This window comes from Salipiger sp. PrR007 (genome assembly GCF_010499845.1).
Lineage (GTDB): Bacteria > Pseudomonadota > Alphaproteobacteria > Rhodobacterales > Rhodobacteraceae > Salipiger > Salipiger pacificus_A.
This window is the reverse complement of sequence record NZ_JAAGOZ010000020.1, coordinates 55,103-110,844: the sequence shown is the minus strand read 5'-3', so window position 1 is coordinate 110,844 and position 55,742 is coordinate 55,103. Positions and strand designations below refer to the sequence as shown.

Sequence of the window (55,742 nt, the reverse complement as noted above, 5' to 3'; positions counted from 1 at the left end):
AAGTGCTGGAAAAGACGGTCCGCAATTTCCCCTGGCCAAAGTCGATTCGCTGGGGCGCGGGCTCGCTGCGCTGGGTGCGTCCGCTGCATTCGATCATCTGCCTGCTCAGCGACGAGCAGGGCGCCGAGGTGGTGCCGCTGGAGATCGACGGCATCACCGCGGGCAAGACCACCCGCGGCCACCGTTTCATGGGCGGCGAGGCCTTCGAAGTGTCGTCCTTCGACGATTACGAGGCCAAGCTGAAGCGCGCCAAGGTTGTGCTCAGCCCCGCCGAGCGCGCCGATACCATCTGGCATGACGCCACCAACCGCGCCTTTGCCGCGGGGCTTGAGGTGGTCGAGGACCGGGGTCTGCTGGCCGAGGTGGCAGGCCTCGTGGAATGGCCGGTCGTGCTGATGGGCGAGATCGGCGAGGACTTCCTGCAGCTGCCGCCCGAGGTGCTGCAGACCTCGATGAAGGAACACCAGAAGTTCTTCTCGGTGAAGAATGCCGCGACCGGACGGATCGAGCGCTTCGTCACCGTGGCCAACATAGAAACCGCCGACGATGGTGCGACCATCCTCGCTGGCAACCAGAAGGTGCTTTCGGCCCGCCTGTCGGACGCCAAGTTCTTCTGGGAGAACGACCTGCGCGTTGCCAAGTCCGAGGGGCTGACCGCCTGGACCGGGCGGCTGGGCAACGTGACCTTCCACAACAAGATGGGCAGCCAGAAGGCCCGCATCGAGCGCATCGCCGCGCTGGCCCGCGAGATCGCACCGATGGTCGGCGCCGATGCCGCGCTCGCCGAGCAGGCCGCGCTGGTGGCCAAGGCGGATCTGTCGTCCGAAATGGTCTACGAGTTCCCCGAGCTTCAGGGCCTCATGGGCCGCTACTACGCCGAGGCCGCGGGGCTTCCGACCGAGGTGGCCGCCGCCTGCCAGGAGCATTACTCGCCGCTCGGCCCGTCCGACGACGTGCCGACGGCGCCGGTCTCGGTGGCGGTGGCGCTGGCCGACAAGCTCGACACGCTGACCGGCTTCTGGGCGATCGATGAGAAGCCCACCGGCTCGAAGGACCCCTTCGCCTTGCGCCGCGCCGCGCTCGGCGTGATCCGGCTGGTGCTGAACAATGGCCTGCGGCTGCATCTCGACCGGCTGATCGACGCGCAGCTGCTGCGCCACAAGATCAACCCCGAGGGCAAGCACGAGGAGGCGCTGCGCGACGAGCTGCTGCGCGAGATCGCGCATCACGGGGTCTTCGGTGCGGCGGTGCGCGCGGTGATCGACCAGATCGAGGGTGACGCGCCGGAGTGGATCGCCGAGGTCGAGCAGCATTCCAACGATCTCAGCGACGACCTGCTGGCCTTCATCCATGACCGCCTGAAGGTGCACCTGCGCGACGAGGGCATCCGCCACGATGTGATCGATGCCTGCCTCGCCATGCCGAACCGCGACGACCTCGCGCTGCTGGTGACCCGCGCCACGGCGCTGAGCGAGACGCTGGCGACCGAGGACGGCGGCAACCTCGTTCAGGGCTTCAAGCGCGCCAACAACATCCTGACGCAGGCCGAAGAGAAGGACGGGGTCGAATACAGCTTCGGTGCCGACCCCAAGTTCGCCGAGAGCGACGAGGAGAAGGCGCTTTTCGCCGCGCTGGACACCGCTGAGGCCGAGATCGCCCCGGCGATGGCCAAGGAGGATTTCGCCGCCGCGATGGCCGCCATGGCCGCGCTGCGCGGACCGATCGACGCCTTCTTCGAGGCGGTGCAGGTGAACTCGGACAACCAGGTGGTGCGCCGCAACCGGCTCAACCTGCTGTCGCGGATCCGCCAGACCTGCCTGCAGGTGGCCGATTTGACCCGCGTCGAAGGCTAGCGCCGACGCCCCGGCGGCGCGCCGGGGCGATCATTTCGGGACCGGTGCCGCCTCGTTACGCCCCGTCATGGCACCGGGCCTTTCAAAAGGTATTAGTGCGGCACACCCTTTTCGGGATATGCTGCATTGCGGAGAAACAGGGGCCCCGTCATGCCCGACACCTACCGGAAAGACATGCAGGCCGATGATCCGCATGTCACGCTCATCACTCCCTCGGCGCCGATCACGACGCCGAGCCATGGCGGCCGTGCTAAGTGCCTGCAGCGGCTGGTCCGACTCGATCTTCCGGTGCCGCGCACCGTTGCGCTGAGCTTCGACACGGTGCACCGCATCGCGCAGGGCGAGGTGCCGCCGCCCGCGCTGATTCTCGGCCAGTTCACCCCCGGCACGCTTCTCTGCGTGCGCCCCTCCTCCGAGGATCCCGACTGGGGCGGGCCGGGCTCGGTGCTCAACATCGGCATGAACGACGCCACCTTCATCGACTATTCCGACCGCATCGGGGCGGAGGCGGCCTCGGCGCTCTACAAGCGTTTTGTCACCGGCTACGCGATCCACGTGGCACGGCTCGACCCCGATGTCTTTGAAGAGATCGACACCGAAGGCCAGCAGGGCCTGTCGGACGCGCTGCGCGCCTACGAGGAAGAGGCCGAGGAGCCCTTCCCGCAGGATCCCGCCGTTCAGCTCACCGCCGTTCTGCGCACCATGGCCCGCGCCTGGGAAGGCACCACCGCCCGGCTGCTGCGCCAAGCCAAGGGGGCGCCGGTGGATGCCGGGCTGGGGCTCATCGTGCAGGAGATGGCGCTGGGGCTGGGCATCGGCGAATGCGGCTCTGGCGTTCTGCAACTGGTCAACTCCGACACCGGCCTGCCGCAGATCACCGGACGCTACCTGCACCAGAGCCAGGGCCGCGACGCGCTGCACGACGAGAGCGCGGCGCTGTTTCTCGAACGCGATCCGCGCGGACCCTCGCTGGAGGAGCTGGCGCCGGAGGCCTTCGAGCAGCTCAAGGCCCACGCGCGGCTGATGCGCCAGCGCCTGCGCGCCGAGATGCAGATCGAATTCACGCTCGAGAACGGCAGGGTTCATATCCTCGACGGGGTGCGGGTGAAGCGCTCGCCCCGCGGTGCGCTGCGCATTGCCGTGCGGCTCGCCGAAGACGGGATCATCACCCGGGAAGAGGCGCTGATGCGGGTGGAACCGCGCGGGCTGTCGGAACTGCTGCACCGGCAGGTCTCGCCCGAGGCAGAGCGCGACGTGATCGGCAAGGGCGTCGCGGCCTCGCCCGGCGCCGCCACCGGCAAGATCGTCTTCAGTGCCGCCGAGGCGCAGGCCTCGGCTGCGCGCGGCGAGCCCTGCGTCCTTGTCCGGCGCGAGACCTCGCCCGAGGACGTGCGCGGCATGCATGTGGCCGCCGCGGTGCTGACCGAGCGCGGCGGGATGACCAGCCACGCGGCGGTGATCGGCCGCGGGCTCGGCCTGCCCTCGGTAGTGGGCGCCGCCAACATGGGCTTTCGTCTGAACGACAAGGTGTTGATTTCACAGGATGGTCGCCGGTTCTACGAGGGTGACACGATCACCGTCGACGGCACCTCGGGGCAAATCCTCGCAGGGGCTCCGGCGATGGTCGAGGCGGCGCTGGACGACGCCTTCCGCACCTTCATGTCCTGGGCTGACGACGCCCGGGACATCGGCATCCGCGCCAATGCCGACACCCCCGCCGATGCCGCCACCGCGCGCAACTTCGCAGCGCAGGGGATTGGCCTGTGCCGGACCGAGCACATGTTCTTCGAGGCCGACCGCATCACCCCGATGCGCGAGATGATCTTCGCCGACAGCCCCGAGGACCGGAAGGCCGCGCTTGCCCGGCTTCTGCCAATGCAACGTGCCGATTTCACGGAACTTTTCCGGATCATGGAGGGCATGCCCGTCTGCATCCGCCTGTTCGATCCGCCGCTGCACGAGTTCCTGCCCACCGACCGCGCCGGGCTGCGCGATCTGGCCGAGGCGCTCGACCTCCCGGTCAGCGACGTGACCCGACGGGTCGAGTCGATGGGCGAATACAACCCGATGCTGGGCATGCGCGGCGTGCGGCTCGGCATCGCCGTGCCCGAGATCTACGACATGCAGGCCCGGGCCATCTTCGAGGCGACGCTGGATGCGTCGAAAGACGGCGCCCCGGTAGAGCCCGAGATCATGCTGCCGCTGGTCTCGGCGATGAAGGAGGTCGAGCTGGTGAAGACCCGCATCGACGCCGTCGCCGCCGCGGTGCGCAACGAGCGTGGCCGGGACTTCGACTATTCGCTCGGCGTGATGGTCGAGACCCCGCGCGCCTGCCTGCGCGCCGACGAGATCGCCCAGCATGCGCATTTCATGTCCTTCGGCACCAACGATCTCACGCAGATGACCTACGGGCTGTCGCGCGACGACGCCGGGCGGTTCATGTCGCATTACGTGCAGCAAGGGGTCTTTGCCGAGGACCCGTTCCACCGGCTCGACCCCGAAGGGGTGGGCGAGCTGATCAAGATCGGGGTCGAGCGTGGCAGACACGGCAACCGCGGAATCATGCTCTCGATCTGCGGCGAACATGGCGGCGACCCTGATTCGATTGCCTTCTGCAGGGAGGCCGGAATCGACTACGTGAGCTGCTCACCATTCCGCGTTCCGGTTGCAAGACTTGCCGCTGCGCAACTCGCGCTAAAAGAGAAAATCGGGGGAAAAAGGCCGAGATTCGCCTAAAAAGAGCCGTTTTCCACAAGGGATAAGGACACTGTCCTTTTGCGCGGACTTACTTGGGTGGACGAATTGGCGACTTTTTTGTAAATCGCCTCGGATTTCGGCATCCCTCGGGGTGCCCCCCCGAGCTGTGAGAGCCCTTAATGTTTCGTGCCACCGCGATCGTCATCGCCGCATGTTTTGCGGCGCTTCCCGTCCGCGCTGACATCCAGCATGACAGCATCCGTCACCTCGTCAAACTCGAACAGAGCGCGCTTCGTTCCGCAAATTCTTCGCATCTGCGCAGCATGATCACGCCGGTCTCGGCCGGCAGCTCGAAGGTCCCCCACTACGACCGCGCCTGGCTCGCCACCCAGCCCAAGGCGACCGGCGGCGCTCAGTTCCAGTGCCTGGCCGAGGCGCTCTACTTCGAGGCCCGCGGCGAGAGCCTGCAGGGGCAGTTCGCTGTCGCCGAGGTGATCATGAACCGCGTCGACAGCCCGCGCTTCCCGGACTCGGTCTGCGGGGTGATCAACCAGGGCACCGGGCGTCTGCACGCCTGCCAGTTCTCCTACACCTGCGACGGCCGCCCCGAGCACGTCAGCGAAAAGGCCGCCTGGGACCGCGTTGCCAAGGTGGCCAAGGCGGTGATCTCGGGCGCGCCGCGGGCGCTGACCCAGGGCGCCACCTATTATCACACCCGCGCCGTGCGCCCGAGCTGGGCCCGCAAGTTCACCAAGACGGCCACCATCGGCGCGCATTACTTCTACCGCGGCGCGAACTACCGTATCAGCACCAGCAACTGAGCGCCGCTTTTCTCCCCCGGCACGCCGTTGTCGGGGTCGCCCCTGCGTCAGGCCCCTGCTAGAGAGGCGGCAGTTTTCGCTTCCGGAGCCGCTGCCATGGCCGATGAAATCCGCCTCGCCTTCGCCCATCCCGACGAACGGGCCATCGCCACCGCCGGCGAGACCCCGCGCGACCGCATCTCACTGCGCGACCACGTTGTCGAGGTCGAGATCGGCGCTTTCCAGGCCGAGCGCGGGCAAACCCAGCGGGTGCGCTTCAACGTCGTGGTCGAGGTGGCCCCCGGCAAGGGCGCGCTCGAGGACGACGTCGATCTCATCCTCTCCTATGACACGGTGACCGAAGCGATTGCCGCCGAGCTGGCCGCCGAGCGGCTGAACCTGCTCGAGACCCTCGCCGAGCGCATCGCCGAACGCATCTTGCTGGAGCCGCAGGCGCTGCGGGTCTTCGTGCGGATCGAGAAGCTCGACCGCGGTCCCGGCGCGCTGGGGGTCGAGATCGTCCGCGCCCGCGACGGCGAACCGGTGGGCGCGGCGCAGGATGGCGCCCGCGAGCGCCCGCATCCGCGGGTGATCTACCTGTCGAACGCCGCCATCGCCGACACCGCGCTCTCGGGCTGGCTCGACCAGGCCGAGACCCTTGGCGCGCCGGTGATCCTCTGCGTCGGCCTGCCCGAAGGGGCGCGACCTCAGGCCAGCCACCCGCTGGCGCAGCGCCGCATCGACCTGCTGGCGATCGAACAGAACGCCTGGATGCTTGCGGCCCGCGACCCGCGCGCCAAGGTGGTCGCCACGCGCACCGAGCTCGACTGGGCGATGAAGAACGGCCAGAGCTGCATCTGGGCGCCGTCGAAGATCGTGCTCGACACGCCGACCGGTCAGGAAGCCCACCCCGAAGACCCCGCCGAGCTGGCGGGCTGGTTCGCCGGGCTGATGGAGGCCTGCGAGCTGGTGATGATCGGCGAAGAGCCGCCCGCCGGTCTGACGGTTCCAGCGAGGGCTGTAACAGTCGGAAATACCACGCTCTGAGCCCGTCGCCGCCCGGCTTGCCAAGCGGGCGCGCATCGGGCACAGACGCTCAATGACTGCCCGATACCGCCCCCTCGTCCAGTGCGGACACGCCCGCCCAGATGACGCCCTGCCGCTTGCCGGGGGTCCGCGCTGGTTCAGTCAGTGCGTGCGCCACACCCGCGGCGAGGCGGTGACGGTGGTTTCCGTCTGCGAGGTGCCACAGGATGTGCTGGCCCGGCTCACCGCCCCGCGCGAGCCCGTCGCCGGCCTGTCGATGGACGGCCCGCGGATCATGGGCATTCTCAATGTTACCCCAGACAGCTTTTCCGACGGCGGCACCGATGCCTCGGCGCAGGAGTCCATCGCCCGCGCCCATCGGATGCTTAAAGAGGGCGCCGACATCCTCGACATAGGCGGCGAGAGCACGCGCCCCGGCGCGCCGGAAGTGCCGGTCGACGAAGAGATCGCCCGCGTCGTGCCGGTCACCGAGGCACTGAAGGGCGTGCCGATCTCGATCGACACCCGCAAGGCCGCCGTCGCCCGCGCCGCCGCCGAGGCCGGTGCCACGCTGATCAACGATGTCTCGGGGCTGGTCTTCGATCCCGAGATGACCGAGTTCTGCGCCTCCTCCCGCCTGCCCGTCTGCGTCATGCACATGCGCGGCACGCCCGAGACGATGAGCGCCGAGACCGATTACGCCGACGTGCTGCTCGACGTCTACGACTTCCTCGAGACGCAGGTGCATGCGCTGGAGCACGCCGGGCTGCCGCGCGAAAAGATCGTGGTCGATCCCGGCATCGGCTTTGCCAAGACCCTCGATCAGAACCTCGCGCTGCTGCACGGGCTGTCGCTGTTCCACGGCCTTGGCTGCGCGATCCTGCTCGGCGTCTCGCGCAAGGGCTTCATCGGCAAGCTCTCGGGCGAGACCGAGGCCGCGAAACGTTTCCCCGGCTCCATCGCCACCGCCCTTGCAGGCGTGGCGCAAGGGGCCCAGATCATCCGCGTGCACGACGTGCGCGAGACGCGCCAGGCCCTGACGCTTTGGCAGGCCGTCGAAGAAGGAGGCCAAGAATGACCCGCAAGCTTTTCGGCACCGACGGGGTGCGCGGCACCGCCAACATGCACCCGATGACCGCCGAGATGGCGCTGGCCATCGGCGCCGCCGCCGGGCGCTACTTCCGCCGCGAGGCGGGCGGCACGCACCGCGTGGTGATCGGCAAGGACACAAGGCTCTCGGGCTACATGTTCGAGACCGCGCTGACGGCGGGGCTCACCTCGACCGGCATGAACGTGCTGCTGCTCGGCCCGGTGCCGACCCCGGCGGTGGGGCTTCTGACGCCCTCGATGCGCGCCGACGTCGGGATCATGATCTCGGCCTCGCACAATCCCGCGCATGACAATGGCATCAAGTTCTTCGGCCCCGATGGCTTCAAGCTCTCGGATGAGGCAGAGGCCGAGATCGAGGCGCTGGTCGAGGCGGGCGTCGAGCCGGCCCAGGCCGGCAACATCGGCCGCGCCAAGCGGATCGACGATGGCCGCTTCCGCTACCAGGAGCGGGTGAAATCGAGCTTCCCGCACGGCATGCGGCTTGACGGCATGAAGGTGGTGATCGACTGCGCCAATGGCGCCGCCTACCGCGCCGCGCCCGAGGTTCTCTGGGAGCTCGGCGCCGAGGTGATCCCGGTGGGCACCCATCCCAACGGGCTCAACATCAACGACCAATGCGGCTCGACCAAGCCGCAGACCGCCGCCGAGACCGTGGTGGCGCATGGCGCCGATGTCGGCATTTGCCTCGACGGCGATGCCGATAGGGTGATCCTGATCGACGAGAAAGGCACCGTGGCGGACGGTGATCAGATCATGGCGCTGATGGCCGGCCGCTGGGCCGAGGAAGACCGGCTTGCCGGTGGCACGCTGGTCGCCACGGTGATGTCGAACCTCGGGCTCGAGCGCTACCTCGGCGATCGCGGGCTCACCCTCGCCCGCACCAAGGTCGGCGACCGCTACGTGGTCGAGATGATGCGGGCGCGTGGCTTCAACCTCGGCGGCGAGCAGTCGGGCCACATCGTGATGACCGATTACGCCACGACCGGCGATGGTCTCATGGCGGGGCTGCAGTTCCTCGCCGAGATGGTCCGCACCGGGCAGCCCGCCAGCCGCCTCGCGCGCAACTTCGAGCCGGTGCCGCAGCTGCTTAAGAACGTGCGCTTCGGTGCCGGGCAGACACCGCTTGACGCCGCCAGCGTACAGGGCGCCATCGCCGAGGCCGAGGCGCAGCTCTCGGGACGCGGCCGCCTGCTGATCCGCAAGTCGGGCACCGAGCCTTTGATCCGGGTGATGGCAGAATGCGAGGACGAAGCGCTGCTGACGCAGGTGGTCGACGGGATCGTCGCCGAGGTCCAGGCCGCCGCCGGCTGAGCCTCGCTTGCGACGGTGCGCCTCTCGCGCGTGCGCCGGATACACGTATTTGGAAAGAGAAGAAGCCGGAGGTGCGCGTTGCCTCCGGTTTATCTTTTGGGCCGGAAAATCCCGGGGGGAGACGCGCGCGGCGTCTCGGAAGCGGGTCCCCAGGCAGCGACGCGGCGGGCGGAGCCCCCGCTTCAGCCGCCCTTGGCCACCCAGCGTTCCAGCGCCGGGTAGCGCAGCGCCAGCGTCAGCCCGCGTGCAAGGAAGGAGACCTGGTAGGCCAGCCAGAGCCCGTGGTTGCCCATCCCCGGCAGCGCCAGCAGCAGCACCGCCGCGTAGATCACCGCCGAGACTGCCATCATGTTGCGCATGTCCGCCGAGCGCGTCGCACCGATGAAGATGCCGTCGAGCGTGAAGGGCAACGCCTGCAGCAGTGGCGAGACGACCATCCATGGCAGGAAGGCAATCGCCGCGGCGCGCACGGCCTCGTCGGCGGCGATGCCACGGATCAGCAGAGGTCCGACGAGCCAGAAGAGCCCCGCCAGCAGAAGCGCCGCCACCACGCACCAAAGGCCCGCGAGCCGGGCGCTGCGGCGCAGGTGCGGCAGATTGCGCGCCCCCACCGCCTGGCCGACCAGCGCCTCTGCGGCAAAGGCGAAGCCGTCCATCGTGTGCGCGGTGATCATCATGAACTGCATCAGCACCTGGTTTGCCGCGAGGGTCTCGTCGCCGAAGCGTCCGCCGACCAGCATGAACGAGACGATGATCGCCTCCAGCAGCAGCGAGCGGATCAGGATATCGCCGTTGAGCGCGGCCATGCGGCGCAGCCGCGCCGGATCGAAGACCCGCGCCCGGTTCCGCCAGCCGGCCTCGGCAAAGCCGTCGCGGCAGAGCCAGAGGCCAAGGCCCAGACCCGACCATTCGGCGACGAAGGTGGCCAGCGCCACGCCCTCGACCCCCATGCCGACCCAGAGCACCAGCGCCAGATCGAGCACCACGTTCACCGCGTTCATGCCAAGCTGCAGCACCAGCACTGCCCGCGTCCGCTCCTGCGCGATCAGCCAGCCGGTGAGCCCGTAGATCGCCACCGCCGCCGGTGCCGACCAGATGCGGATCTGCATGTAGCTCTGCGCCATTTGCTCGACCTCTTGCGAGGCCGGGGAGGCGGCAAAGGCGATGCGGAAGATCAGCGCCTGCAGCGCGATCAGCAGCACGCCCCCGGCAAGACCGATCAGCAGCGCCCGCGCGAGCAGGGCGGAGACCTCGCAGCGATCATTCTCGCCGAGCGCTTGGGCGGTGAGCCCGGTGGTGCCCATGCGCAGGAAGCCAAAGATCCAGTAGATCGCCGAGAGCACCACCGCGCCGATGCCGACCGCGGCGATCGGCTCGGGGCTGGGGATCTGGCCGACCACGGCGGTGTCCACCGCGCCGAGGATCGGCACCGTGGCGTTCGAGAGCAGGATCGGCAGCGCAATCTTCAGCACGCGGCCATGGGTCAGGGGGAGGTTCTGGGAGCGCATGGTTTCTTCAGAGAGGGACGAAGGGCACGGAGGCGACGCTGCGAAGGGGCCTGCTCATCTCTCGTCCCAGGGCATCAGGAAGTGCCCCACCGCCTGAACGATCGGCCGGTCGCGGTTGTCCTGCCAGGCTTCGGCATGGACCGAGGCGTAGCGCCGACCCGAGCGGGTGACACGGGCCCGGGCATAGGCGTCGCGCGGCAGGCCGGGGCGCAGGTAGTCTATGGTGAAATCGATGGTCTTGGGCAGGCGCGGCAGCCGACCCTGCTCCAGCGTCTCGAGATCGAGCCGACCGGACTCGACCTCGCCCCAGAGGCTCATCCAGCTCAGGGTGATGATCGAGGTCACCTCGAGAAAGGCGGCGGTCACCCCGCCGTGCAGCGCTGGCAGGTCGGGGTTGCCGATCAGCTTCTCGTCGAAGTTCAGCACCCCGGTCAGCTCGTCGCCGCGGCGGTCGAAGGTGATGCCGAGGAAATTCACGTAAGGCACGCCGCCGGCCAGCGCGCGAAGCGCGGTGTCGCGGCGCTGCTTCACCACCTGGACGGGTTCGGGCTTGCGATGGCTCATGCGGTGTCCTCCGGCGTGTCGCCGCGCAGCTGCGGGACGGTGAAGGTGCCGGTGGCCATGGCGACGGGGCGCTCCGTGTCCTCGTCCAGCGCCACGGCGCGCACGAAAGCGACCGAGCGGGTCACGTGGTGGCATTCGGCCCGGGCAGTGATCCCCTGCCCCGGCGTGGCGGCGCGCAGGTAGTCGATGCGCAGGCTGATGGTGGCGGTGTGCCCCTCGACTTGGCGGTGCGCCATGACCGAGGCGCCGCCGCAGGTGTCCATCAGCGTCGAGACCGCACCACCATGGATCACCCCGGTCTCGGGGTCCCCGACGAGCTGCGCCGCGAAGGGCATGTGAATCTCGGCACAGCCATCGCCGAAACCGGTGATCTTCAGACCCAGCGCGCGCGCCTGCGGTAGCCGCAGGATCAGCTCGGCCGCAACCGCCGGGTCGAAAACCGACTCCGCATCCGTGGACATGGCGATATCCCTTTCTCGTCTCGCGTCTTTATGCGGCGACGGATCGCGCACCGCAAGCCGCGCGGCCATTGCCCTCGCCGCGGTGCCGCATTACCTTTCGCCACGTCAGGAGGCCCAATGAGCGAGACACGTCTCAGCTTCAAGCAAATGTGCGCACGGTTCGAGGTCACCCCACGCACCTTGCGCTACTACGAGTACATCGAGCTGCTCACCCCCGATCGTGACGGGCGATCGCGCTGGTACGGCCCGCGCGAGGTGGCGCGGATGACGCTGATCCTGCGCGGGCGAAAGTTCGGATTCCAGCTCGAGGAGATCCGGCAATGGCTGCAGATGTACGAACGCGACGGCACCGAGGCACAGATGCGCACCTGGGTGGAGATGGCGGACCGGCAGCTCGTGCAGCTCGGCGAGCAGCGCGCGCAGCTCGATTCGGCGATCGAGGAACTCAAAGCGCTTCGGGATGTGACCCTCAAAGAGCTGGGTGAATAAGGCGAATCACCCGCCGCGGGCGTGTTGAAACGCTTTGATTTCGTACCCGGCTGCATACATTCGAGCCCCGGAATGGCTGCGTCACGCGCAACCGGGGAAAGAAAGTTCTTCCCGCCATCGCGTGACGCTTAACGAAGTTACGTAATTTCGGAAATGACGTTGCGTAGCGGTCTCAAAAGGATAGGGGGCAGTTGTAGGATTGTCATGAAAGGCGCAGTTCACCCGTCATCTTGACGCGAAGTGAGGTAGAAGACCTGACATGAGTGACGACCAGTTTATGACGATCCGCGAAATGTGCGACCTGTTTGAGGTGACGCCGCGGACTCTCCGTTTCTACGAGCAGAAGGAACTGCTCTTTCCCATCCGTGAAGGACAGAAGCGCCTCTTCACCCGGCGTGACCGGGCGCGGCTGAAACTGATCCTGCGCGGCAAGCGCTTCGGCTTCAGCCTCGAAGAGATCCGCCAGCTTCTGGAGCTCTACGACAAGGGTGACCAGCAGCGGACCCAGATCGCGCGCAGCTACGAGATCGGCCAGGAACGTCTTGCCGACATGATCCGTCAGCGCGATGATCTGACCATGGCGATCGAGGAACTGAAAGAACAGCTTGCCTGGGGCGAACAGATGCTCGGCGAGTTGGAGCGCAAGGCCGGCTGATCCCCCAGCGGACCATCGCGAGGCCTTGGCGGACGGGAGAGGAGGCCCCATGCCAGGCGCAATACAAGCTGCACAGCCCAAGTATACCGCCCCGGTCGCGGATCTGCTGTTCGTCCTTCGCGACGTACCGCGGATCGACCGGGGCGTTTCTGCATCTGCGGACCGCGGCACCTGCGCCGCGATCCTGACCGCGGTGGCTCGGCGCGCCGAGGCCCGGGGCCGCAGAATGAAACCCTGTTGCGAAAGTTACCGAAAAGGAGCCGCCCATGCCCAAGCGCTTTCGTCTCACCCGACGCTTCTCGGTCGCGATGACAGAGGACGGCTACCGCGGCCTGCGCAGCTTCTCGGCGGCGGCGGGGCTCGACGAGGGCGAGGCGCTGTCTTTCCTCTTCGAGAATTTCGGCAGCGTGACCGATGCCGAGGTGCTCTCGCACCGGCTGCGGCTGTTCAACGCCGAGCTCGAGGCGCGCAAGCGATGAGCCAGACCTCCGCCCCCCTCGACCGCGCGGGCGGCGGGCGAAGGACCGGGGGTGTCGCACCCCCGGACCCCCGCGGGATGGTTCCGCCTAGAAGACATACCGGAGCCGCACATCGGGTCCACGCCACGTCGAGCCCGGTCACCGGGCGGATCACCAGACGGATCACCAGGAGCCGGGCCACGCGGGACTGCACTCGGTCCGCCCCACCGCGGCACCGGCCTGCAAGGGCCTCCGGCTTGGCGGCGGGGTTGCTGCTAGGGCGGTCATCGGCGTCCCAGCCTGTACCGCGCCGACAGTCTTTCCGCCGCGAGGTTAAGAACGGGTTACATCTGGCGTCGAAACTGGTTTCTTCTAGGATCGAGTATCCCGCGGGAATGCGGGGGCGCGAAGCCCCCGCCACTGCCCGCGCCGCAACGCACAGGGAAAGACCGCGCGCATGACCATCAAGCTCTACTGTTTCGGAGAATCCGGAAATGCCTACAAGGCGGCACTGCCGCTGCAGCTCGCGGGGCTGGATTGGGAACCGGTGAAGGTGGATTTCTTCAATGGCGCCACCCGCACGCCCGAGTACCGCGCCGAGGTCAACGAGATGGGCGAGGTGCCGGTGCTGGTCGATGGCGACATCACCCTCACCCAATCGGGGGTGATCCAGCACTATATCACCGAGAAGACCGGCAAGTTCGGCGGCGCCACGCCCGAGGAGGCGCGCGAGGTGCTGCGCTGGCAGTTCTGGGACAACCACAAGCTCAGCAGCCCGGCCGGAATGACGCGTTTCCTGATGAACTTCCTCCCCGAGGACAAGCGCCCGGCCGAGGTGATCGCCTTCACACAGGGGCGGCTCAAGGCCGCCTACCAGGTGCTCGACGCGCACCTCGGCGGCCGCGACTGGATCGTCGGCGACGGGCCGACCCACGCGGATTTCTGCTGCTGCGGCTATCTTTTCTATCCCGAGCCCTTCGGCTTTGTCCGGGCAGACTGGCCGAACATCGACCGCTGGCTAAGTGGTATCGAAGCCTTGCCGGGCTGGAAGCACCCCTATGAGCTGATGCCCGGCTCGCCCGCCGACCGGGCCTAGAGGCGCCACACATCCCGGCCGACCATGGAAGGAGGAGCCATGTCCGAGGCCTATATCTATGACGCGATCCGCACCCCGCGCGGGCGGGGGCGGCCGGATGGCGCGCTGCACGAGGTGACGGCCCTGCGGCTCTCGGCGCTTGTGCTGGATGGGCTCCGGGAGCGGAACGGACTCGATGGGCCGGTGCTCGAGGATGTGATCTGGGGCAATGCCACCCAGATCGGCGAACAGGGCGGTTGTCTCGCGCGCTCCGCCGTCCTGGCCTCGGGGTTGGACGAGACAATTCCGGGCCTGTCGATCAACCGCTTCTGCGCCTCGGGGCTCGAGGCGGTGATGCTTGGCGCCGCGCAGGTGCAGGGCGGATTGGGGCAAGCGTATCTGGCCGGCGGGGTCGAGATGATGAGCCGCGTGCCCATGGGCTCGGACGGGGCGGCGATCGCCGTCGATCCCTCGCTTGCCATCCCCCGACATTTCGTGCCGCAGGGCATTGCCGCGGACCTCATCGCCACGAAGCACGGCATCACGCGCGAGGCCGCCGATGGCTACGCGGCGGAGAGCCAGGCGCGCGCCGCCCGCGCCTGGGAGGAGGGCCGCTTCGAGCGCTCGATCCTGCCGGTCACCGATATCAACGGGCTGCCCATTCTCGCGCGTGACGAGGCGCTGCGGCCCGGCACGGAGCTCGAGGCTCTCGCGGGGCTGACGCCCGCCTTCAGGGAGATGGGCGCGCAGATGCCCGGCTTCGATGCGGTGGCGCTGATGCGCTACCCCGAGCTGGAACGCATCGATCACATTCACCATGCGGGCAACAGCTCCGCCATCGTCGACGGGGCGGCGGGCGTGCTGCTCGGCTCGAAGGGCTTCGGCGAGGCGATGGGGCTGGCGCCCCGCGCCCGCATCCGCGCCATGGCCCGCATCGGCAGCGAGCCGACGATCATGCTGACCGGCCCGCTCCCCGTCACCGAAAGGGTTCTCGAGCAGGCGGGGATGGAGATCGGCGACGTCGACCTTTTCGAGGTGAACGAGGCCTTCTCCTCGGTGGTCTTGCGCTTTCTGCAGGCCTTCGACGCCGACCCGGGCAAGGTCAATGTCAACGGCGGCGCCATCGCCATGGGCCACCCGCTCGGCGCCACCGGGGCAATGCTGATCGGCACGCTTCTGGACGAGCTCGAGCGCGCGGACAAATCCACCGGCCTTGTCACGCTCTGCGTCGCCTCGGGCATGGGCGTGGCCATGATCCTCGAGAGGGTATGATGCCAAAACTCCACCCCCAACCCGTCACCACCCATCGCGCCAGCCGCCATCGCGTGCTCGGTGACGGTCCCGGCCCCTATGGCTGCCAGCTCCTGTCGGATCCGGGCGGGCTGACCCAATTCGGCGCCTTCATCGAGGAACTGCCGCCCGGCTCGGCCTCGGGCTGGCGGCACTGGCACGAGCGCGAGGACGAGATGGTCTACGTGCTGAGCGGCGCATTGGTGCTGGTCGAGGACGAAGAGGTGGCGATGGGTCCGGGCGATTGCGCCTGTTGGCCCGCCGGTCAGGGCATCGGGCACCGGCTTGAAAACCGATCGGACGCACCGGCCCGCTACCTTGTGATCGGCACCCGCAGCGGCGCGGACGTCATCCACTACAGCGATCATGACCTGGTGACCGAAACCCATGGCGCGGCCCGCGTCTACCGCCGCCGCGACGGCTCGGAGGTGGGGCGGCACGAAGGGGAGGATGAGACATGACCGATTTCTCGGCCAACACCGAGGGCGGCGTCTGCACCATCTCTTGGGACACGCCCGGCAAATCGATGAACGTCATGAGCCTCGAGGCGCTCGCCGAGCTCGACGCGCTGGTGAGCGCGGCGCTGGAAGATGCGCGCGTGAAAGGCATCGTGATCACCTCCGCCAAGCCCGGCAGCTTTGCCGGCGGCATGGACCTGAAGACGCTGGCGGCAATGCGCGAGGCCGCCGGGGACGACCCGGCCAAGGGCATCTTCGAGGGGATCATGGCGCTGCACGCGGCGCTGCGACGGATCGAGCGCGCCGGGATGAACGCGGCGAACGAGGGTGGCAAGCCCATCGCCTGCGCCCTGCCCGGCACAGCGCTCGGGCTCGGCTACGAGCTGGCGCTGGCCTGTCATCGGATTTTCGCCGCGCCGACCCACGGTGCGAAGATCGGCCTGCCGGAGATCAAGCTCGGGCTCTTTCCCGGCGCCGGCGGTACCACGCGGCTGGTGCGCAGGCTCGGGGCCATGGGCGCGGCGCCCTACCTGCTGGAGGGCACGCTTCTGTCCCCCGAAAAGGCGAAGGCCGCGGGGCTGATCGACGAGATCGCCGAGGACCCCCAAGAGGCCGCCCGCGCCTGGGTGTTGCAGGCCGCGCCCGAGGCGCTGGCGAAACCCTGGGACCGCAAGGGCTTCAAGCTGCCCGGCGGCGGGCCGTATCACCCGGCGGGCTTCATGACCTTTCTCGGCGCCTCGGCCATGGTGAACGGCAAGACCAAGGGGGCTTACCCGGCCGCAAAGGCGCTGCTTTCGGCGGTCTACGAGGGCGCACAGGTGCCCTTCGACACCGCGCTCAGGATCGAGGCGCGCTGGTTCACCCATGTCATGCTCGACCCCAGCTCGAGCGCGATGATCCGCACGCTCTTCGTCGGCAAGGAAGCGCTGGACAAGGGCGCGGGCCGACCCGAAGGCGTGCCGCCGCAGAGCGTGAAGAAGCTCGGCGTGCTTGGCGCTGGGATGATGGGCGCGGGCATCGCGCTGGTCGCGGCGCAGGCGGGGGTCGAGGTGGTGCTGCTCGACCGCACGCAGGAGGCGGCGGACAAGGGCCGCGCCCACGCCGAGGCCTATCTCGACGAAGGGGTGAAGCGCGGCAAGACCAGCGCCGCGCAGAAGCAGGCGGTGCTGCAGCGGCTGAGCGCCCCCACCGAGTTCGACGCGCTGGCCGGCTGCGACATGATCATCGAGGCGGTCTTCGAGGATCCAGAGGTGAAGGCCGAGGTCACCCGCACCGCGCTGCGCCACGTACCCGAGAGCTGCATCTTCGCCACCAACACCTCGAGCCTGCCCGTGTCGAAACTGGCCGAGGCCTCGCTGATGCCCGAGAATTTCGTCGGCCTGCATTTCTTTTCACCAGTCGAGAAGATGCAGCTGGTCGAGGTGATCAAGGGGGTCCGCACCGGCCCGCGCGCCGTGGCCAAGGCGCTGGATTTCGCCCGCATGATCCGCAAGACGCCGATCGTCGTGAACGACGCGCGCTTCTTTTATGCCAACCGCTGCATCATCCCCTATCTCAACGAGGGGCTGCGCCTGCTGCGAGAGGGCGTCGCCCCGGCACTGATCGAGAATGCAGCCAAGCTGACCGGCATGCCGCTCGGTCCGCTGCAGCTGGTCGACGAGACCTCGATCGAGCTGGGACTGAAGATCGCCCAGGCCAGCCGTGCCGCCATGGGCGAGAGCTATCGGGACGCGGATGTCGACGAGGTGCTGCAGCGCATGGCCGACCTGGGGCGGCTTGGACGCAAGGCGGGCGCGGGTTTCTATACCTACGAGGGCGGCAAGCGGCTCGGACTCTGGGAGGGGCTGGCGGTCGAATGGCCCGAAGCGGAAGAGCAGCCGGAGCTGCAGGAGGTGCAACACCGGCTGCTCTTCGTGCAGGCGCTGGAGGCCGTTCGGGCGCTCGAGCGCCACGTGCTGCCGGGAGTGCGCGAAGGCGATGTGGGCGCCGTGCTGGGCTGGGGGTTCGCGCCCTGGTCGGGCGGGCCGTTCTCCTGGCTCGACATGCTCGGCGCCCCCTATGCCGCGGAGCGTGCCTCTGAACTCGCCGATCGCCACGGGCGGCGCTTCACCTGCCCCGAGACGCTTGCCGAGATGGCACGCAAGGGCGGGCGCTTCTACCCCGCCTGAGCAGCCTCACAGCGCTCCGGCCAGGATCGCGGCGCCCCAGAGAACCAGCGCCGCCCCGGCGAGCTTGCTGATCTGTGGCCCGTGCGGAAGGTATTTCTCGGCCGCGACCCAGAGCGCGAGGCCGACGATCCAAGCGAAGTTCATGATGCCGCCGACAAAGAGCAGTGCCATAAGGAACCAGCAGCAGCCGAGGCAGTACCAGCCGTGCTCCACCCCCATGCGGAAGGCCCCCGTCATCCCGGAGCGCCGGTGGCGGGTCAGGACCTCCGCCGGCGACCGGCACTGGCTGAGACAGCTCTGCTTGAGCGGGGTGAACTGGAAGGCCCCGGCGGCAATCAGCACCAACGCCCCGGCCCTGCTGCTGGTGAGAGACATCATGCTGGCCGAGACCAGCCCGCCCGCCTCGAGCCCCCATTGCAGCGCCGTCGCCAGCGCGCTGAACAGCGCCCAGACTGCGAGGTAGCCTAGGACGAACGCCGCGCAGCTGCGCGGCACCGCCAAGGCCTGCGCCCCGCGCCGCCCGAGCGCGGCGTAGAGCAGTACCACCGGCGCCACGCTCGGCAGCATCATGGCGATCATCATCACCCACCACATCAGGAAGACCAGCAGCGCTTGCCCGGAGGACCAGCCCCCGGCCATGTCCATGTCCATGCCCGACGGACCGGCCTCGCCCGACATGCCGGTCATCTTCGGCGCCGACATCTCCATGCCGGCGCCGCTGACCGTGTAGAGCGCCGCCAGCAGGAACAGCAGCCCCAGCAGACCCGCAACGATCAGCCGGTCGCGGCGCAGGGCGCGTTCGGCAAGGCTCTCTTGCATCCTGACATCTCCGATCTGAGGCGACTCGGCTCAGGCGGCCTCGAGCACGCCCTGCCCTGACAGATGGATCTCGAGCAGATGGGCGTGGCTGGCCTTGTTGTTCTCGAGGCGGATCTCGCCGCTGGTGCTGGCCGTGCCCCGGGCGATTTCGGCGACGCGATACTCGAAGCCATGCGGCAGGTTGATCCGCGCCCGATGCGCAGCCCCGGTGACCGGGTTGGTGATCGGCTCGGCGACACAGTCGACCACCCCGGGGACCGAGAGCTGCGCGCTGCGGCTCTCCATGTCGAGTTCGAAGGCGATCGGCTTGTAAAGCGTCTGCAACTTGTTCGGCGACATCGCGGAAAACACCCACCACATGGTCGCCATGTCCTCGGTGTCCTCGCCAACGAAGATGCGCTCGAGTGCCCTGCGCTGCGCCGGGCTTGCGCCGTCATCGATGACGACCTGCATGGTGCCCCCGCCTTCGTGGATCGGACCCGGCCAATGCAGCAGCATGGCGGCGCGGGTGCCCAAAAGATCGGTTTCACCGTGATGGCCGGAATGGAATTCGAACCCCGCTACCGCCTCGCAGTTGCCATAGGTGGGCAGGGACATGAACTGGCAGGGGCAGCCGGGGGCGCAATTGCAGTTTCCCAGCTCGTAGCCGTGAAGCTCCCAGGGGGTCATGGCGTGTTCTCCTCAATTTGTTGGGCTCAAATGTCCTAGAAAGAAATTGACTCGGAAAACTCGGGGTGACCCGCCGTGCAGGGAGGGCGCAGTCGGGAAAATGTCCCGCGACACATGCGCAGTGTAGCATATCAGCGCGGGCCTGCGGACGTGGCGCGCCGTTCTGACACAAAAAAGGGACAGGGCCTCCCGCCCCGTCCCCTCTTCGACCCGGCTTCGTCTGTTCAAGAAGCCGCCCACCGCGAGACCGCCGCGCCGACCTTCGGCAGCGCAGCAGGCATCCTCTTGGCCACGCCCGCACCAGATCAGACGGCGGCAATCAGATTACGGTAAGCGCCTCTTCGAAGGTGCGCAGCCCGGTGCGCGGCGCCTGGACAAGCACCGCCATGTTGCCCGGCTTGTGCTCGTTTCGCCGCATCTTCACATGCGCCGCGGGGATCTCTTCCCAGCCGAAGACCTCGGACATGCACGGGTCGAGCCGGCGCTCGATCATCAGCTTGTTGGCCGCCGAGGCCTGCTTGAGGTGGGCGAAATGCGAGCCCTGCAGGCGCTTTTGGTGCATCCACATGTAGCGCACGTCAAAAGTGCAGTTGAAGCCCGAGGTGCCGGCGCAGATCACCACCATGCCGCCCTTCTTGCACACCAGCGCCGAGACCGGGAAGGTCGCCTCGCCCGGGTGCTCGAAGACCATGTCGACGCTCACGCCTTTGCCCGTGATCTCCCAGATCGCCTTGCCGAACTTGCGCGCCTCCTTGAGCCAGTCGTTGTACTCGGGCGTGTTGACCGTGGGCAGCTGGCCCCAGCACTTGAACTCGTTGCGATTGATGACCCCCTTGGCACCCATCGACATGACGAACTCGCGTTTGCTCTCGTCCGAGATCACCCCGATGGCGTTCGCGCCGGCAGTGTTGATCAGCTGGATCGCATAGGAGCCGAGCCCGCCCGAGGCGCCCCAGACCAGCACGTTCTGCCCGGGCTTGAGCTCATGCGGGTGGTGGCCAAAGAGCATCCGGTAGGCGGTGGCCAGCGTCAGCGTGTAGCAGGCGCTTTCTTCCCAGGTCAGATGCTTGGGTCGCGGCATCAGCTGCTGCGCCTGCACGCGGGTGAACTGGGCGAAGCTGCCGTCCGGCGTTTCGTAGCCCCAGATGCGCTGGCTGGGCGAGAACATCGGGTCGCCGCCGTTGCACTCTTCGTCGTCGCCGTCGTCCTGGTTGCAGTGGATGACCACCTCGTCGCCGACCTTCCAGCGGGTGACCTTGTCGCCCACCTTCCAAACGATGCCCGAGGCGTCGGAGCCCGCGATGTGATAGGGCGCGCCATGGCCGTCGAAGGGGCTGATCGGCACGCCGAGCCCGGCCCAGACGCCATTGTAGTTGACCCCGGCCGCCATCACGAGAACCAGCACCTCGGAGCTGTCGATCTCCCAGGTGTCGACCACCTCCTTCTGGAAGGACTGGTCGGGCTCGCCATGACGCTCGCGGCGGATCGCCCAGGCGTACATCTGCTTCGGCACATGGCCGAGGGGCGGCATCTCGCCGATCTCGTAGAGGTCCTTCACCGGTGCGTTGTAGGGCGCGATCTCGGTCTTGCTGTCGAGTGCCATCATGGCCTCCTTCCTCACTCCTGCGTCGCCCGCGCCGCAGTGCAGAATCGCGGGGCTCCTCCCCTTCGAGATACAATTCAACGCGCAACATTGCAACTCTGATAGCTATCTTTGAGAAATTTTATAACTTAGTTGATGCGCAGCCGTGAGCCTGCATTCGCTCGAAACGCATGTATACTGGGGTTTCCGAGATCCCGCCCCTGCTGCAGCGCAGCTGAGGCTCTCCGCCGCGATGCGGCGAATTGACTGGACATTTTATTTCCAATATCCACTCCAAACAGCAAGATGATTGCTCGCGAGATTCGAGCAGCTCAAGGGAGGATGATATGAAGGACAGCACCAGCCCGCGCCAGCCCGACCGCCCCTGGCTGATCCGCACCTATGCCGGACATTCCACCGCCAGCGCCTCCAACGCGCTCTACCGGTCCAATCTCGCCAAGGGGCAGACCGGGCTTTCGGTGGCCTTCGATCTGCCGACCCAAACGGGCTACGACAGCGATCACGTGCTGGCCCGCGGCGAGGTCGGCAAGGTTGGCGTGCCGGTCTGCCACCTCGGCGACATGCGCGCACTGTTCGACCAGATCCCGCTCGAGCAGATGAACACCTCGATGACGATCAACGCCACCGCGCCCTGGCTGTTGTCGCTCTATATCGCCGTCGCGGAGGAACAGGGCGCGGAGATCGCGAACCTTCAGGGCACGGTGCAGAACGACCTGATCAAGGAGTACCTCAGCCGGGGCACCTATATCTGTCCGCCGAAACCTTCGCTCAAGATGATCGGGGACGTGGCCGAGTATTGCTATGACCATGTGCCCAAGTGGAACCCGATGAATGTCTGCTCCTATCATCTGCAAGAGGCTGGCGCGACACCCGAGCAGGAGTTGGCCTTTGCCCTCGCCACCGCCTGCGCGGTGCTGGACGAGCTGAGACCGCGGGTCGCCGCCGAGGATTTCCCGGCGCTCTGCGGACGCATCAGCTTTTTCGTCAACGCCGGGATCCGGTTTGTCACCGAGATGTGCAAGATGCGCGCCTTCGTCGATCTCTGGGACGAAATCCTGCAAGAGCGCTATGGGGTCGCCGATCCGAAATACCGGCGTTTCCGTTATGGCGTGCAGGTCAACAGCCTCGGGTTGACCGAGCAGCAGCCGGAAAACAACGTCTACCGCATTCTCATTGAAATGCTGGCCGTCACCCTGTCGAAGAAAGCCCGCGCGCGCGCCGTGCAATTGCCCGCCTGGAACGAGGCGCTCGGCCTGCCCCGTCCCTGGGACCAGCAGTGGTCGATGCGGATGCAGCAGATCCTGGCCTATGAGACCGACCTGCTCGAATACGACGATCTCTTCGACGGCAATCCCGCGGTGGATCGAAAGGTCGAGGAACTGAAGCAGGGCGCGCGGGCCGAGCTGGCGAATATCGGCTCGATGGGCGGCGCCATCGGCGCCATCGACTACATGAAAGCCCGGCTCGTCGACGCCAATGCGGACCGGCTCGGGCGTATCGAGCGCAATGAGACCACCGTGGTGGGCGTGAATCGCTGGACGGATGCCGAACCTTCCCCGCTGGTTGGCGAAGACGGTGGAATCATGGTGGTGGACCCCGCGGTCGAGCACGAGCAAATCTCTAGGCTCGGAGACTGGCGTGCCGCCCGCAATGCCGGTGCCGTGACCGATGCGCTGGCCGAATTGCGCCGCGCCGCCTCGACGGGGGAAAACATCATGCCCGCCTCGATCGCCTGCGCAAAGGCGGGGGTCACAACCGGCGAATGGGCGGGGGAAATGCGCGCCGTACATGGGGAATATCGCGGCCCGACCGGCGTCGCCAAGGCCGTCTCCAACCGCACGGAGGGGCTTGAGGACCTGCGTGCCGCAGTCGATGCGGTCAGCGACCGACTGGGCACCCGCCTGCGCTTTCTCGTTGGAAAACCCGGTCTCGACGGGCATTCGAACGGCGCCGAGCAGATCGCTTTCCGGGCGCGCGATTGCGGCATGGAGATAGACTATGACGGAATTCGGTTAACTCCTGAACAGATTGTTTCGCAAGCCCACACCGGCGCGCATGTCATAGGGCTTTCCATTCTTTCGGGTAGTCACATTCCGTTGATTTCCGATATTCTGGAAAAAATGCGCACTGAAGGGCTTGCGCATATTCCGGTGGTGGTTGGCGGCATCATCCCCGACGAAGACGCCAAAAGGCTTCTCGCCTGCGGCGTTGCGCGCGTTTACACGCCCAAGGACTTTGAGCTGAACAAGATAATGCAGGACATCATCACCCTCGCGGATCCCGAGAGCGTCGCCGCGCAATAGCGTAAAATCCCGCAGGAGAAGAGCAAAAAGAACAGGCGGCTCACGGTGATTGTGAGTGGTCAATAGCCTCTTTATACAAAATCTAGAATTGACACAAAGCGTGCACTTGCGGAATAGCTCCGGATAGCCAATTTTATTGGCACAGAAAACGGAGACAATCGTGAATATTGACCTTGATACCCTGTCCAAGGACGAGTTGAAGCAGCTAAAGGCCGACGTGGATAAAGCTCTGGCTACCATAGACGCGCGCCGCAAGGCGGAAGCAAAGCGCGCAGCCGAGCAGGTCGCCAAGGAATTCGGTTACTCGTTGGACGAAATCATTGCCGCTGGCGGCACCAAGGGCTCCAAAGGCGCCCCTAAATACGCAAACCCGTCCGATCCGGCGCAGACCTGGACCGGTCGTGGTCGCAAACCGAACTGGGTGATCGAAGCGCTTGACGAGGGCAAATCGCTCGAAGATCTCGCGCTCTGATGACCATCCATATCGGAGCAAAGCCCGGCGATATCGCCGAAACGGTTCTGATGCCCGGCGATCCACTGCGCGCGAAATGGGTGGCTGAAACGTTTCTGGAAAACGCGGACTGCGTCAACCAGGTGCGCGGCATGTACGGTTTCACCGGGTTCTGGAAAGGAAACCGGGTCTCCGTCCATGGCTCCGGCATGGGCATGCCGAGCCTGTCGATCTACGCCAACGAACTGATCCGGGACTACGGGGCGAAGACCCTGATCCGGATCGGTTCCTGCGGCGCGATGCAGCAGAGTGTCTCGGTGCGGGACGTCATCCTTGCGATGACGGCCAGCAGCCTGTCTACCCCGTCGCGCGGCATCTTCCGCGAGGTGAACTTCGCACCCTGCGCCGATTACGGCCTGCTGCGCGCCGCCGCCGAGGCCGCAGCGCGCATCGGAGCGAAAACCCATGTGGGCGGGATCTACTCCGCCGACGTGTTCTACGACGAACGCCCCGATCTGACCGAGATCATGACTCGGCACGGGATCCTCGGCGTCGAGATGGAAGCGGCCGAGCTTTACAATCTCGCGGCGCGCCACGGCGTGCGCGCGCTTGCCGTGCTCACCGTTTCGGACCATCTCCTCACCCATGAGGCCCTGCCGGCGGAAGAGCGCCAAAGCTCCTTCGCCGAGATGGTCGAGATCGCGCTCGAGGCAGCCTTCGCCTGAGGTGCGGGCGGGACAGAGCGCCCGCCCGGCTGATCCTTCCCAGCCTTACCTGCCAGCTTTCCCCGAGGGCCTGGTCACATGCCGTGGCTGCGGTCGTACCCGTTGCGCGCGGGCGGCTGCCAGCCCTCCAGCGCCCCCTCTGGCGCTCTGAGGATGTCCACCTCCAGCGGCGCGCAACGCGCCCTGTCCGAGCTGTGTTCGCTGGCGCAATCGCCACCTGGGCAGGCGCTCAGCGCGCCCAACAGCTCGATCTCGGCGAAAAACGTCAGGAAATCTCCGGGGCGCACCGGGCTCGCCTTCATAAAGTACTGGCCGGTGTCGCGGGTGAAGCCGGTGCACATGAAGACGTTCAGCACGTCATGCACCTCGCGCGCCGCCGCCTCGGCCGAGAGCCCCGTCGCCCCCGCCAGCGCCCGTGTCAGGTTGGAATGGCAGCATTGGTGGTACTGCTCGCCGCCGCTCAGCAGGTGATGCGTGTGCGGATCGCAGCGCGTTCCGATCACGTCATGCACCGAGCCGCCGTATTCATCGATGCCATACCAGCCGAGACTGTCCTCGACGATGGTCGCCATGGGCCTCAGGTCGGGAAAGCTCGACCACATACGCGCGCCCGTGGTCAGATGCGTGCCATGCAGCGCGCGCGTCTTGCCCGAATAGAAGCGCTCCGAGAGGTCCGCGGCATTCCACAGGTTGAGATCGCCCACCTGCGGCGCCTCGACGCTGCGGATGCGAAAGAAGCCTCCCGCGGGCACCCGGAAGGCACAAGCCTCGCGCGGCGCAGCGACAACGGTCTCGACCAGCTCCGCCTGCGCCAGCGCCGCGCGGTAGAGCGCCATGTCCGGCACGGGCAGTGTCTCGGTGGGATAGCAGATCACCGGGGCCACAGCCCGGCGGGCCTCGGCGTCCTTCGGCGGTGCGATTGGGGTCTTGGTCATCCTGTGGCTCCTCTTTGCCGTCAGAAGACCCGCCGCCCCCGCGAGGCGCAAGCCTGCCCCACCTCCTAGGCGCAAATATCACGGGGGAGGCCCCGAAAGGGGACGGCGGCAGTGCTCGCTCTGTCGCTCGCGCCCTGCGCCGGCACCCCTGCCCCGACCGTCGTCGGCCTCAGCTCGTCTGGCGCAGGCAAATGTCGGGGGTCTGGCCGCGCGGCCCCGTGGTGGTGGCGCCGCACTGCACGCAGGTCCAGCTGCTCTCGCCCGCGCCGCGGCGCTCGCGCCAGCGGCATTTGCGCGTGTCGCCGTGGCGGTAGTTGAAGACCAGCAGCACGATCACCGCAACGACAAAGACCCCCGCGAAGATCATCGGGGGCCTCGGTCAGTCGAGCTTGATTGGCAGGCAAGGCGCATGGTCAAAACCCTAACGCGAGGCGCGGCCGGCAACCACCCTCAGGCGGCGCGGTAATAGTCCAGCGTGCCCAGATCGGCGGTCACATCCTTGTGCGCGACCTGCACGAGCACGGGCTCGGGCTGGTAGTAGGCGAAGGCCTGCTCGAGCGCGTCGAGGGCTTCACGGGCGGTGGTATCGGTCTTTGCAGCGGTGCTGGTCATAGCGTCAATCCTTGATCTCTCGATCTCCTCCCGTCCGCTTCCCTAGATAGGGCTTCGCGCAGGGTGGCACACCCGCCGATGCTGCAACCACGCTCTGCGCTCAGCGCAACGGTGCACCGCGAGACCGGGCACGAAAAAACGCCGCGCCCTGCGGGCACGGCGTTTCGGGATTGCGCGGCGCTCTGGCTCAGACGTGCCGGTTCAGCATCATCTTCTTGATCTCGGAGATCGCTTTCGCCGGGTTCAGACCCTTCGGGCAGGTCTTGGCGCAGTTCATGATCGTGTGGCAGCGATAAAGCTTGAACGGGTCCTCGAGCTGATCGAGGCGCTCGCCGGTGGCTTCGTCGCGGCTGTCGATGATCCAGCGGTAGGCGTGCAGCAGTGCCGCCGGGCCGAGGTAGCGGTCGGAGTTCCACCAGTAGCTCGGGCAGGCGGTCGAGCACGAGGCGCACATGACGCACTCATAAAGACCGTCGAGCTTCTTGCGGTCCTCGATGGACTGCCGCCACTCCTTCTGGGGACGGTTGGTCTTGGTTTCCAGCCAGGGCATGATCGAGGCGTGCTGGGCATAGAAATGCGTCAGATCGGGGATCAGGTCCTTGACCACCGGCATGTGCGGCAGCGGGTAGATCTTCACGTCGCCCTTGACCTCGTCGAGGCCGTAGATGCAGGCGAGGGTGTTGATCCCGTCGATGTTCATCGCGCAAGAGCCGCAGATCCCTTCGCGGCAGGAGCGGCGGAAGGTCAGCGTCGGATCGATCTCGTTCTTGATCTTGATCAGCGCGTCCAAGACCATCGGACCGCATTTGTCCATGTCGAGGAAATACGTGTCGACCCGCGGGTTCTCACCGTCATCGGGGTTCCAGCGGTAGATCTTGAACGCCCGCACGTTGGTCGCGCCCTCGGGCTTCGGCCAGGTTTTGCCGGTGCGGATCTTGGAGTTCTTGGGAAGTGTGAATTGAACCATGTCGCTCTCCTATCGGATGAGGGCCGGCAGCCCCTCGGCTGCCAGGCAGGTCAGGGTCTCGGGCTTCGAGACGATGTCGGAAACCACCTCGACGGTGCTCGCGGTCGGCCCGGTGACGCTGTCGGCGGCCAGCGCGTAGATCTGCGTGGACGACGCATTGTCGATCACGCAATCCAGCGCCGGTTCCACCGGCAGGCCGGGGTACTTGTCCGCCACGACGCGGGCGACCGTCGATTTCGCGGCCTGCCGCGCAATCTGGTCTTGCGTCTGGGGCGAACAGGCCGCCAGCACGAGGACGAGGCCGAGAGCCGCGCGCATCAGAACGTCCGTGCCTTCGGCGCGATCTTCTTCAGCGAGATGCCGCCCTCGGCTTCGGTGGTCAGCGGGTCGACAACCACCGGGCGGTAGCTGAGTTCGACCTTGTTGCCCTCGACGCGGCTGATGGTGTGCACGCGCCAGTTCTCGTCGTCCCGGTTGGCAAAGTCCTCGTGCGCGTGGGCGCCGCGGCTCTCGTGGCGCGCTTCGGCACCCACGATGGTCGCGATCGCGTTCGGCATGAGGTTGGTCAGCTCGAGGCTTTCCATCAGGTCCGAGTTCCAGATCAGCGAGCGGTCGGTGACCTTGATGTCGCCCATCTTGCCGGCGATCTCGGTCATCTTTTCCTTGCCGTCCTTCAGCGTCTCGGAGGCGCGGAACACGGCGGCATCTGCCTGCATGGTGCGCTGCATCTCGAGACGCAGCTCGGCGGTCGGGATCGCGCCCGAGGCGTTGCGCACGCCGTCGAACCGGTCGAAGGCCTTGTCGATCTGCGATTGCGGCGCGGTCGGCACGGCGCCCGAACGGTCCACCACTTCGCCGGCGCGGATCGCGGCGGCGCGGCCGAAGACCACGAGGTCGATCAGCGAGTTGGAGCCGAGGCGGTTCGCCCCGTGCACCGAGGCGCAGCCCGCCTCGCCCACGGCCATGAGGCCCGGCACGACAGCGTTCGGATTCTCGGCGGTCGGGTTCAGCACCTCGCCCCAGTAGTTCGTGGGAATGCCGCCCATGTTGTAGTGCACGGTCGGCAGAACCGGGATCGGCTCTTTCGTCACGTCCACGCCGGCGAAGATCTTGGCGCTTTCCGAGATGCCCGGCAGACGCTCGGCGAGCGCTTCCTTGGGCAGGTGCGCAAGGTTCAAGTGGATATGGTCGCCATGCTCGCCCACGCCGCGGCCTTCGCGGATTTCCATGGTCATGCAGCGCGAGACGTAGTCGCGCGGCGCGAGGTCCTTGTACTGGGGCGCATAGCGCTCCATGAACCGCTCGCCGTCCTTGTTGGTCAGGTAGCCGCCTTCACCGCGGGCGCCCTCGGTGATCAGGCAGCCCGAGCCGTAGATGCCGGTCGGGTGGAACTGCACGAATTCCATGTCCTGCAGGGGCAGGCCCGCACGGGCCACCATACCGCCGCCGTCACCGGTGCAGGTGTGCGCCGAGGTGGCCGAGAAGTAGGCCCGGCCGTAACCGCCGGTGGCCAGCACGACCATCTTGGCGTTGAAGACGTGGAAGGTGCCGTCGTCGAGCTTCCAGCACAGCACGCCCTTGCAGACGCCGTCTTCCATCAGCAGGTCGATGGCGAAATATTCGATGTAGAACTCGGCGTTGTTCTTCAGCGACTGGCCATAGAGCGTGTGCAGGATGGCGTGGCCGGTCCGGTCGGCCGCGGCGCAGGTGCGCTGCACGGCGGGGCCTTCACCGAACTCGGTGGTGTGGCCGCCGAAGGGGCGCTGGTAGATCTTGCCTTCCTCGGTGCGCGAGAAGGGCACGCCGTAATGCTCGAGCTCGTAAACCGCGGCGGGGGCGGACCGGGCGAGGTATTCCATGGCGTCGGTGTCGCCGAGCCAGTCGGAGCCCTTCACCGTGTCGTACATGTGCCACTGCCAGTTGTCGGGGCCCATGTTGGCCAGCGAGGCGGCGATGCCGCCCTGCGCCGCGACGGTGTGCGAGCGGGTCGGGAAGACCTTGGTCACGCAGGCAGTGCGAAGGCCCTGCTCTGCCATGCCGAGGGTGGCGCGCAGGCCGGCGCCGCCGGCCCCCACGACCACGACGTCATAATCATGCGTCTCGTATTCGTATGCAGCCATCTTTCAGTCTTTCTCTCAGAGGGCAATCTTGGCGAGCGCGAAGAGGCCGGCGGCGGTCAGCGACCAGCACAGGCCGACAACCAGCATGAGCAGCAGCTTGCGCGTGGTCCCCGAGGTGTAATCCTCGAGCATGACGCGGGCCCCTTTCTGGAAGTGCTGCAGGCCGACGACCAGCACGAGGCCGGTCAGGATCGCCACGAAGGGCTTCTGGAAGGTCGCCAGCGCAGCCTCGTAGCCGGAGCCGAGCGCGTTGCCGAAGATGAAGAGGAAGGTCGGAACCAAGAAGGCGAGCGCGACGGCGCTGACGATCATGTGCCAATGGTGTTCCGCGCCGGAATGGGCCGAGCCCTTGCCAACGGCGCGCTTGCGGTCGGTCAGATAACGCATGTCTGTCGCCTCCCTCAGATCCAGTAGATGATCACGGTCAGGATGGTCAGAACCACCGAACCGTAGATGCAGACCCAGCCGAGCTTTTCGGCGGTCGGAATGTCGAGCCCCTTGCCCGCGTCGAAGATGAGGTGCCGCAGGCCCGCGAGGTAGTGGTACCAGATGCCCCAGAGCGAGAGGAACATCACGAGGTTGCCCACCCAGCTGGTAATCCACCATTCGGCTGTGGCGAAGGCCTCGGGCCCTGCGGCCAGGGCGAGCAGCCACCAGACGATGAGGAAGACCGCGACGATCATCGCGTTGCCGGTGATGCGGGTGAGGATGGAGCTCATGGAGGTGAGCTGCGGTCTGTAATACGGCCCGATCATGAAGGGGGAGAGCGGGCGCTGGATCCGGTTCTCTTCAGCCATGGCTTGTCCTTTTCGGTTCCCTTGTGGCCGGGTTCTAGCGCCTCTTGCCCCGCCCTGTCACGCGGGTGCACGGCGCAGGAGTGTGTTTTTTCCACCCAATTCCAAAAAATGATCGGAATATGTGATCACGCTTTTTCAAGTGTGATCACATTTCTGGCGCTAACGGAGGCTTCCGCGGAGTCGCCCTATTCCCAAGTATTTAACTCGGATTTTTGCAGGGCAGGACCGCGACTCAAGCACCGCGCGCAGTCGCGCCGAGGCGTCAGATCAGCGCGGGATCAGCGCCCAGTAGTCGAGGTCGAGCAGGACCTCCGGCAGGTATCTTCCGTCCTCGCCCTTGAGCGCGAAGGGCGCGCCGCCCTTGGCCGCCACCAAACGCAGCCGCAGCGCACCGACGCCCGGCGCCGGGGTCTCGGCGCGATCCAGAACCTCGGACCATACTTTGACCGTATCCCCGGCGAAACAAGGGTTTGCATGCGCCCCGCCATTGAGCCCGGCGATCATCTGCACGTTCGCCAGACCGTTGAAACTGAGCGCCCGCGCCAACGAAATCACGTGCCCGCCATAGATCAGCCGCGTGCCGTCCTCGCGGTGGGTGGCGTCGAAATGCACCTTGGCGGTGTTCTGCCAGAGGCGGGTGGCGAGCATGTGCTCGGCCTCCTCGATGGTCACCCCGTCGACGTGGTCGATCTGCTCTCCGACCGCGTAATCGCCCCAGCGGTGCGGCTCTCCGGCGAGGGTAAAATCATAGTTTGTGAAGTCGAGCCCCTCGGGGATCACCAGATCCTCGGGCGCCAGAACCTCTTTCAGCTGGGGCAGCACCGTCTCGGGCGCAGGCGCGTCGAGGTCTTTCTTTCGCACCATCACCCAGCGGCAATACTCGAGCACGGTCTCGCCGCGCTGGTTGGTGCCGCGCGTGCGGACCCAGACGACGCCGGACTTGCCATTCGAGTTCTGCTTGAGCCCGATCACTTCGGAGGAGGCGCGCAGCGTGTCCCCCAGATAAACCGGCTTCAGCCAGCGCCCCTCGGCATAGCCGAGGTTGGCCACCGCGTTCAGCGAGACATCCGGCACAGTCTTGCCGAACACCAGATGGAACGCCGCCAGATCATCCAGCGGCGCGCCGGGCAGACCAACGCTCCGGGCGAAGTCATCCGACGAGTAAAGCGCATGCCGGGCCGGGTAGAGCGCGTGGTAAAGCGCCCTTTCCCCGCCCGACACGGTGCGCGGCACGGCGTGGTCTATGACCTCGCCGATGCGATACTCCTCGAAGAAACGACCGAGGTTGGTCTTGGCCATCACTGCGCTCCCAGCTTCATGTCCGGGGTGTAGGGCGTGTCGACGTCCTTGGTCACGGCCTGCCCGCAGCGCATCACGCCGTTGGCGGCATCGAAGGCATAGGTCGGGCTGCCGTAAAGCTCCCAGCCCTTGCTCAGGGCCTCGGAGACCTTGTGGCAGAAGGCAGAGGTGTCGTCTTCGGTCAGCAGTCGGTAGATTTTCATGGGGTCAGTTCCGGTAGTTGTCATCCAAAGGTGGGATAGCCGAGCCAGGTGTGGATCGCGCCGATCACGAAGAGCAGCACGACGCTGGCCGCAAGGAAGATCAGGTCTTTCTTGATCGGCCCCTTGGCGGGCGGCGTCCAATTCGGCTCGCTGCGGTTGATCGTGCTCATCTCGACCACCGCCCAGATCCCGAGCCCGCCGAAAAGCACGAAGGAGGGCACGTCGCCGTTCACCAGCAGGTGCGCGATGGCCCAGAGCAGGAAGCCGGTCAGCATCGGGTGGCGCATCTTGTAAAAGAGCGCGCCCTTCTTGGGGCCGGGCGAGGTGAAGTAGAGCGCCGCCAGCATCAGCAGGTTGTTGATGCCGACGGTGGCTGGGGTGCGCCCGTAGAAGAAGGCACCATCGGCCATGCGATAGCCGAAGATCATCAGCAGCACGCTGGCAACGAGCGCAAGCGCAACCGCACCCTTGCCTTTGTCGCCCATCTTGGCCCGCGCGTCGGGAGCAAAGCGTTTGAACAGATGCGCCGCCCACCAGAGCGCGACGCCGAGAATCAGAAGCAGCATTGGGGGTCTCCTTGTGCCGGGTTCGGCCCGAGCCTGCCCTCAAGCCCCCATGGCGGCAATGGCTTCCGCCTTGGCGAGCACCGATTTCGCCGTGAAGACATGCAGGTTCTCGACGATCTTGCCGTCGACGACGGCAACCCCCTGCCCCGCGGCCTCGGCTTCTTCGAAAGCGTGGATCTGCCGCCGCGCCAGATCGATCTCACCCTCGGTGGGCGCGAAGGCGGCATTGGCGATCTCGACCTGCGCCGGGTGGATCAGCGTCTTGCCGTCGAAGCCCATGTCGCGGCCCTGATCACATTCGGCCCGCAGCCCCTCGTCGTCCTTGAAGGCATTGTAGACGCCGTCGACGATCACGCAGCCTGAGGCCTTGGCCGCCAGCAGGCAGAGCTGCAGCGAGGTGAGCATCGGCAGCCGGTCGGCGCGGAAGCGCGAGTTCAGTTCCTTGGCCAGATCGTTGGTGCCCATGACCATACCTGCCAGCCGCGGATGCGCAGCGATCGCCTGTGCGTTGAGCATGCCCTTCGGCGTCTCCATCATCGCCCAGAGCGGCTTTGCGGTAAGCTCCGCCAGCGCGTCGAGTTGTGCGGGGTCCTCGACCTTGGGCAACAGCACGGTGTCGCAATCCATGCTATCTGCAGCACGCGCATCGGCCTCGCCCCAGTCGGTGTCGAGCCCGTTGATGCGCACGATCCGCGTGCGCTTGCCATACCCCCCCACGCCCAGCGCGGCGGCCAGCGTCTCGCGCGCGGCGGGCTTTTCCGACGGGGCCACGGCATCCTCGAGGTCGAAGATGATCGCATCCACCGCGAGGCCACGCGCCTTGTCCAGCGCCCGTTCCTTCGAGCCGGGGATGTAAAGTACCGAGCGATAGGGCCGCAGCGCGAGATCCATGCCTTCCTCCGTAGAGCAATAATATTGCGTCAGTGATGCAATTGTTTTCCAAAAACTGCAAGCGCGTTCATGCCGCGGCGCAGAAGAACAACGCATTTTAACCACGGCCGCATCCTTTACCAATCCTTCGGGATTGCCGCGCAGGCTCGGAAATCAAGGGCAGCGCCCTGCCAACGCCCTCGGCTGGCAGCGCCGATCCAGTCGCACCGGCATCCCCCGCTGAAAGGACCATCCCGCTGAAAGGAAAGCCGATGACGGCACATCCCACCCCCACCAGCCACGCACCGGGGCCCGGCTGCTCACGGCGCAGCCTGCTCCTGATAGGTCTCTGCGTGGCGCTCGCCGCCCTGCCCTCTGCCGGAGCCGCCCAGAGCCGCGCTTGCGGCCCGCGCGACGTGGTGATTGCCCGACTCGCAGAAACCTATGGCGAGACGCGGCAGTCCATCGGCCTCGGCAGCGACAACGCGGTGATGGAGGTCTTCGCCTCCGACGAGACCGGCACATGGACGATCACCATCACCTCCAGCCAAGGCGTCACATGTCTTGTCGCCAGCGGGCAGGCTTTTGAAACCCTTGCCGAACATCTCCCACCAAAGGAAAGCGATGCCTGAGGCGCACGACCCGAAGCCCCCACGCCCCCGGAAATTCCGCGGAAGACTTGGCCTCGGCCCGTCCTATCCTAGTTTCTAAGCGGAACTCTGTCATAGTCGACAGGACGCAACGGAAGGGAGCCCGACGCGCCATGATCCGCACACATATTCTCGCCGCCGCCAGCCTCGCCGCGGGGTTTGCCGGCACAGCACAGGCCGACATCACCGTCTCGTCGAAAATCGACACCGAGGGCGGGCTGCTCGGCAACATGATCGCCCTAGCACTCGAGGATGCAGGCCTGCCCGTCGAGCGGCGCCTGCAACTGGGCGGAACCCAAGTGGTGCGCGAGGCGATCCTGGCGGGTCAGATCGACATCTACCCCGAGTACACAGGCAACGCGGCCTTCTTCTTCAACGAAGCCGACGCAGACACCTGGAAGGACGCCGCCGCGGCGCACGACCGCGCCAAGGAGCTGGACGCAGAGAACGGCATTACCTGGCTCAGCTCTGCCCCCGCCAACAACACCTGGGCCATCGCCGTGACCGGGCCGCTGGCCGAGGAGAACAGCCTCGACACGATGAGTGACTTCGGTGCCTGGGTGTCGGGCGGCGGCGACGTGAAGCTCGCCGCCTCGACCGAGTTTGTCTCCTCCCCCGCGGTGCTGCCCGCCATGCAAGAGACCTACGGTTTCGAATTGTCCGAGGACCAGACCGTGATCCTCTCGGGCGGCGACACCGCGGCGACGATCCAGGCCGCGGCCAGGGGCACCTCGGGTGTCAACGCCGCCATGGTCTACGGCACCGACGGCGGCGTCGGCGCGACCGGGCTCAAGGTGATGAAGGACGACAAGGGCGTGCAGCCGGTCTACGAGCCCAGCCCCATCGTCCGCGACGCCGTGCTCGAGGAATATCCCTCGATCCCCGAGGTGCTGAACCCGATCTTCGAAGGCCTGACGATGGAGACCCTGCAGGAGCTCAACGGTCGCATCCAGGTCGGCGGCGAGCCTGCCGAGGCGGTGGCCCGTGATTATCTCACCAAGTCCGGGGTGCTGGACTGATCGCGCTCGCGGAGCGGCAGATGATGCGTGCCGGGCGGGGTCTCTCTGCGCCCGGCCTGCTTTTCGCCGCGTTGGGGCTGGCTTCACTGGCCCTGCCGCTCCTTACGCTGCGCGCCAACCGGATCGTCGCCGGAGAAAGCGTGATGCTCTGGGACAGCGCCCCACCGAGCGCGATCGTACCTGGCGCGCTCGCATTGGCCGCCGGGCTGGCGCTCGGCATCCCCTCTGCCCTGCCACTGCGCCGCCTCGGTGGTAGCCTGATCGGCCTTGCCGGCCTCGTCTTTCTGATGGCGCAGGGGGCGGCGGCGCAGCTTCAAGGGGCGGGGGATCTTGCGCGCGTGTCGCCCGGAGCGGGCGCGTGGTGCCTGCTGCTGGTGCTGATGCTGCTGATGGCGGACGCGCTCTCTCAGCTCCGCCCCGGCCCCCGCGCCCGCGCCGGGCTGCTGGCGGTGCTTCTCGCCGCCCTCGCGGCCTTGCTCTGGTCCGGCGCCCTGTCGGACCTCTCGGTGATGCAGGAATACGCCAGCCGAAAGGACGCGTTCCGCACTGCCAGCCTGCGCCACGTCGCGCTCGCGCTCGGCTCGCTCGGCGCGGCGGCGCTGATCGGCTTCCCGCTCGGCATCCTGTGCCACCGTAATGGCGCTCTGCGCGGCGCGATGCTGCCGGTCCTGAGCTTTCTCCAGACGATCCCCTCGCTCGCCATGTTCGGCATCATGATCCCGATCCTCGGCTGGGTGGCCGCGACCTACCCCGCCGCGCAGGCATTCGGCATCGCTGGCATCGGCTTTGCCCCCGCCTTCCTCGCGCTGGTGCTCTATTCGTTGCTGCCGGTGGTCGCCAATACCGTGACCGGGCTCGCCGCAACTCCTCCCGCCGCGATCGAGGCCGCCCGCGGCATGGGCATGACTGCCATGCAACGCCTGCGGAAGGTCGAGCTGCCGCTGGCCATGCCGGTGATCCTCGCGGGCCTGCGCATCGTGCTGGTTCAGAACATCGGCCTTGCGGTCATCGCCGGGCTGATCGGCGGCGGCGGCTTCGGCAGCTTCGTCTTCCAGGGCCTCAACCAGACCGCCACCGACCTCATTTTGCTGGGCGCCCTGCCCACCGTCCTCATGGCCCTCGTCGCGGCGATCGTCATGGACATCCTCGTCGACCTCACCCGCCGCCTGCCGGAGCGCCAGACATGATCGAGATCGACAAGATCACCAAACTTTACGGCGAGACCCGCGCCGTCGATGCCGTTTCTCTCACCGCCGAAACCGGCACGATCACCGCGATCGTGGGCACCTCGGGCTCGGGTAAGACCACGCTTCTGCGGATGATCAACAGGCTGGTCGAGCCCAGCTCGGGCGAGGTGCGGATCAACGGCGAGCCCACCCACGCGGTAAAACCCCACCTCCTGCGCCGCCGCATCGGCTACGCGATCCAGGGCCACGGGCTCTTTCCGCACCACACGGTTGCGCGCAACATCGGTGCCGTCCCCGAGCTGCTTGGCTGGCCGAAGGAGGAGATCGTCGCCCGGGTGGACGAGTTGCTTACCCTCTTCGGCATGGAGCCTGACGAGTTTCGCGACCGCCTGCCGCTGGAGCTGTCGGGCGGGCAGCAGCAGCGCGTCGGCGTCGCTAGGGCGCTGGCCTCTCGCCCGGACCTTCTGCTGATGGACGAACCCTTCGGCGCGCTCGATCCGATCATCCGCACCCGCGCGCAGGACGATCTGCGCGCCATCCAGCGCAAGCTCGGCTCTACGATCATGCTCGTCACCCACGACATGGACGAGGCGATCCGCCTTGGCGACCGCATCGCGGTGATGGATGGCGGCAGGCTGGTGCAATACGGGCCACCGGAAGAGATCGTCGCGCAGCCCGCCACCGATTTCGTCGCCGACATGGTGGGAGATACCGAGCGGCCCATGCGGCTGCTCTCGCTGATCCCCGTCTCCGAGCTGATCGAGCCCGGCGCGGCCGAAGGCCCGGCTCTGCCCGAGGATGCGACCCTGCGCGAGGCGCTTTCGGCTTGTCTCTGGACCGGGCGTGAGGCCGTGCCTGTCTTGAACGGGGGCGGCCCTGCCGGGCGGGTCACGCTCTCGGCCATCCGCGCGCGGGCGGAGCGCCACGCGTGAAACCGGGGATGCTCCTGCGCGTGGCGCTCGTCGCGCTGCTGCTGGCGCTGGTGCTGAAGCCGGAAGCCTTCACCCCGGCCTTCGCCCCCTTCGCGCCCGAAAATGGCCCGGTGATCTACACCCGCAGCTCGCTGCTCTCGCTCTCGCTGAGCCACCTCGGACTCGTTGCCATGGCCTCTCTCGCAGCGACCGTGGTCGCCGTCACGCTGGCGATCCTCGTCACCCGCCCCGCCGGCGCCGCATTCCGCCCGCTCTCGCGCACCATCACCAATGTCGGGCAGACCTTTCCCCCGGTCGCCGTGCTGGCGCTCGCCGTCCCTGCGCTCGGCTTCGGTGCAGGCCCGACGCTGGTGGCGCTCTTCCTCTATGGCCTCCTGCCGATCTTCGAGAACGCCATGACCGGCCTTTCAACCCTGCCCGCCAGCACGATGGAGGCCGCACGCGGCATCGGGCTCGATCGCTGGCAGAGGCTCTGGCGGGTCGAGCTGCCGCTGGCCATGCCGGTGATCCTCGGTGGCATCCGCCTGTCGGTGGTGATCGCCCTCGGCACGGCGACCATCGGATCGACGGTGGCCGCGCGCACGCTGGGCGAGGTGATCATTGCCGGGCTGCTGACCAGCAACACCGCCTTCGTGCTACAGGGCGGGCTGATCGTCGGGCTCTTCGCGGTGCTGATCCACGACGCGCTGGTGCAGCTCGAGAAATATCTCGCGCGGCGCAGCGGGCGCAGATGACGCCAAAGAGAATCGCCCGATTGCCTGTGAATGCGGCAATTTGCGCCCGCAGGTTGCAGCACCTCGCTGCCCCTCGGGCTTCGCTAATCACAGAATGCATACGTTCGCATACCGGCACTAACACACCGATAATTAAAGACTTTATCGCAACCATGCCGCGTGGTCAGCAATCGAGCTTCCGTGATGCTGCCCTGCAGCGCCCTTGCGCGTCGGCGGCAGAGACCTTACGCAAGCGGCGGACTTCACAAATGGAGCGGAGAACAGATCCATGGCCAGACCCAAGATTGCCCTCATCGGCGCGGGACAGATTGGCGGCACGCTTGCACATCTCGCGGCCCTGAAGGAACTCGGCGACGTCGTGCTCTTCGACATCTCGGAAGGCACCCCGGAAGGCAAAGCGCTCGACATCGCGGAATCCGGCCCCTCCGAAGGCTTTGACGCCAAGCTCAAGGGCACCCAGGATTACGCCGACATCGCGGGCGCGGACGTCTGCATCGTCACCGCCGGCGTGCCCCGCAAGCCGGGCATGAGCCGCGACGACCTGCTGGGCATCAACCTCAAGGTGATGAAATCGGTCGGCGAAGGCATCAAGGAAAACGCTCCGGACGCCTTCGTCATCTGCATCACCAACCCGCTCGACGCGATGGTCTGGGCCCTGCAGAAATTCTCGGGCCTGCCCGCGCACAAGGTCTGCGGCATGGCCGGCGTGCTCGACTCGGCGCGCTTCCGCCACTTCCTGTCGGTGGAATTCGACGTGTCGATGAAGGACGTCACCGCCTTCGTGCTCGGCGGCCACGGCGACACCATGGTCCCCTCCGTCCGTTACTCGACCGTCGCCGGCATCCCGCTGCCCGACCTGGTCGAGATGGGCTGGACCACGCAGGAGAAGCTCGACGCCATCGTGCAGCGCACCCGTGACGGCGGCGCCGAGATCGTCGGCCTGCTGAAGACCGGCTCGGCCTTCTACGCGCCCGCGACCTCGGCCATCGAGATGGCCGAAGCCTACCTCAAGGACCAGAAGCGCGTGCTGCCCTGCGCCGCTTACTGCGACGGCGAGTTTGGCCTGAAGGACATGTACGTGGGCGTGCCCACCGTGATCGGCGCCGGCGGCATCGAGAAGATCGTGAACATCAAGCTCAACAAGGAAGAGCAGGAGATGTTCGACAAGTCGGTCGCCGCGGTGAACGGTCTCGTCGAGGCCTGCAAGGGCATCGACAGCAGCCTGGCGTAAGCCCTGCCGCAGCCCCGTGGGGCACCAGAAATCTTCGGGCCCCGGTGACAACATCGCCGGGGCCCATGCTTTTTCGGGCTTTGCATGTCGCCTTCCGCAGCGGCAGCTTGCTGATTCTTTGGACCTCGGGCGCTAACGCAATTCCAGCGCAGTCGAGTTTGTGATCACGCTTTTTTGGCCCGTGATCACAACGGCAAAAAAATCTCGCAAATCTTCGCCGAAAGCCAAAAATCCCTTCGCGCCGCGCGATTGAGGCGCGTATACCGGCCCCGAAATCGCAGCAAGACGGGAAGAGTCTTCCATGAACATCCATGAATATCAGGCGAAAGCGCTCCTGCGCGAATACGGCTGCCCGGTTTCGGACGGCCGCGTCGTGCTCAGCGCCAACGAAGCCAAGTCCGCTGCCGGCGAGCTCGACGGTCCGCTCTGGGTCGTCAAGGCACAGATCCACGCAGGTGGCCGCGGCAAGGGCAAGTTCAAGGAAGCCGAAGCTGGCGAGAAGGGCGGCGTCCGTCTTGCCAAGTCGGTGGAAGAGGCGGCTGAGGAAGCCAAGAAGATGCTTGGCAAGACCCTGGTGACCCACCAGACCGGCCCGGCCGGCAAGCAGGTCAACCGCATCTACATCGAAGACGGCTCGGACATCGAGCGCGAACTCTATCTCGCCCTGCTCGTCGACCGCGTCACCTCGCGCGTGTCCTTCGTCTGCTCCACCGAGGGCGGCATGGACATCGAGGAAGTCGCAGCCTCGACCCCCGAGAAGATCCTGTCGTTCTCCGTCGACCCGGCCACCGGTTACCAGCCGTTCCACGGCCGCCGCGTCGCCTTCGCGCTCGGCCTCGAAGGCCCGGCGATGAAGCAGTGCGTGAAGCTGATGGGTCAGCTCTACAAGGCCTTCATCGAGAAGGACATGGAGATGCTGGAGATCAACCCGCTGATCCTCATGCCCGGCGGCAACCTCAAGGTGCTCGACGCCAAGCTCGGCTTCGACGGCAACGCCATGTACCGCCAGCCCGACATCGCCAACCTGCGCGACGAGACCGAGGAAGACGCCAAGGAACTCGAAGCCTCCAAGTACGACCTCAACTACATCGCTCTGGATGGTGAGATCGGCTGCATGGTGAACGGCGCGGGCCTTGCCATGGCGACCATGGACATCATCAAGCTCTACGGTGCCGAGCCGGCCAACTTCCTCGACGTGGGGGGCGGCGCCACCAAGGAGAAGGTGACCGAGGCGTTCAAGATCATCACCTCGGACAAGAACGTCAAAGGCATCCTCGTGAACATCTTCGGCGGCATCATGCGCTGCGACGTGATCGCCGAGGGCGTGATCGCCGCGGTCAAGGAAGTGGGCCTGCAGGTTCCGCTCGTCGTCCGCCTCGAAGGCACCAACGTTGAGCTTGGCAAGAAGATCATCAACGAGTCCGGCCTGGACGTGATCGCTGCCGACAACCTCTCCGACGGCGCCGAGAAGATCGTGAAAGCGGTCAAGGGCTGATGCGTCTGGGGGCGCCGCGGCGCTCCCTTCCCGGAATTCAGGCTGCGCCCGTCGCAGCGACAATCAGGAGAACGCCACAATGGCAGTCCTCGTCAACGAAAACACCAAAGTCATCTGCCAGGGCCTGACCGGCTCGCAGGGCACCTTCCACACCGAGCAGGCCATCGCCTACGGCACCAAGATGGTCGGCGGCGTGACCCCCGGCAAAGGCGGCCAGGAGCACCTTGGCCTGCCGGTGTTCAACTCGGTCCATGAAGCCAAGCACGTGACCGAAGCCAACGCCTCGGTGATCTACGTGCCGCCGCCCTTCGCAGCGGACTCGATCCTCGAAGCCATCGACGCCGAGATCGAGCTGATCATCTGCATCACCGAGGGCATCCCCGTCCTCGACATGATGAAGGTGAAGCGCGCGCTGGTCGACAGCAAGTCGCGCCTGATCGGCCCGAACTGCCCGGGTGTCATCACCCCCGACGCCTGCAAGATCGGCATCATGCCCGGCCACATCCACAAGCGTGGCTCGGTCGGCGTGGTCTCGCGCTCGGGCACGCTGACCTATGAAGCCGTGAAGCAGACCACCGACATGGGCCTCGGCCAGTCGACGGCCGTCGGCATCGGCGGCGACCCCATCAAGGGCACCGAGCACATCGACGTGCTGGACATGTTCCTCGACGATCCGGAAACCCAGTCGATCATCATGATCGGTGAGATCGGTGGTTCGGCGGAAGAGGAAGCCGCAGAGTTCCTCGCCGAGCAAAAGAAAAAGGGCCGCTGGAAGCCGACCGCCGGTTTCATCGCGGGCCGCACCGCTCCTCCGGGACGCCGCATGGGCCACGCTGGCGCGATCGTCGCCGGTGGCAAGGGCGACGCCGAGTCCAAGATCGAGGCGATGAAATCCGCCGGTATCGTGGTCGCGGACAGCCCGGCAACGCTTGGTGAGGCTGTAATGAAGGCCATCAAAGCCTAAGTAGCACTCAGCGGGGCGGCATTGCCCGCCCCGCGCCCCCTCAAGGGTTCCGGCCCGAACACCGCCCGGAGCATCATGACGGGGGCCTTTCCCGAAGGCCCCCCTCCTGCTGCTTCAACGATCGGTCAGAAAGGAATACGCGCGATGACGGATCAAGGCTCGAATGACCAGTTCCACGCCCTCAGCTTCATGCAGGGTGCGAACGCGGAATATCTCGAACAGATGTACGCCCGCTACGCGAACGACCCCTCCGCGGTGGACGAGGCGTGGAGCGAGTTCTTCAAACAGCTCGGCGACGACGAGACCAGCGTGAAGGCCGAGGCGCAGGGCGCCTCTTGGGAACGCGCCGACTGGCCGCCGACCCCGAACGACGACCTCACCGCCGCGATCACCGGCGAGTGGCCGCTGATGCCCGTTGCCGAGACCAAGGGCGCCGGCAAGAAGATCGCCGAGAAAGCCGCCGAGAAGGGCGTCGCGGTCACCGACGATCAGATCAAGCGGGCAGTGCTCGACTCGATCCGCGCGCTGATGATCATCCGCGCGCACCGGATCCGCGGCCACCTCGCCGCCGATCTCGACCCACTGGGCCTGCACGGCAAGGATCCGCACCCCGAGCTCGACCCCAAGGCCTACGGCTTCACCGAGGCCGACATGGACCGCCCGATCTTCATCGACAACGTGCTCGGCCTGCAGGTCGCCTCGATGCGCGAGATCATGGGCGTGCTCAAGCGCACCTACTGCGGCACCTTCGCGCTGCAGTACATGCACATCTCGGACCCCGAACAATCCGCCTGGCTCAAGGAGCGCATCGAGGGCTACGGCAAGGAAGTGAAATTCACCCGTGAGGGCCGCAAGGCGATCCTCAACAAGATGGTGGAAGCCGAGGGCTTCGAGAAGTTCCTGCACGTCAAGTACATGGGCACCAAGCGCTTCGGCCTCGACGGCGGCGAGTCGCTGATCCCGGCGATGGAGCAGATCATCAAGCGCGGCGGCAGCCTCGGCATCAAGGAGATCGTCTTCGGCATGCCGCACCGCGGCCGCCTGTCGGTGCTCGCCAACGTGCTTCAAAAGCCCTACCGCGCGATCTTCAACGAATTCCAGGGCGGCTCGTTCAAGCCCGAGGACGTGGACGGCTCCGGCGACGTGAAATACCACCTCGGCGCCTCTTCGGACCGCGAGTTCGACGGCAACAAGGTGCACCTGTCGCTGACCGCCAACCCCTCGCACCTCGAAGCGGTGAACCCGGTGGTTCTGGGCAAGGTCCGCGCCAAGCAGGACCAGCTCGGCGACACCGAGCGCACGCAAGTTCTGCCCGTGCTGCTGCATGGCGACGCGGCTTTTGCCGGCCAGGGCGTCGTGGCCGAGTGCTTTGCGCTCTCGGGCCTGCGCGGCCACCGCACCGGCGGCACCATCCACATCGTGGTGAACAACCAGATCGGCTTCACCACCGCACCGCACTTCTCGCGCTCCTCGCCCTACCCCACCGACAACGCGCTGGTGGTCGAGGCGCCGATTTTCCACGTCAACGGTGACGACCCCGAGGCCGTGGTCCACGCCGCCAAGGTGGCGATCGAGTTCCGCCAGAAGTTCGGCAAGGACGTGGTCATCGACATGTTCTGCTACCGTCGGTTCGGTCACAACGAGGGCGACGAGCCCATGTTCACCAACCCGATCATGTACAAGAAGATCAAGCAGCAGAAGACCACGCTGACGCTCTACACCGATCGCCTCGTCAAGGACGGTCTCATCCCCGAGGGCGAGATCGAGGACATGAAGGCCGCCTTCCAGGCGCACCTCAACGAGGAGTTCGAGGCCGGCAAGACCTACAAGCCGAACAAGGCAGACTGGCTTGACGGCCGCTGGTCGCACCTCGACGCGCAGAAGGAAGGCAACTACCAGCGCGGCGAGACGGCGATCGCGCCCGAGACCATGGCCGATGTCGGCAAGGGGCTGACCACCGTCCCCGAGGGCTTCCCGCTGCACAAAACCGTGGGCCGCTTCCTCGACGCGCGCTCGAAGATGTTCGAGACCGGTGAGGGCTTCGACTGGGCCACCGGCGAGGCACTGGCCTTCGGCTCGCTGCTGACCGAGGGCTACCCGGTCCGCCTCGCGGGGCAGGACTCCACCCGCGGCACCTTCTCGCAGCGGCACTCGGGCCTCATCAACCAGGACAACGAAGAGCGCTACTACCCGCTCAACAACATCCGCGAGGGCCAAGCCCGCTACGAGGTCATCGACTCGGCGCTGTCGGAATACGCGGTCTCGGGCTTCGAATACGGCTACTCGCTGGCCGAGCCCAACTCGCTCGTACTCTGGGAAGCCCAGTTCGGCGACTTCGCCAACGGCGCGCAGATCATGTTCGACCAGTTCATCTCGTCGGGTGAATCGAAGTGGCTGCGCATGTCGGGCCTCGTGTGCCTGCTGCCGCACGGCTACGAGGGCCAGGGCCCCGAGCACAGCTCGGCCCGTCTCGAGCGCTTCTTGCAGATGTGCGGCCAGGACAACTGGATCGTGGCCAACGTCACGACCCCGGCCAACTACTTCCACATCCTGCGCCGCCAGCTGCACCGCAGCTACCGCAAGCCGCTGATCATGATGACGCCGAAATCGCTTCTGCGTCACAAGCTGGCGGTTTCCGAGGCCAAGGACTTCGTCACCGGCTCCTCGTTCCACCGCGTCCTCTGGGACAGCGCGGAATCGGGCGAGAGCGCGACCAAGCTGGTGGCCGACGACAAGATCAAGCGCGTCGTGATGTGCTCGGGCAAAGTCTATTACGACCTGCTCGAAGAGCGCGACGCCCGCGGCATCGACGATGTCTACCTGCTGCGGATCGAGCAGTTCTATCCCTTCCCGGCGATCTCGCTGGTCAAGGAACTGGAACGCTTCAAGGGCGCCGAGATGGTGTGGTGCCAGGAAGAGCCCAAGAACCAGGGCGCCTGGACCTTCATCGAGCCCAATATCGAATGGGTGCTTGGCCGGATCGACGCCACGCACAAGCGGCCGGTCTACGTCGGCCGCGCCACCTCGGCCTCGCCCGCCACGGGTCTGGCCAGCCAGCACAAGGCACAGCAAGAGGCGCTTGTGAACGAAGCGCTGACCATCGAAGGGAAATGAAGCGATGACGACCGAAGTGCGCGTCCCCACGCTGGGCGAATCCGTGACCGAAGCCACGGTGGCCACCTGGTTCAAGAAGCCCGGTGACTCCGTCGCCGTGGACGAGATGCTCTGCGAGCTCGAGACCGACAAGGTGACCGTCGAGGTTCCCTCCCCGGTCGCCGGTGTGCTCGCCGACATCGTGGCCAAGGAAGGCGACACCGTGGGCGTCGACGCCCTGCTCGCCAATGTCGCCCCCGCGGGCGAAGCCGGCGCCGAGCAGGTCGAGGAACGCCCCTCGGCCAAGTCCGACAAGGCCGAAAAGTCCGACGAGGCCCCCGCCTCCTCGGGCGGCGAAGAGGTCAAGGTGATGGTCCCCACGCTGGGCGAATCCGTCTCCGAAGCCACCGTCGCCACCTGGTTCAAGAAGGTCGGTGACACCGTCGCCGCCGACGAGATGCTCTGCGAGCTCGAGACCGACAAGGTCTCGGTCGAAGTGCCGGCGCCCGCCGCGGGCACGCTGACCGCGATCCTCGCCGAGGAAGGCGCCACCGTGCAGGCCGGCGGCCAGCTCGCCGTGCTTGGCGGCGCATCGGGTGCCGCCGCCCCCGCCGCAGAGGCGCCGACCCAGTACGACACGCCGCCCGCCGGCGATGGCAACGGCTCCAAGGACATCGAGGACTCTCCCGCCGGCAAGAAGGCCATGGCCGAGGCCGGCATCAGCCGCGACCAGGTGCAGGGCTCGGGCAAGGATGGGCGCGTCATGAAGCATGACGTCTCCGCCGCGCTTGCTGCCGCCAAGTCGGCCCCGGCCGCCGCTGCCCCGGCCGCCGCGCCGCGCGCGCCGGTTGCCGCCGAGGACGCCGCCCGCGAAGAGCGCGTCAAGATGACCCGCCTGCGCCAGACCATCGCCAAGCGCCTCAAGGACGCGCAGAACACCGCGGCCATGCTGACCACCTACAACGAGGTGGACATGACCGAGGTGATGGCGCTGCGCAGCCAGTACAAGGACCTCTTCGAGAAGAAGCACGGCGTGCGCCTCGGCTTCATGTCCTTCTTCACCAAGGCCTGCGTCCACGCGCTCAAGGAAGTCCCCGAGGTGAACGCCGAGATCGACGGCACCGACGTGGTCTACAAGAACTTCGTGCACATGGGCATCGCCGCCGGCACGCCGCAGGGCCTCGTGGTTCCGGTGCTGCGCGACGTCGACCAGAAGTCCTTTGCGGAGATCGAGAAGGAGATCAACGAGAAGGGCAAGCGCGCCCGTGACGGCAAGCTCTCGATGGCCGAGATGCAGGGCGGCACCTTCACCATCTCCAACGGCGGTGTCTACGGCTCGCTGATGTCCTCGCCCATCCTGAACCCCCCGCAGTCGGGCATCCTCGGCATGCACAAGATCCAGGATCGTCCGATGGCGATCAACGGCAAGGTCGAAATCCGCCCGATGATGTATCTGGCGCTGAGCTACGACCACCGCATCGTCGACGGCAAGGGCGCCGTGACCTTCCTGGTCCGCGTCAAGGAAGCCCTCGAGGATCCGCGCCGCCTGCTGATGGATCTCTGATCCTCGGCCCCGGGGCGCCACGCCCGCGCCCCGCCCAAGACATTGCCGCGCCCGGACCTGCCCGGGCGCGGCCTTCCAGAGCCCCGCGTGATCCCGAAGGGAGAGCAAGATGAGCCAGCAGCTACTTCTCCGTTACGACCGTTTCGACGCAGACCGCTTCGACACCGAGGCGGAATCCCGGGCCCAGGCCGGGCTCACCCTCCTGCAGCTCTGGATCGAAGGCAGCGCCGCGCATTGGGCGCTCTTCACCGTCAACGACGCCGACAAGGCGCGGGCCTGGATCGACCAGGAAACCGCCCTCGGCCACGGCCCCTCCGCGTCCCACATGCTGAGCACCGCATGACGCCGGAACTGCTTGCACTAACCCTCGCGAGCCTGCTGCAGATGGCCCAGATGGCGCTCTTCTCGGTTCTGGCGCAACGCCAGGTCGGCCCGCGCTACGCCGCCTCGCCGCGCGACGAGGGCCGCGAGCTCACCGGTCTCGCCGGGCGCGCCCAGCGGGCGATGAACAACCATTTCGAGGGCCTGCTGCTCTTTGCCATCGCGGTGATGGTCGTCACCTACACCGACAAGGGCAACAGCGTCACCGCCGCCTGCGCGCTGCTCTACCTGCTGGCCCGGATCGTCTACCTGCCCGCCTACCTCTTCGGCTGGACGCCCTGGCGCTCGCTCATCTGGTTCGTCGGCTTCCTGGCGACCGCCGCCCTGCTGATCGCGGCCTTGGTGACCCCATGAGGCGTCTTTCAGGCCGAAGCATCCAGAGGGCGCCGACCGCAGGTGGACGGGGGCAGAGCCCCCTCCGCGCCAGCGCCCGCCCCGCATCCTCATCTGCATGGTTTGCGCATGCCGTGTGCATGCCCCGTGCCTTCAGAAATACCCGATAGGAGACCCCAATGGCACAATACGACGTCATCGTGATCGGCGCCGGCCCGGGCGGCTACGTGGCCGCCATCCGCTGCGCACAGCTCGGCCTCAAGACCGCCTGCGTCGAGGGCCGCGAGACCCTCGGCGGCACCTGCCTGAACGTGGGCTGCATTCCCTCGAAGGCGCTGCTGCACGCTTCGCACCAGCTGCACGAGGCAGAGCACAACTTCGCCAAGATGGGCCTCAAGGGCGCCGCGCCCAAGGTCGACTGGAAGCAGATGCTCGCCTACAAGGACGACGTGATCGGCCAGAACACCAAGGGCATCGAATTCCTGTTCAAGAAGAACAAGATCGACTGGCTCAAGGGCTGGGGCTCGATCCCCGAGGCCGGCAAGGTCAAGGTCGGTGACGAGGTCCATGAGGCGAAGAACATCATCATCGCCACCGGCTCCGTGCCCGCCTCCGTGCCCGGCGCCGAGGTCGAGGTCGACGAAAAGATCGTCGTCACCTCCACCGGCGCGCTCGAGCTCGGCAAGATCCCCAAGAAGATGGTGGTCATCGGCGCCGGCGTGATCGGCCTCGAGATGGGATCGGTCTATGCCCGCCTCGGCACCGAGGTCGAGGTGATCGAATTCCTCGACGCCATCACCCCCGGCATGGACGCCGAGGTGCAGAAGACCTTCCAGAAGCTGCTCAGCAAGCAGGGCCTGAAGTTCACCATGGGCGCGGCCGTCTCCAAGGTCGAGACCAAGGACGGCAAGGCCACCGTGAGCTACAAGCTGCGCAAGGACGACAGCGAGCACAGCACCGAAGCCGACGTGGTGCTCTGCGCGACCGGCCGCGCGCCCTACACCGACGGGCTCGGCCTCGAGGCGCTCGGCGTGAAGCTGACCAAGCGCGGCCAGATCGAAACCGACGGCCACTGGCAGACCGCGGTCAAGGGCATCTACGCCATCGGCGACGCCATCGAGGGCCCGATGCTGGCCCACAAGGCCGAGGACGAAGGCATGGCCTGCGCCGAGGTCATCGCCGGCAAGGCGGGCCATGTGAACTACGACGTGATCCCGGGCGTGATCTACACCCATCCCGAAGTCGCCTCGGTCGGCAAGACCGAGCAGCAACTCAAGGAAGAGGGCCGCGCCTACAAGGTCGGCAAGTTCTCCTTCATGGGCAACGGCCGTGCCAAGGCCGTCTTCGCCGGTGACGGCTTCGTCAAGCTGATCGTCGACAAGGACACCGACCGCGTGCTCGGCTGCCACATCATCGGCCCGGCGGCTGGCGACCTGATCCACGAGATCTGCGTGGCAATGGAATTCGGCGCTTCGGCCGAGGATGTCGCGCTGACCTGCCACGCGCACCCGACCTTCTCGGAAGCGGTGCGTGAGGCGGCCCTGGCCTGCGGCGACGGCGCGATCCACGCCTGATCGGATCTGCAACAGCAGGAAAGGCCCCCGAGCAACGCTTGGGGGCCTTTTCCGTTTCCCCCTCCCCCGAGCTCGCACCGCCTGCTAGGCTCCGCGGCATCCCCGGGAAGGAGGCCGCGATGATCACCGACAGCACCGCCTATTTTACCCAAGGCTGCGGCCGCTGCGCGCGCTTTGCCACCGCCGACTGCGCCACCCGCATCTGGGCCGAGGGCCTGGCCGAGCTGCGTACCATCTGCCTCGCATCGGGTCTTGGGGAAACCGCGAAATGGGGACATCCGGTCTATGTGGAAGCAGAGCGCAACGTCGCGCTGATCGGTGCCTTCCGGGATGATTTCACGCTCAGTTTCTTCAACCCGGCCCTGATGAAAGATCCCGAGCGCGTGCTCGAGCGGCAAGGCCCCAACACCCGCCATCCCAACGTGATCCGCTTCGCGTCGGCGGCGCAGGTCGGCGAGATGCGCCCGGTGCTCGAAGCCTATCTGGCCGAGGCGCGGGCCTATGCCGCGCAGGGGCTCCGCCCGCCGAAGGAGGAGGTCGCGCTGGAGCTGCCCGAGGAGCTCGTCGCCGCGCTCGATGCGGACCCCGAGCTGGCCGAGGCCTTCCATGCGCTCACCCCGGGGCGGCAGAAGAGCCACGCCCTGCAGATCGGCGGCGCGAAAAAGGCCGACACCCGGGTGGCGCGTCTCGAGAAACTTCGACCGCTCATCCTCGCCGGCAAGGACGCGCTCGGCCGCTGAACGTCCAGAGGCCAGCGCGTACGTTACCGGAGAAGCATCCGAGCCCCGTCAGCAAGGCGCTGGGTGAGACCAGATTTGATGGAAGCCCTCAGTCGCTCACCACAGGCTCTTTGCGGCGCGCTCCGGCCATTCGCGGTCGTAGGCCTCTCCATCGGTCGCGCCCTGCGTGGCTTCGGCCAGGAACTGACCGATGGTCGGCAGCCCAGCGCTCTCGTCTCCCGAGACCCAGGTTCCGGCGCGCAGCAGCGCGCGGGCGCATTGGGTGTAGATCTCGGCGATCTCGACGATCAGCACGGTCGCGGGCAGCTTGCCGTCCTTGCCAAAACGCCCGCGCAGGGCCTCGTCATCGGTCAGCCAACCGTTCCCGTTCACCCGCACCACGTTGTTGCTGCCGGGCACGAAGAACATCAGCGAGATCCGCCCGTCCTCGACCACGTTGCGCAGCGAGTCGAGCCGGTTGTTGCCGCGCCAGTCGGGCATGGCCAGTGTGCCCGGATCGAGCTCCAGCACCACCGGGCCGTCGTCGCCGCGCGGCGAGGCATCGGTGCCCGCCGGCCCCACGGTGCTCAGCACGCAGAGTTTCGAGGCCGCGATCCACCTGCGATAGAGCGGCGTCATGCGCCGCACCACCTTGTCGATCGACGCACCAGCCGCCGTGCCGTAGAGCGCCTCGAGCGCGTCGATGTTCTCAATCTTCCGCATGGAACCCGGCCTCCGCCATCAGGCGGTTCGAGGCCGCCTCCACATCCGCCTCGATCTTCGCAAGAAAGACCTTGCTTGGCATGCCGGGCTCGATCACCGGCAGGAATTCGATCACAGCCGTGCCTGGCTTGCGGTAGATGCCACGCTTGGGCCAGAACACGCCGACGTTGGTCGCCACCGGCACGCAGGGCTCACCGCTCTGGCTGTAGAGGATCGCCGTGCCGACCTTGTAGGGCAGCTTTACGCCTGGCGGCACGCGGGTGCCCTGCGGGTAGATGATCAGTTGGCCGGGGTGCTCTTCGGCGCTCTTCTTGACGTCGGCCACCAGCTTCGAGATCGCCGCACCGCGCTTGCCGCGGTTCACCGGGATGCAGCCGATGCGGGTGGCATATTGGCCGAGCACCGGGGTGAAGAGCAGCTCGCGCTTCATCACGAACTTCCCCGCAGGCACCGCGCCGAACAGCAGGATGATGTCGAAGAAGCTCTGGTGCTTGGCGGCGATCAGCAGCTCGCCCGAGGGGACTTCGCCGCGGATCTCGCTTTTGAGCCCCACCATCCAGGAGGCCGTCCAGCGCACCCAGAGGCACCACGCCCGGCAGGCTGCGCGCGCTCCCCGGTCGGAGAACAGCGCCAGCGGGAAGAACAACAGGCCAACCGCCGCCATTGCCAAGTAGACCTGTCCGACGAAGAGCAGCGAGCGGATCCATTGCAGGGCGTATAGCATTATCTCAAATCTCCAAGCACCCGCCGCGCCGCCATCGCCGTCGCCACGAAGGCCACCGCCGCGGTCAGCAACGGCACCAGTAGCGCGAAGACCCAGTGCCAGCCGACGAAGGACAGGCCGGTGAGGAAACCCGCCGTCTCGCCCGCCGAGGGCAGCAGCAGCAGCGCGCCGGCGCCGGCCAGGGCGCCCAGGGTCGCGCCGCCGAGGGCGCGCAGGGTGAAGCGCCGCACGAAAGCGCGGGCGATGAAGCCGTCGGTCGCCCCCACCAGCCGCAACACCGCGATGACCTGCGCATTGGCCGCCAGCGCGGCATTGGCCGCCAGCGTGACCATCGCCGCCACCGCACCGGCGATGAGCAGGATCGACACCGCCCCCAGCAGCCGCAGCTTGCCCGCAGCCGCCACCAGCGGGCGCCGCCATCTCGTGTGATCGTCGAGCACCGCACCCGGCACCTCGGCCTGCAACCGCAGCCGCAGCCCCGCGCCGTCGAAGCCTCCACCCTCCTCGATGATCTCGATCAGCTGCGGCACCGGCAGATCCGCCAGCGGAAGGTCCGGACCGAACCAGGGCTCGAGCAGCGCTTGCTGCTCCTCTTCGGACAGCGCCCGGGCCGAGGCAACGCCCGGCGTCTGCTGCAGCAGCCGCAGCGCCGCTTCGGTCTGCTGCGCCTGCTGCCCGGCGGGGGCAGAGATGCGCAGGGTCGAGGCGCGCGCCAGTTCCTCGCCCCAGCTTGTGGCAAGCCGCCCGGCGGCCAGCGACAGCGCCAGCGCGAAGACCGCGAGGAAGGCCATGGCCCCGGCGGCAAACAGCGTGAGCGAGGCGGTGAAACCCGTGGGCGGCACCACCCGGTCGGCGCCGGTGTCAGAGCCGGTGAAGGCCCCGAAGGAGTCGCGGATCAGCCTCACAGGTCGACCCCCGCCGCTTGCAGCCTGCGGTTCGAGATGCGCAGCACCCGCGCCTGCACCTGGGTCTTGGCCGAGCGGATGAGCCCGAGGTCGTGCGTGGCGATGAGGATCGTCTTGCCCATGCGGTTGAGCTCGACCAGCAGCCGCAGAAGCCGCTGCGACATCTCCCAGTCGACGTTGCCCGTGGGCTCGTCGGCGAGGATCACCTCGGGCGACATGATCACCGCGCGGGCCAGTGCCGCGCGCTGCCGCTCGCCGCCCGAAAGCTCTGGCGGAAGGGCATCGGCGCGGCTCTTCAGCCCGACCCAGGTCATCAGCTCGATGAGGTTCTGCTCGAGATCGCTGCCGGCTTCGCCCGCCACGGTGAGCGGCAGGGCGACATTTTCGGCGACCGACAGATGGTCGAGAAACTGGCAGTCCTGGTGCACCACGCCGATGCGCCGGCGGCTCAGCGCGATGGCGTCACGGTCCATGCGCCGCACGTCCTCGCCGAACAGCCGCGCGTGGCCGGCGGTGGGCACCAGCGCGCCGTAGCAGAGCTTCAGCAGCGTCGTCTTGCCGGCGCCCGAGGGCCCGGTCAGGAAGTGGAAGGACCCAGGCGCAAGCCGCAGCGTGAGCCCGCTCAGCAGCTCTCCGCCACCGTAGCTGTAGGCCACATTATCCAGTTCGATCACGCCTGCGCGCCCCCGGTAAAAACGTTGCCCTGTTGTGCCCGAGCCGCGGCGCAGTTGCAATCCGCCCCCCGGCCCGAAAATGGGCTTTCCCGCCGCACCCCGGCAACCTATTGTCAGCAAAGGGATGGTGGCCAGAACAGATGGAAAGCTAAGGACAATATGCGGCTGATTTGCCCCAATTGCGGCGCGCAATACGAGGTGCCGGTCGACGCGATCCCCGCGGGCGGGCGCGACGTGCAATGCTCGAGCTGCGGCCACACCTGGTTCCAACTGCACCCGCTGGATGCGCCCCTCCCCGAAGAGGCGCCCGCCGAGGCCCCGCAGGACGACGAACTCTGGGAAGAGATGGATGAGGGTGCCTTTGCGCCGCCCACCGAAGCCGAGGCCGAGCACGTGCCCTTCCCCGATCCCGAGCCCGACGAGACGCCGGACTCCGAGCCACTCGCCACGCCGGTACCGCGCCGCCCGGTTCGCGCCCGCGGGCTCGATCCCTCGGTCGCCGAGGTGCTGCGCCAGGAGGCCGAACGCGAGGCCCGCCGCCGCACCGATCCCGAACCGCTCGAGAGCCAGCCTGACCTCGGCCTCGCGGAGCCCGCCGAGGAAAGCGCCGCGCACCGCGCGCGTGTCGCCCGCGCCCACATGACCCGCAGCCGTGGCGATGCCCCACCCTCCGGAAAGCCCACACCCGAGCCCGCCGGCGCAGCCGAGCCGGCCCCCGAGGCACCCGAGCGCGCCGAGTTCGTGACCTCTGAACCCGAGCACCCTTCCGTTGCACCCTCGCGCCGAGACCTGCTGCCGGACATCGAGGAAATCAACCAGACGCTGCGCGTCGTCCCCGAGCCGCGCCGCATGGAGACGCCGCAGGGCCGCGCGCGGGCCGCCGAGGAGGACGAACTGCAGAGCAGCGGCTTTGCCCGCGGCTTCGGCGTGGTGCTGATCTTGGCGGCGCTGGCACTGTTGTTCTATGCGCTGGCACCGGCGCTCACCGCCGCGGTGCCCGCCCTCGCCCCGCTGCTGGATCCCTATGTCGCAACAGTAGACGGCCTGCGGCTCTGGCTCGACGCGCAGCTCACCGCTCTGCTGAGCTGAGCCTCCGCGCCCGGCCTTTCGCTACAGGCAGAAGTATCTACGGGGGAGCAAGGGAGCAAGCAGCCCCCTGGCGCCCCCGTCCGGCCTACGCTCAGCCCCGGCCCTTCCAGGGCACCAGCTTGCGCTCGGCCAGCCGCATCAGCATGTCGATGCCGAAGCCGATCACGCCGATCAACATGATCCCCATGATCACGATGTCGGTGAGCTGGAACTTCGAGGCGACCATGATCATCATCCCCGCCCCCTTCTCGGCGGCGACAAGCTCGGCGGCCACCACGGTGCCCCAGCAGACACCCATGGCCACCCGCGCGCCGGTGAAGATGTCGGGCAGCGAGTTGGGGATGATCACGTGGCGCAGGATCTGCACCTTCGAGGCGCCCAGCGAATAGGCCGCGTGCACTTTGGAGATCTTGACCCCGGACACGCCCGAGCGCGCAGCGATGGCCATGATCCAGAGCGCGGCGAGGAACAGCAGGATGATCTTGCCGGTCTCGCCGATGCCCGCCCAGATGATCACCAGCGGAATGAGCGCCAGCGGCGGCACAGGGCGCATGAACTCGACGATGGGATCGAACCAGCCGCGGAACCAGTCCGACAGGCCCATGGCATAGCCGAGCGGAATGCCGATCAGCGCGCCGAAGAAGAACCCCGCGATGACCCGGAAGAGCGACCAGCCAAGGTGCTCCCAGAGCGTGCTGTCGCGGTAGCCGTCGCGCGAGATCTCGGCAAGCCGGGCAAGCACGGCCTCGGGCGCGGGCAGCCAGATCGGCTCCATCTGCCAGCCCTTGGCGGGCTCGAAGGTGAGCGTGCCCTTGGGCGACATGCCGACGCGGCCATAGTCGGTGATGACCTCGCCACCCGGCGCGATCGGCTGACCGTTGACGGCGACGACCCTGTGCCCCTCGTCGCGCCCATGCGCGTCGTTCTGATCGACCCGCACCAGCCCCGAGCGCCAGGCCCCGACGCTGGCGCTGTCGTTCTTCGCCCAGCCATCCCCGGGGTCGACCTCGGGGTCTTCGGTCTCTTCCCCCACCGGGAAGACGCGTACGGTGACCGTTGCCTCGTCGGGCGCGACGCCCTCCGCCTCGGCGGTATAGGTGAAGCTGGCATCCCCGACGAAGGGCCCGGGCGCGTGCAGGAACTTCGGCACCCAGGTCGAGCCGGTGAAGGCCCCCCAGAGCAGGAAGATGGTCAGGATCGACACCACGCTGGCGATACGGCTCGGGCGCACCGCACTTTCGTCGCCGAAGGTGACGGTCTTGCGGGCGGTGAAATCGTTCAGCGCGCGGTGCACCAGCAGCTTCACCAGCAGCCAGCTTGCCACGAAGATGGCGATGTAGAGGGCAAAGACGATCATGACGCGGCCCCCGCGGTTTCGCTGCGGCCCATGATCTCTTCCTCCATGTCCCAGATCATCCCGAGGATCTCCTCGCGCGTTGTCGCGAAATCGGGATGCTTCTTCACCGCACGCAAGTCCTGCCCGGCGCCGAGATCGGCAAAGGGCAGACGGTACTCACGGTGGATGCGGCCCGGGCGCGGCGCCATGACCAGCAGCCGCTCGCCCAGCAGCAGCGCCTCCTCGACCGAGTGGGTGATGAGGATGATGGTCTTGCCGGTTTCCTTCCAGAGCTCCAGCACGAGGCTCTGCATCTTCTCGCGCGTGAGCGCGTCGAGCGCCCCCAGCGGCTCGTCCATGAGGATCACGTCGGGATCATTGGCAAGGCAGCGGGCCAAGGCCACGCGCTGCTGCATCCCGCCCGAAAGCTCGTAGACCGCCTTTTCCTTGAAGTCGCGCAGGCCCACCACCTCAAGCAGATGATCGACGCTCGCGCCGTAGTCCTTCTCACGCTTTCCGGCCATGCGCGGGCCGAAACTGACGTTGTCGCGGACGTTCATCCACTCGAAAAGCGCCCCCTGCTGGAACACCATGCCGCGTTCGGCAGCGGGGCCGCGCACCTCGCGACCGCCCAAGATGATCTTGCCCTCGGTCGGCGCGAGAAAGCCCGCGACGATGTTGAGCAGCGTGGTCTTGCCGCAGCCCGACGGACCCAGTACCGACAAGAGCTCTCCCTGCGCGAGGTCCAGAGAGACGTCCTTCAGCGCCTGCACCGAGCTGCCGTTGGGCAGGTCGAAGCGCATCGACAGGTTCTGGATGGATAATCCGCTCATGATCTGCCTTTCGCGGCCTGACACCGCGGTTCGGGGGGCCTCCCCCAACGTGTCATTCTGATGCCAAGGTCCCCGGCGGCAACCGCCGCCGCCGGGACGGATGGCCCGATGACCTTACATCGAGCCTGCCGACGCGAGCGGCCCGGTGTTCACGTGGTCGGCGTAGCTGTCGAGCGCCGCGTCGATCGAGCCCGCCTCGACGAAGACGTCGGCGACGCCCTTCATGAAGTCCGCCGCGCCGCCGCCCAGCCATTTGGCCGAAAGCTGGTCTTCTGCTGTCGGGAAAACGAAGGTGGCCATGGTCTCGGCGGTGGCGGCCTCGTCCATGCCCGCGTCCTTGGCGATGACCGGCAGCATCTTGGACTGATTGGCCTCATCCGCCCACATGGCATTCGCCTCGGCCGTTACCTTCAGGAAGGCGGCGACAAGATCCGAATTCTCTGCCACCCAGCCCGCGGGGCCGGAGGTCACGTCGAAGACGAGGATGCCCAGCTCTTCCTTCTCGGCGCCGGTGAGCAGCACATTGCCATGCTCTTTCATGCGCCGCAGCGAGCCGCCCCAGCCGCAGGCCATGTCGACCGCGCCCTGCGCGATGGCGGCCGCGCCATCCGGCGGCGCCATGTCGACGATCTCGAGGCTCTCGAGCGGCACTCCGAAGTGGTCCATCTGTTTCAGGAAGCCGTAGTGGGCGGCGGTGCCGAGCGGCACGGCGACCTTCTT

Annotated in this window: 56 protein-coding genes (2 of these 56 running past the window's edge); 31 read left to right on the top strand and 25 right to left on the bottom strand. The window is 66.9% G+C overall.

Going from position 1 to position 55,742, the window contains the following annotated elements; all coding sequences use genetic code 11:
• From glyS to glmM, 6 genes are all read left to right on the top strand, one after another.
• A protein-coding gene (glyS, locus tag G0Q01_RS10125) for a glycine--tRNA ligase subunit beta (protein ID WP_164191526.1) crosses the window boundary here: on the top strand, positions 1-1,853 show its 3' portion. It extends 370 nt beyond the left edge of the window; 1,853 of the gene's 2,223 nt are visible here — the last part of the coding sequence; its start codon lies off the left edge, out of view; the stop codon is at positions 1,851-1,853.
• Between the two features lie 150 nt (positions 1,854-2,003).
• Entirely contained in the window at positions 2,004-4,589 is a 2,586-nt protein-coding gene (locus G0Q01_RS10120; protein WP_164191523.1) for a putative PEP-binding protein, read from the top strand.
• A gap of 140 nt (positions 4,590-4,729) precedes the next feature.
• Positions 4,730-5,371 (top strand): cell wall hydrolase, encoded by a 642-nt coding sequence (locus G0Q01_RS10115; protein WP_108966757.1) that lies wholly within the window; start codon positions 4,730-4,732, stop codon positions 5,369-5,371.
• A 96-nt stretch (positions 5,372-5,467) separates the two neighbouring features.
• A complete protein-coding gene (locus G0Q01_RS10110; protein WP_164191520.1) occupies positions 5,468-6,397 on the top strand; it encodes a dihydroneopterin aldolase in 930 nt (309 codons plus the stop codon).
• A 52-nt stretch (positions 6,398-6,449) separates the two neighbouring features.
• Positions 6,450-7,454 (top strand): dihydropteroate synthase, encoded by a 1,005-nt coding sequence (folP, locus tag G0Q01_RS10105; RefSeq protein WP_164191516.1) that lies wholly within the window; start codon positions 6,450-6,452, stop codon positions 7,452-7,454.
• The gene (gene glmM, locus G0Q01_RS10100; RefSeq protein WP_164191513.1) at positions 7,451-8,797 is read left to right on the top strand and encodes a phosphoglucosamine mutase; all 1,347 of its coding nucleotides are present in this window, start codon (positions 7,451-7,453) and stop codon (positions 8,795-8,797) included. Before folP ends, glmM begins: the two co-directional genes overlap by 4 nt.
• A gap of 182 nt (positions 8,798-8,979) precedes the next feature.
• Here the strand turns inward: glmM and G0Q01_RS10095 are convergent, their stop codons facing one another.
• From G0Q01_RS10095 to G0Q01_RS10085, 3 genes are read right to left on the bottom strand one after another with little or no spacing between them, the layout of a single operon-like run.
• Positions 8,980-10,305: an MATE family efflux transporter gene (locus G0Q01_RS10095; protein WP_164191509.1), complete on the bottom strand. Its 1,326-nt coding sequence runs from the start codon at positions 10,303-10,305 to the stop codon at positions 8,980-8,982.
• Between the two features lie 54 nt (positions 10,306-10,359).
• On the bottom strand, positions 10,360-10,869 hold the full coding sequence (locus G0Q01_RS10090; protein ID WP_164191506.1) for a PaaI family thioesterase: 510 nt from the start codon (positions 10,867-10,869) through the stop codon (positions 10,360-10,362).
• Positions 10,866-11,330, bottom strand: coding sequence for a PaaI family thioesterase (locus tag G0Q01_RS10085; RefSeq protein ID WP_164191503.1), 465 nt, complete (start codon positions 11,328-11,330; stop codon positions 10,866-10,868). The genes G0Q01_RS10090 and G0Q01_RS10085 overlap by 4 nt, the downstream gene beginning before the upstream one ends.
• A 117-nt stretch (positions 11,331-11,447) precedes the next feature.
• Here G0Q01_RS10085 and G0Q01_RS10080 point away from each other — a divergent pair, with 117 nt between their 5' ends.
• From G0Q01_RS10080 to G0Q01_RS10050, 7 genes are all read left to right on the top strand, one after another.
• Positions 11,448-11,819, top strand: a complete 372-nt coding sequence (locus tag G0Q01_RS10080) for a MerR family DNA-binding transcriptional regulator (protein WP_108966770.1) — start codon at positions 11,448-11,450, stop codon at positions 11,817-11,819.
• Positions 11,820-12,078: 259 nt separating this feature from the next.
• Entirely contained in the window at positions 12,079-12,474 is a 396-nt protein-coding gene (locus G0Q01_RS10075) for a MerR family DNA-binding transcriptional regulator (protein WP_108966772.1), read from the top strand.
• A gap of 266 nt (positions 12,475-12,740) precedes the next feature.
• A complete protein-coding gene (locus G0Q01_RS10070) occupies positions 12,741-12,953 on the top strand; it encodes a hypothetical protein (protein ID WP_164191499.1) in 213 nt (70 codons plus the stop codon).
• Positions 12,954-13,389: 436 nt separating this feature from the next.
• Entirely contained in the window at positions 13,390-14,028 is a 639-nt protein-coding gene (locus tag G0Q01_RS10065; RefSeq protein WP_108966776.1) for a glutathione S-transferase family protein, read from the top strand.
• 39 nt (positions 14,029-14,067) lie between these two features.
• Positions 14,068-15,279 (top strand): acetyl-CoA C-acetyltransferase, encoded by a 1,212-nt coding sequence (locus G0Q01_RS10060; RefSeq protein WP_164191493.1) that lies wholly within the window; start codon positions 14,068-14,070, stop codon positions 15,277-15,279.
• Positions 15,279-15,758 carry a cupin domain-containing protein gene (locus tag G0Q01_RS10055; protein WP_164191490.1) on the top strand — a complete coding sequence of 160 codons (480 nt, stop codon included), beginning with the start codon at positions 15,279-15,281 and terminating at the stop codon, positions 15,756-15,758. Before G0Q01_RS10060 ends, G0Q01_RS10055 begins: the two co-directional genes overlap by 1 nt.
• Positions 15,755-17,923, top strand: a complete 2,169-nt coding sequence (locus G0Q01_RS10050; RefSeq protein WP_164191486.1) for a 3-hydroxyacyl-CoA dehydrogenase NAD-binding domain-containing protein — start codon at positions 15,755-15,757, stop codon at positions 17,921-17,923. Before G0Q01_RS10055 ends, G0Q01_RS10050 begins: the two co-directional genes overlap by 4 nt.
• A 6-nt stretch (positions 17,924-17,929) precedes the next feature.
• Here the strand turns inward: G0Q01_RS10050 and G0Q01_RS10045 are convergent, their stop codons facing one another.
• The 3 genes from G0Q01_RS10045 to ccrA all read right to left on the bottom strand — a co-directional run bounded on the left by G0Q01_RS10045 (position 17,930) and on the right by ccrA (position 21,014).
• On the bottom strand, positions 17,930-18,742 hold the full coding sequence (locus tag G0Q01_RS10045; protein WP_164191483.1) for a DUF2182 domain-containing protein: 813 nt from the start codon (positions 18,740-18,742) through the stop codon (positions 17,930-17,932).
• A gap of 30 nt (positions 18,743-18,772) precedes the next feature.
• Positions 18,773-19,411, bottom strand: coding sequence for a DUF1326 domain-containing protein (locus tag G0Q01_RS10040; protein WP_164191480.1), 639 nt, complete (start codon positions 19,409-19,411; stop codon positions 18,773-18,775).
• Positions 19,412-19,730: 319 nt separating this feature from the next.
• Positions 19,731-21,014, bottom strand: a complete 1,284-nt coding sequence (gene ccrA, locus G0Q01_RS10035; RefSeq protein ID WP_164191477.1) for a crotonyl-CoA carboxylase/reductase — start codon at positions 21,012-21,014, stop codon at positions 19,731-19,733.
• A gap of 326 nt (positions 21,015-21,340) precedes the next feature.
• Here ccrA and G0Q01_RS10030 point away from each other — a divergent pair, with 326 nt between their 5' ends.
• The 3 genes from G0Q01_RS10030 (at position 21,341) to deoD (ending at position 24,493) form a co-directional block, all read left to right on the top strand.
• The gene (locus tag G0Q01_RS10030; RefSeq protein ID WP_164191459.1) at positions 21,341-23,317 is read left to right on the top strand and encodes a protein meaA; all 1,977 of its coding nucleotides are present in this window, start codon (positions 21,341-21,343) and stop codon (positions 23,315-23,317) included.
• A gap of 160 nt (positions 23,318-23,477) precedes the next feature.
• Positions 23,478-23,789, top strand: a complete 312-nt coding sequence (locus G0Q01_RS10025; RefSeq protein WP_095883690.1) for an H-NS family nucleoid-associated regulatory protein — start codon at positions 23,478-23,480, stop codon at positions 23,787-23,789.
• On the top strand, positions 23,789-24,493 hold the full coding sequence (gene deoD, locus G0Q01_RS10020) for a purine-nucleoside phosphorylase (protein WP_164191456.1): 705 nt from the start codon (positions 23,789-23,791) through the stop codon (positions 24,491-24,493). The genes G0Q01_RS10025 and deoD overlap by 1 nt, the downstream gene beginning before the upstream one ends.
• A gap of 74 nt (positions 24,494-24,567) precedes the next feature.
• Here the strand turns inward: deoD and G0Q01_RS10015 are convergent, their stop codons facing one another.
• The 12 genes from G0Q01_RS10015 to G0Q01_RS09965 form a co-directional block, all read right to left on the bottom strand.
• The gene (locus G0Q01_RS10015; protein WP_164191452.1) at positions 24,568-25,428 is read right to left on the bottom strand and encodes a DUF1989 domain-containing protein; all 861 of its coding nucleotides are present in this window, start codon (positions 25,426-25,428) and stop codon (positions 24,568-24,570) included.
• A gap of 169 nt (positions 25,429-25,597) precedes the next feature.
• Entirely contained in the window at positions 25,598-25,795 is a 198-nt protein-coding gene (locus G0Q01_RS10010; protein WP_164191449.1) for a hypothetical protein, read from the bottom strand.
• A gap of 83 nt (positions 25,796-25,878) precedes the next feature.
• Positions 25,879-26,040 carry a hypothetical protein gene (locus tag G0Q01_RS26580; RefSeq protein WP_193989033.1) on the bottom strand — a complete coding sequence of 54 codons (162 nt, stop codon included), beginning with the start codon at positions 26,038-26,040 and terminating at the stop codon, positions 25,879-25,881.
• 187 nt (positions 26,041-26,227) lie between these two features.
• A complete protein-coding gene (locus G0Q01_RS10005) occupies positions 26,228-27,007 on the bottom strand; it encodes a succinate dehydrogenase iron-sulfur subunit (protein WP_108966798.1) in 780 nt (259 codons plus the stop codon).
• Positions 27,008-27,016: 9 nt separating this feature from the next.
• Positions 27,017-27,325, bottom strand: coding sequence for a hypothetical protein (locus G0Q01_RS10000; RefSeq protein ID WP_108966800.1), 309 nt, complete (start codon positions 27,323-27,325; stop codon positions 27,017-27,019).
• Positions 27,325-29,127, bottom strand: a complete 1,803-nt coding sequence (gene sdhA / locus G0Q01_RS09995; RefSeq protein WP_164191445.1) for a succinate dehydrogenase flavoprotein subunit — start codon at positions 29,125-29,127, stop codon at positions 27,325-27,327. The genes G0Q01_RS10000 and sdhA overlap by 1 nt, the downstream gene beginning before the upstream one ends.
• A gap of 15 nt (positions 29,128-29,142) precedes the next feature.
• Entirely contained in the window at positions 29,143-29,514 is a 372-nt protein-coding gene (gene sdhD / locus G0Q01_RS09990) for a succinate dehydrogenase, hydrophobic membrane anchor protein (protein ID WP_108966805.1), read from the bottom strand.
• 14 nt (positions 29,515-29,528) lie between these two features.
• The gene (gene sdhC / locus G0Q01_RS09985) at positions 29,529-29,924 is read right to left on the bottom strand and encodes a succinate dehydrogenase, cytochrome b556 subunit (protein ID WP_108966807.1); all 396 of its coding nucleotides are present in this window, start codon (positions 29,922-29,924) and stop codon (positions 29,529-29,531) included.
• Positions 29,925-30,191: 267 nt separating this feature from the next.
• Complete coding sequence (locus G0Q01_RS09980) at positions 30,192-31,223, bottom strand: MaoC family dehydratase (RefSeq protein ID WP_164191442.1); 1,032 nt, start codon at positions 31,221-31,223, stop codon at positions 30,192-30,194.
• Positions 31,223-31,426 (bottom strand): DUF1737 domain-containing protein, encoded by a 204-nt coding sequence (locus G0Q01_RS09975; protein WP_108966811.1) that lies wholly within the window; start codon positions 31,424-31,426, stop codon positions 31,223-31,225. The genes G0Q01_RS09980 and G0Q01_RS09975 overlap by 1 nt, the downstream gene beginning before the upstream one ends.
• 20 nt (positions 31,427-31,446) lie before the next feature.
• Positions 31,447-31,992: an NnrU family protein gene (locus tag G0Q01_RS09970; RefSeq protein ID WP_108966813.1), complete on the bottom strand. Its 546-nt coding sequence runs from the start codon at positions 31,990-31,992 to the stop codon at positions 31,447-31,449.
• Between the two features lie 39 nt (positions 31,993-32,031).
• Positions 32,032-32,883, bottom strand: a complete 852-nt coding sequence (locus G0Q01_RS09965; protein WP_164191438.1) for a CoA ester lyase — start codon at positions 32,881-32,883, stop codon at positions 32,032-32,034.
• 251 nt (positions 32,884-33,134) lie between these two features.
• Here G0Q01_RS09965 and G0Q01_RS09960 point away from each other — a divergent pair, with 251 nt between their 5' ends.
• The 14 genes from G0Q01_RS09960 to G0Q01_RS09895 all read left to right on the top strand — a co-directional run bounded on the left by G0Q01_RS09960 (position 33,135) and on the right by G0Q01_RS09895 (position 48,759).
• On the top strand, positions 33,135-33,494 hold the full coding sequence (locus G0Q01_RS09960) for a hypothetical protein (RefSeq protein ID WP_235940021.1): 360 nt from the start codon (positions 33,135-33,137) through the stop codon (positions 33,492-33,494).
• Between the two features lie 131 nt (positions 33,495-33,625).
• Positions 33,626-34,531 carry an ABC transporter substrate-binding protein gene (locus tag G0Q01_RS09955; RefSeq protein ID WP_164191435.1) on the top strand — a complete coding sequence of 302 codons (906 nt, stop codon included), beginning with the start codon at positions 33,626-33,628 and terminating at the stop codon, positions 34,529-34,531.
• Between the two features lie 20 nt (positions 34,532-34,551).
• On the top strand, positions 34,552-35,718 hold the full coding sequence (locus G0Q01_RS09950; RefSeq protein WP_164191430.1) for an ABC transporter permease: 1,167 nt from the start codon (positions 34,552-34,554) through the stop codon (positions 35,716-35,718).
• The gene (locus G0Q01_RS09945) at positions 35,715-36,650 is read left to right on the top strand and encodes an ABC transporter ATP-binding protein (RefSeq protein WP_164191427.1); all 936 of its coding nucleotides are present in this window, start codon (positions 35,715-35,717) and stop codon (positions 36,648-36,650) included. Before G0Q01_RS09950 ends, G0Q01_RS09945 begins: the two co-directional genes overlap by 4 nt.
• Positions 36,647-37,384: an ABC transporter permease gene (locus G0Q01_RS09940; protein WP_164191424.1), complete on the top strand. Its 738-nt coding sequence runs from the start codon at positions 36,647-36,649 to the stop codon at positions 37,382-37,384. The genes G0Q01_RS09945 and G0Q01_RS09940 overlap by 4 nt, the downstream gene beginning before the upstream one ends.
• Positions 37,385-37,652: 268 nt before the next feature.
• Positions 37,653-38,615: a malate dehydrogenase gene (mdh, locus tag G0Q01_RS09935; protein WP_108966826.1), complete on the top strand. Its 963-nt coding sequence runs from the start codon at positions 37,653-37,655 to the stop codon at positions 38,613-38,615.
• 301 nt (positions 38,616-38,916) lie between these two features.
• Positions 38,917-40,110, top strand: a complete 1,194-nt coding sequence (gene sucC / locus G0Q01_RS09930) for an ADP-forming succinate--CoA ligase subunit beta (RefSeq protein WP_095880430.1) — start codon at positions 38,917-38,919, stop codon at positions 40,108-40,110.
• Positions 40,111-40,189: 79 nt separating this feature from the next.
• Positions 40,190-41,074 (top strand): succinate--CoA ligase subunit alpha, encoded by an 885-nt coding sequence (sucD, locus tag G0Q01_RS09925; protein ID WP_108966828.1) that lies wholly within the window; start codon positions 40,190-40,192, stop codon positions 41,072-41,074.
• Positions 41,075-41,218: 144 nt separating this feature from the next.
• Positions 41,219-44,188, top strand: coding sequence for a 2-oxoglutarate dehydrogenase E1 component (locus tag G0Q01_RS09920; RefSeq protein WP_164191420.1), 2,970 nt, complete (start codon positions 41,219-41,221; stop codon positions 44,186-44,188).
• Between the two features lie 4 nt (positions 44,189-44,192).
• Positions 44,193-45,731 carry a 2-oxoglutarate dehydrogenase complex dihydrolipoyllysine-residue succinyltransferase gene (gene odhB, locus G0Q01_RS09915; RefSeq protein ID WP_164191408.1) on the top strand — a complete coding sequence of 513 codons (1,539 nt, stop codon included), beginning with the start codon at positions 44,193-44,195 and terminating at the stop codon, positions 45,729-45,731.
• A 109-nt stretch (positions 45,732-45,840) separates the two neighbouring features.
• Positions 45,841-46,074 (top strand): hypothetical protein, encoded by a 234-nt coding sequence (locus G0Q01_RS09910; RefSeq protein ID WP_164191389.1) that lies wholly within the window; start codon positions 45,841-45,843, stop codon positions 46,072-46,074.
• Complete coding sequence (locus G0Q01_RS09905) at positions 46,071-46,466, top strand: MAPEG family protein (RefSeq protein ID WP_164191386.1); 396 nt, start codon at positions 46,071-46,073, stop codon at positions 46,464-46,466. The genes G0Q01_RS09910 and G0Q01_RS09905 overlap by 4 nt, the downstream gene beginning before the upstream one ends.
• A gap of 158 nt (positions 46,467-46,624) precedes the next feature.
• On the top strand, positions 46,625-48,019 hold the full coding sequence (gene lpdA, locus G0Q01_RS09900; RefSeq protein ID WP_108966837.1) for a dihydrolipoyl dehydrogenase: 1,395 nt from the start codon (positions 46,625-46,627) through the stop codon (positions 48,017-48,019).
• A gap of 119 nt (positions 48,020-48,138) precedes the next feature.
• Positions 48,139-48,759 (top strand): YdeI family protein, encoded by a 621-nt coding sequence (locus tag G0Q01_RS09895; RefSeq protein ID WP_164191384.1) that lies wholly within the window; start codon positions 48,139-48,141, stop codon positions 48,757-48,759.
• Between the two features lie 96 nt (positions 48,760-48,855).
• Here the strand turns inward: G0Q01_RS09895 and G0Q01_RS09890 are convergent, their stop codons facing one another.
• From G0Q01_RS09890 to G0Q01_RS09875, 4 genes are read right to left on the bottom strand one after another with little or no spacing between them, the layout of a single operon-like run.
• Complete coding sequence (locus G0Q01_RS09890; protein ID WP_164191544.1) at positions 48,856-49,461, bottom strand: pyridoxamine 5'-phosphate oxidase family protein; 606 nt, start codon at positions 49,459-49,461, stop codon at positions 48,856-48,858.
• Positions 49,448-50,185 carry a 1-acyl-sn-glycerol-3-phosphate acyltransferase gene (locus tag G0Q01_RS09885; RefSeq protein WP_108966844.1) on the bottom strand — a complete coding sequence of 246 codons (738 nt, stop codon included), beginning with the start codon at positions 50,183-50,185 and terminating at the stop codon, positions 49,448-49,450. The genes G0Q01_RS09890 and G0Q01_RS09885 overlap by 14 nt, the downstream gene beginning before the upstream one ends.
• Entirely contained in the window at positions 50,185-51,090 is a 906-nt protein-coding gene (locus G0Q01_RS09880; protein WP_254694392.1) for an ABC transporter permease, read from the bottom strand. Before G0Q01_RS09880 ends, G0Q01_RS09885 begins: the two co-directional genes overlap by 1 nt.
• On the bottom strand, positions 51,087-51,764 hold the full coding sequence (locus tag G0Q01_RS09875) for an ATP-binding cassette domain-containing protein (protein ID WP_164213317.1): 678 nt from the start codon (positions 51,762-51,764) through the stop codon (positions 51,087-51,089). The genes G0Q01_RS09880 and G0Q01_RS09875 overlap by 4 nt, the downstream gene beginning before the upstream one ends.
• A gap of 159 nt (positions 51,765-51,923) precedes the next feature.
• On the opposite strand from G0Q01_RS09875, the gene G0Q01_RS09870 reads away from it, so the two are divergent.
• Positions 51,924-52,853: a zinc-ribbon domain-containing protein gene (locus G0Q01_RS09870; RefSeq protein WP_164191360.1), complete on the top strand. Its 930-nt coding sequence runs from the start codon at positions 51,924-51,926 to the stop codon at positions 52,851-52,853.
• Positions 52,854-52,944: 91 nt separating this feature from the next.
• Here the strand turns inward: G0Q01_RS09870 and G0Q01_RS09865 are convergent, their stop codons facing one another.
• The 3 genes from G0Q01_RS09865 to G0Q01_RS09855 form a co-directional block, all read right to left on the bottom strand.
• Positions 52,945-54,210 (bottom strand): ABC transporter permease, encoded by a 1,266-nt coding sequence (locus G0Q01_RS09865; RefSeq protein ID WP_164191357.1) that lies wholly within the window; start codon positions 54,208-54,210, stop codon positions 52,945-52,947.
• On the bottom strand, positions 54,207-55,022 hold the full coding sequence (locus G0Q01_RS09860; protein ID WP_164191352.1) for an ABC transporter ATP-binding protein: 816 nt from the start codon (positions 55,020-55,022) through the stop codon (positions 54,207-54,209). The genes G0Q01_RS09865 and G0Q01_RS09860 overlap by 4 nt, the downstream gene beginning before the upstream one ends.
• 114 nt (positions 55,023-55,136) lie before the next feature.
• Positions 55,137-55,742: the 3' portion of an ABC transporter substrate-binding protein gene (locus G0Q01_RS09855; RefSeq protein ID WP_164191349.1), read on the bottom strand. 387 nt of this gene lie beyond the right edge of the window; 606 of the gene's 993 nt are visible here — the last part of the coding sequence; its start codon lies beyond the right edge, outside the window; it ends in the stop codon at positions 55,137-55,139.

Coding starts and splice junctions, on each gene's coding strand:
- G0Q01_RS09910 (WP_164191389.1), top strand. CDS start 45,841: ATGAGCCAGCAGCTACTTCTCCGTTACGACCGTTTCGACGCAGACCGC.
- G0Q01_RS09965 (WP_164191438.1), bottom strand. CDS start 32,883: ATGGATCTCGCGCTGCGGCCCTATCGCTCGGTACTTTACATCCCCGGC.
- mdh (WP_108966826.1), top strand. CDS start 37,653: ATGGCCAGACCCAAGATTGCCCTCATCGGCGCGGGACAGATTGGCGGC.
- G0Q01_RS10095 (WP_164191509.1), bottom strand. CDS start 10,305: ATGCGCTCCCAGAACCTCCCCCTGACCCATGGCCGCGTGCTGAAGATT.
- sucC (WP_095880430.1), top strand. CDS start 38,917: ATGAACATCCATGAATATCAGGCGAAAGCGCTCCTGCGCGAATACGGC.
- deoD (WP_164191456.1), top strand. CDS start 23,789: ATGACCATCCATATCGGAGCAAAGCCCGGCGATATCGCCGAAACGGTT.
- G0Q01_RS10090 (WP_164191506.1), bottom strand. CDS start 10,869: ATGAGCCATCGCAAGCCCGAACCCGTCCAGGTGGTGAAGCAGCGCCGC.
- lpdA (WP_108966837.1), top strand. CDS start 46,625: ATGGCACAATACGACGTCATCGTGATCGGCGCCGGCCCGGGCGGCTAC.
- G0Q01_RS10120 (WP_164191523.1), top strand. CDS start 2,004: ATGCCCGACACCTACCGGAAAGACATGCAGGCCGATGATCCGCATGTC.
- G0Q01_RS10110 (WP_164191520.1), top strand. CDS start 5,468: ATGGCCGATGAAATCCGCCTCGCCTTCGCCCATCCCGACGAACGGGCC.
- G0Q01_RS09975 (WP_108966811.1), bottom strand. CDS start 31,426: ATGAAAATCTACCGACTGCTGACCGAAGACGACACCTCTGCCTTCTGC.
- G0Q01_RS10080 (WP_108966770.1), top strand. CDS start 11,448: ATGAGCGAGACACGTCTCAGCTTCAAGCAAATGTGCGCACGGTTCGAG.
- G0Q01_RS09890 (WP_164191544.1), bottom strand. CDS start 49,461: ATGCGGAAGATTGAGAACATCGACGCGCTCGAGGCGCTCTACGGCACG.
- G0Q01_RS09865 (WP_164191357.1), bottom strand. CDS start 54,210: ATGATCGTCTTTGCCCTCTACATCGCCATCTTCGTGGCAAGCTGGCTG.
- odhB (WP_164191408.1), top strand. CDS start 44,193: ATGACGACCGAAGTGCGCGTCCCCACGCTGGGCGAATCCGTGACCGAA.
- G0Q01_RS10040 (WP_164191480.1), bottom strand. CDS start 19,411: ATGACCCCCTGGGAGCTTCACGGCTACGAGCTGGGAAACTGCAATTGC.
- G0Q01_RS09885 (WP_108966844.1), bottom strand. CDS start 50,185: ATGCTATACGCCCTGCAATGGATCCGCTCGCTGCTCTTCGTCGGACAG.
- G0Q01_RS10015 (WP_164191452.1), bottom strand. CDS start 25,428: ATGACCAAGACCCCAATCGCACCGCCGAAGGACGCCGAGGCCCGCCGG.
- G0Q01_RS09955 (WP_164191435.1), top strand. CDS start 33,626: ATGATCCGCACACATATTCTCGCCGCCGCCAGCCTCGCCGCGGGGTTT.
- sdhC (WP_108966807.1), bottom strand. CDS start 29,924: ATGGCTGAAGAGAACCGGATCCAGCGCCCGCTCTCCCCCTTCATGATC.
- G0Q01_RS10060 (WP_164191493.1), top strand. CDS start 14,068: ATGTCCGAGGCCTATATCTATGACGCGATCCGCACCCCGCGCGGGCGG.
- glmM (WP_164191513.1), top strand. CDS start 7,451: ATGACCCGCAAGCTTTTCGGCACCGACGGGGTGCGCGGCACCGCCAAC.
- G0Q01_RS10085 (WP_164191503.1), bottom strand. CDS start 11,330: ATGTCCACGGATGCGGAGTCGGTTTTCGACCCGGCGGTTGCGGCCGAG.
- G0Q01_RS10115 (WP_108966757.1), top strand. CDS start 4,730: ATGTTTCGTGCCACCGCGATCGTCATCGCCGCATGTTTTGCGGCGCTT.
- G0Q01_RS10030 (WP_164191459.1), top strand. CDS start 21,341: ATGAAGGACAGCACCAGCCCGCGCCAGCCCGACCGCCCCTGGCTGATC.
- G0Q01_RS10075 (WP_108966772.1), top strand. CDS start 12,079: ATGAGTGACGACCAGTTTATGACGATCCGCGAAATGTGCGACCTGTTT.
- folP (WP_164191516.1), top strand. CDS start 6,450: ATGACTGCCCGATACCGCCCCCTCGTCCAGTGCGGACACGCCCGCCCA.
- G0Q01_RS09960 (WP_235940021.1), top strand. CDS start 33,135: ATGACGGCACATCCCACCCCCACCAGCCACGCACCGGGGCCCGGCTGC.
- G0Q01_RS26580 (WP_193989033.1), bottom strand. CDS start 26,040: ATGACCAGCACCGCTGCAAAGACCGATACCACCGCCCGTGAAGCCCTC.
- G0Q01_RS10065 (WP_108966776.1), top strand. CDS start 13,390: ATGACCATCAAGCTCTACTGTTTCGGAGAATCCGGAAATGCCTACAAG.
- G0Q01_RS09980 (WP_164191442.1), bottom strand. CDS start 31,223: ATGGCCAAGACCAACCTCGGTCGTTTCTTCGAGGAGTATCGCATCGGC.
- G0Q01_RS10000 (WP_108966800.1), bottom strand. CDS start 27,325: ATGCGCGCGGCTCTCGGCCTCGTCCTCGTGCTGGCGGCCTGTTCGCCC.
- ccrA (WP_164191477.1), bottom strand. CDS start 21,014: ATGGCACTCGACAGCAAGACCGAGATCGCGCCCTACAACGCACCGGTG.
- G0Q01_RS09905 (WP_164191386.1), top strand. CDS start 46,071: ATGACGCCGGAACTGCTTGCACTAACCCTCGCGAGCCTGCTGCAGATG.
- G0Q01_RS09870 (WP_164191360.1), top strand. CDS start 51,924: ATGCGGCTGATTTGCCCCAATTGCGGCGCGCAATACGAGGTGCCGGTC.
- G0Q01_RS09920 (WP_164191420.1), top strand. CDS start 41,219: ATGACGGATCAAGGCTCGAATGACCAGTTCCACGCCCTCAGCTTCATG.
- G0Q01_RS10010 (WP_164191449.1), bottom strand. CDS start 25,795: ATGATCTTCGCGGGGGTCTTTGTCGTTGCGGTGATCGTGCTGCTGGTC.
- G0Q01_RS10055 (WP_164191490.1), top strand. CDS start 15,279: ATGCCAAAACTCCACCCCCAACCCGTCACCACCCATCGCGCCAGCCGC.
- G0Q01_RS09895 (WP_164191384.1), top strand. CDS start 48,139: ATGATCACCGACAGCACCGCCTATTTTACCCAAGGCTGCGGCCGCTGC.
- G0Q01_RS09860 (WP_164191352.1), bottom strand. CDS start 55,022: ATGAGCGGATTATCCATCCAGAACCTGTCGATGCGCTTCGACCTGCCC.
- G0Q01_RS09970 (WP_108966813.1), bottom strand. CDS start 31,992: ATGCTGCTTCTGATTCTCGGCGTCGCGCTCTGGTGGGCGGCGCATCTG.
- G0Q01_RS09945 (WP_164191427.1), top strand. CDS start 35,715: ATGATCGAGATCGACAAGATCACCAAACTTTACGGCGAGACCCGCGCC.
- G0Q01_RS09950 (WP_164191430.1), top strand. CDS start 34,552: ATGATGCGTGCCGGGCGGGGTCTCTCTGCGCCCGGCCTGCTTTTCGCC.
- sucD (WP_108966828.1), top strand. CDS start 40,190: ATGGCAGTCCTCGTCAACGAAAACACCAAAGTCATCTGCCAGGGCCTG.
- sdhD (WP_108966805.1), bottom strand. CDS start 29,514: ATGCGTTATCTGACCGACCGCAAGCGCGCCGTTGGCAAGGGCTCGGCC.
- G0Q01_RS10070 (WP_164191499.1), top strand. CDS start 12,741: ATGCCCAAGCGCTTTCGTCTCACCCGACGCTTCTCGGTCGCGATGACA.
- G0Q01_RS10045 (WP_164191483.1), bottom strand. CDS start 18,742: ATGCAAGAGAGCCTTGCCGAACGCGCCCTGCGCCGCGACCGGCTGATC.
- G0Q01_RS10005 (WP_108966798.1), bottom strand. CDS start 27,007: ATGGTTCAATTCACACTTCCCAAGAACTCCAAGATCCGCACCGGCAAA.
- sdhA (WP_164191445.1), bottom strand. CDS start 29,127: ATGGCTGCATACGAATACGAGACGCATGATTATGACGTCGTGGTCGTG.
- G0Q01_RS10050 (WP_164191486.1), top strand. CDS start 15,755: ATGACCGATTTCTCGGCCAACACCGAGGGCGGCGTCTGCACCATCTCT.